Source organism: Actinoplanes sp. NPDC021490, from assembly GCF_055562135.1.
On sequence record NZ_JBVHFW010000011.1, the window covers coordinates 110,000 to 167,670 of the forward strand.

General features: G+C 69.9%; 46 protein-coding genes (1 of these 46 cut by a window edge). 26 read left to right on the top strand and 20 right to left on the bottom strand.

What is annotated here, in order from left to right; genetic code table 11:
• A protein-coding gene (locus ACZ3I4_RS27215) for a glycosyltransferase 87 family protein (protein ID WP_465384855.1) crosses the window boundary here: on the top strand, nucleotides 1-1,048 show its 3' portion. The gene continues 200 nt to the left of window position 1, outside the view; the window shows 1,048 of its 1,248 coding nt (coding positions 201-1,248); the start codon falls outside the window, past its left edge; the stop codon is at nucleotides 1,046-1,048.
• Here ACZ3I4_RS27215 and ACZ3I4_RS27220 read toward each other — a convergent pair.
• Genes ACZ3I4_RS27220 through moaC form a run of 4 tightly spaced genes read right to left on the bottom strand, consistent with a single transcriptional unit; the run spans nucleotide 1,035 to nucleotide 3,654 of the window.
• Entirely contained in the window at nucleotides 1,035-1,451 is a 417-nt protein-coding gene (locus tag ACZ3I4_RS27220; protein ID WP_465384856.1) for a molybdenum cofactor biosynthesis protein MoaE, read from the bottom strand. The two genes, ACZ3I4_RS27215 and ACZ3I4_RS27220, sit on opposite strands and share 14 nt — an antisense overlap.
• On the bottom strand, nucleotides 1,448-2,665 hold the full coding sequence (locus ACZ3I4_RS27225; RefSeq protein WP_465384857.1) for a molybdopterin molybdotransferase MoeA: 1,218 nt from the start codon (nucleotides 2,663-2,665) through the stop codon (nucleotides 1,448-1,450). Before ACZ3I4_RS27225 ends, ACZ3I4_RS27220 begins: the two co-directional genes overlap by 4 nt.
• Nucleotides 2,666-2,674: 9 nt before the next feature.
• Nucleotides 2,675-3,193: a MogA/MoaB family molybdenum cofactor biosynthesis protein gene (locus ACZ3I4_RS27230; protein WP_465384858.1), complete on the bottom strand. Its 519-nt coding sequence runs from the start codon at nucleotides 3,191-3,193 to the stop codon at nucleotides 2,675-2,677.
• The gene (gene moaC, locus ACZ3I4_RS27235) at nucleotides 3,166-3,654 is read right to left on the bottom strand and encodes a cyclic pyranopterin monophosphate synthase MoaC (protein ID WP_465384859.1); all 489 of its coding nucleotides are present in this window, start codon (nucleotides 3,652-3,654) and stop codon (nucleotides 3,166-3,168) included. Before moaC ends, ACZ3I4_RS27230 begins: the two co-directional genes overlap by 28 nt.
• Nucleotides 3,655-4,247: 593 nt before the next feature.
• Between moaC and ACZ3I4_RS27240 the strand changes: the two genes are divergently transcribed.
• The 3 genes from ACZ3I4_RS27240 (at nucleotide 4,248) to ACZ3I4_RS27250 (ending at nucleotide 9,092) form a co-directional block, all read left to right on the top strand.
• Entirely contained in the window at nucleotides 4,248-6,698 is a 2,451-nt protein-coding gene (locus tag ACZ3I4_RS27240; protein WP_465385053.1) for a putative bifunctional diguanylate cyclase/phosphodiesterase, read from the top strand.
• Nucleotides 6,699-7,321: 623 nt separating this feature from the next.
• A complete protein-coding gene (locus ACZ3I4_RS27245) occupies nucleotides 7,322-8,662 on the top strand; it encodes a glycosyltransferase 87 family protein (RefSeq protein WP_465385054.1) in 1,341 nt (446 codons plus the stop codon).
• 1 nt (nucleotide 8,663) lies between these two features.
• Nucleotides 8,664-9,092, top strand: coding sequence for a TFIIB-type zinc ribbon-containing protein (locus tag ACZ3I4_RS27250; RefSeq protein ID WP_465384860.1), 429 nt, complete (start codon nucleotides 8,664-8,666; stop codon nucleotides 9,090-9,092).
• A gap of 57 nt (nucleotides 9,093-9,149) precedes the next feature.
• Here ACZ3I4_RS27250 and ACZ3I4_RS27255 read toward each other — a convergent pair whose 3' ends face one another.
• Nucleotides 9,150-10,346, bottom strand: coding sequence for an SUKH-3 domain-containing protein (locus ACZ3I4_RS27255; RefSeq protein ID WP_465384861.1), 1,197 nt, complete (start codon nucleotides 10,344-10,346; stop codon nucleotides 9,150-9,152).
• A gap of 107 nt (nucleotides 10,347-10,453) precedes the next feature.
• On the opposite strand from ACZ3I4_RS27255, the gene ACZ3I4_RS27260 reads away from it, so the two are divergent.
• From ACZ3I4_RS27260 to ACZ3I4_RS27275, 4 genes are read left to right on the top strand one after another with little or no spacing between them, the layout of a single operon-like run.
• Nucleotides 10,454-10,882 (top strand): YbaB/EbfC family nucleoid-associated protein, encoded by a 429-nt coding sequence (locus ACZ3I4_RS27260; protein WP_465384862.1) that lies wholly within the window; start codon nucleotides 10,454-10,456, stop codon nucleotides 10,880-10,882.
• Nucleotides 10,872-11,189, top strand: coding sequence for a hypothetical protein (locus ACZ3I4_RS27265; RefSeq protein ID WP_465384863.1), 318 nt, complete (start codon nucleotides 10,872-10,874; stop codon nucleotides 11,187-11,189). The genes ACZ3I4_RS27260 and ACZ3I4_RS27265 overlap by 11 nt, the downstream gene beginning before the upstream one ends.
• On the top strand, nucleotides 11,186-14,872 hold the full coding sequence (locus tag ACZ3I4_RS27270) for a toxin glutamine deamidase domain-containing protein (RefSeq protein WP_465384864.1): 3,687 nt from the start codon (nucleotides 11,186-11,188) through the stop codon (nucleotides 14,870-14,872). The genes ACZ3I4_RS27265 and ACZ3I4_RS27270 overlap by 4 nt, the downstream gene beginning before the upstream one ends.
• Nucleotides 14,869-15,195: a hypothetical protein gene (locus ACZ3I4_RS27275; protein ID WP_465384865.1), complete on the top strand. Its 327-nt coding sequence runs from the start codon at nucleotides 14,869-14,871 to the stop codon at nucleotides 15,193-15,195. Before ACZ3I4_RS27270 ends, ACZ3I4_RS27275 begins: the two co-directional genes overlap by 4 nt.
• Here the strand turns inward: ACZ3I4_RS27275 and dnaB are convergent.
• Nucleotides 15,192-16,625, bottom strand: a complete 1,434-nt coding sequence (gene dnaB, locus ACZ3I4_RS27280) for a replicative DNA helicase (RefSeq protein ID WP_465384866.1) — start codon at nucleotides 16,623-16,625, stop codon at nucleotides 15,192-15,194. The two genes, ACZ3I4_RS27275 and dnaB, sit on opposite strands and share 4 nt — an antisense overlap.
• Nucleotides 16,626-17,057: 432 nt before the next feature.
• On the opposite strand from dnaB, the gene ACZ3I4_RS27285 reads away from it, so the two are divergent.
• On the top strand, nucleotides 17,058-20,717 hold the full coding sequence (locus ACZ3I4_RS27285; RefSeq protein WP_465384867.1) for a hypothetical protein: 3,660 nt from the start codon (nucleotides 17,058-17,060) through the stop codon (nucleotides 20,715-20,717).
• A 140-nt stretch (nucleotides 20,718-20,857) separates the two neighbouring features.
• Nucleotides 20,858-21,577 carry a VOC family protein gene (locus ACZ3I4_RS27290; protein WP_465384868.1) on the top strand — a complete coding sequence of 240 codons (720 nt, stop codon included), beginning with the start codon at nucleotides 20,858-20,860 and terminating at the stop codon, nucleotides 21,575-21,577.
• Between the two features lie 120 nt (nucleotides 21,578-21,697).
• On the opposite strand, the gene rplI is transcribed toward ACZ3I4_RS27290, so the two are convergent.
• The 5 genes from rplI to ACZ3I4_RS27315 form a co-directional block, all read right to left on the bottom strand.
• The gene (gene rplI / locus ACZ3I4_RS27295; RefSeq protein ID WP_465384869.1) at nucleotides 21,698-22,147 is read right to left on the bottom strand and encodes a 50S ribosomal protein L9; all 450 of its coding nucleotides are present in this window, start codon (nucleotides 22,145-22,147) and stop codon (nucleotides 21,698-21,700) included.
• 14 nt (nucleotides 22,148-22,161) lie between these two features.
• Nucleotides 22,162-22,401, bottom strand: a complete 240-nt coding sequence (rpsR, locus tag ACZ3I4_RS27300) for a 30S ribosomal protein S18 (RefSeq protein WP_007073789.1) — start codon at nucleotides 22,399-22,401, stop codon at nucleotides 22,162-22,164.
• Between the two features lie 51 nt (nucleotides 22,402-22,452).
• Nucleotides 22,453-23,028 carry a single-stranded DNA-binding protein gene (locus ACZ3I4_RS27305; RefSeq protein ID WP_465384870.1) on the bottom strand — a complete coding sequence of 192 codons (576 nt, stop codon included), beginning with the start codon at nucleotides 23,026-23,028 and terminating at the stop codon, nucleotides 22,453-22,455.
• Nucleotides 23,029-23,093: 65 nt separating this feature from the next.
• Complete coding sequence (gene rpsF, locus ACZ3I4_RS27310) at nucleotides 23,094-23,384, bottom strand: 30S ribosomal protein S6 (protein WP_133873827.1); 291 nt, start codon at nucleotides 23,382-23,384, stop codon at nucleotides 23,094-23,096.
• Between the two features lie 290 nt (nucleotides 23,385-23,674).
• Complete coding sequence (locus ACZ3I4_RS27315; protein WP_465384871.1) at nucleotides 23,675-24,673, bottom strand: hypothetical protein; 999 nt, start codon at nucleotides 24,671-24,673, stop codon at nucleotides 23,675-23,677.
• 128 nt (nucleotides 24,674-24,801) lie between these two features.
• Between ACZ3I4_RS27315 and ACZ3I4_RS27320 the strand changes: the two genes are divergently transcribed.
• The 3 genes from ACZ3I4_RS27320 (at nucleotide 24,802) to ACZ3I4_RS27330 (ending at nucleotide 29,142) form a co-directional block, all read left to right on the top strand.
• On the top strand, nucleotides 24,802-25,578 hold the full coding sequence (locus ACZ3I4_RS27320; RefSeq protein WP_465384872.1) for a deoxyribonuclease IV: 777 nt from the start codon (nucleotides 24,802-24,804) through the stop codon (nucleotides 25,576-25,578).
• Between the two features lie 22 nt (nucleotides 25,579-25,600).
• Nucleotides 25,601-27,772 carry a hypothetical protein gene (locus ACZ3I4_RS27325; RefSeq protein ID WP_465384873.1) on the top strand — a complete coding sequence of 724 codons (2,172 nt, stop codon included), beginning with the start codon at nucleotides 25,601-25,603 and terminating at the stop codon, nucleotides 27,770-27,772.
• 83 nt (nucleotides 27,773-27,855) lie between these two features.
• Nucleotides 27,856-29,142 (top strand): MFS transporter, encoded by a 1,287-nt coding sequence (locus ACZ3I4_RS27330; RefSeq protein ID WP_465384874.1) that lies wholly within the window; start codon nucleotides 27,856-27,858, stop codon nucleotides 29,140-29,142.
• A gap of 261 nt (nucleotides 29,143-29,403) precedes the next feature.
• Here the strand turns inward: ACZ3I4_RS27330 and ACZ3I4_RS27335 are convergent, their stop codons facing one another.
• The 3 genes from ACZ3I4_RS27335 to ACZ3I4_RS27345 all read right to left on the bottom strand — a co-directional run bounded on the left by ACZ3I4_RS27335 (nucleotide 29,404) and on the right by ACZ3I4_RS27345 (nucleotide 34,488).
• Nucleotides 29,404-30,936, bottom strand: a complete 1,533-nt coding sequence (locus ACZ3I4_RS27335) for a glycosyltransferase family 87 protein (protein WP_465384875.1) — start codon at nucleotides 30,934-30,936, stop codon at nucleotides 29,404-29,406.
• Between the two features lie 108 nt (nucleotides 30,937-31,044).
• Nucleotides 31,045-33,654 carry a transglycosylase domain-containing protein gene (locus ACZ3I4_RS27340; protein ID WP_465384876.1) on the bottom strand — a complete coding sequence of 870 codons (2,610 nt, stop codon included), beginning with the start codon at nucleotides 33,652-33,654 and terminating at the stop codon, nucleotides 31,045-31,047.
• Between the two features lie 363 nt (nucleotides 33,655-34,017).
• The gene (locus ACZ3I4_RS27345) at nucleotides 34,018-34,488 is read right to left on the bottom strand and encodes a DUF5318 domain-containing protein (protein WP_465384877.1); all 471 of its coding nucleotides are present in this window, start codon (nucleotides 34,486-34,488) and stop codon (nucleotides 34,018-34,020) included.
• A 158-nt stretch (nucleotides 34,489-34,646) separates the two neighbouring features.
• Here ACZ3I4_RS27345 and ACZ3I4_RS27350 point away from each other — a divergent pair, with 158 nt between their 5' ends.
• Both ACZ3I4_RS27350 and ACZ3I4_RS27355 read left to right on the top strand, forming a co-directional pair.
• Nucleotides 34,647-35,297 (top strand): PadR family transcriptional regulator, encoded by a 651-nt coding sequence (locus ACZ3I4_RS27350; RefSeq protein WP_465384878.1) that lies wholly within the window; start codon nucleotides 34,647-34,649, stop codon nucleotides 35,295-35,297.
• Between the two features lie 20 nt (nucleotides 35,298-35,317).
• Nucleotides 35,318-36,397, top strand: coding sequence for an inositol-3-phosphate synthase (locus ACZ3I4_RS27355; RefSeq protein WP_465385055.1), 1,080 nt, complete (start codon nucleotides 35,318-35,320; stop codon nucleotides 36,395-36,397).
• 66 nt (nucleotides 36,398-36,463) lie between these two features.
• Here the strand turns inward: ACZ3I4_RS27355 and ACZ3I4_RS27360 are convergent, their stop codons facing one another.
• Complete coding sequence (locus tag ACZ3I4_RS27360) at nucleotides 36,464-36,919, bottom strand: methylated-DNA--[protein]-cysteine S-methyltransferase (RefSeq protein WP_465384879.1); 456 nt, start codon at nucleotides 36,917-36,919, stop codon at nucleotides 36,464-36,466.
• A 53-nt stretch (nucleotides 36,920-36,972) separates the two neighbouring features.
• Nucleotides 36,973-38,406: a CCA tRNA nucleotidyltransferase gene (locus tag ACZ3I4_RS27365; RefSeq protein WP_465384880.1), complete on the bottom strand. Its 1,434-nt coding sequence runs from the start codon at nucleotides 38,404-38,406 to the stop codon at nucleotides 36,973-36,975.
• 99 nt (nucleotides 38,407-38,505) lie between these two features.
• On the opposite strand from ACZ3I4_RS27365, the gene ACZ3I4_RS27370 reads away from it, so the two are divergent.
• The 8 genes from ACZ3I4_RS27370 to ACZ3I4_RS27405 all read left to right on the top strand — a co-directional run bounded on the left by ACZ3I4_RS27370 (nucleotide 38,506) and on the right by ACZ3I4_RS27405 (nucleotide 47,332).
• Nucleotides 38,506-39,387, top strand: coding sequence for a hypothetical protein (locus tag ACZ3I4_RS27370; protein ID WP_465384881.1), 882 nt, complete (start codon nucleotides 38,506-38,508; stop codon nucleotides 39,385-39,387).
• Between the two features lie 48 nt (nucleotides 39,388-39,435).
• Nucleotides 39,436-41,202 carry a murein biosynthesis integral membrane protein MurJ gene (gene murJ, locus ACZ3I4_RS27375; protein ID WP_465384882.1) on the top strand — a complete coding sequence of 589 codons (1,767 nt, stop codon included), beginning with the start codon at nucleotides 39,436-39,438 and terminating at the stop codon, nucleotides 41,200-41,202.
• A 190-nt stretch (nucleotides 41,203-41,392) separates the two neighbouring features.
• The gene (locus tag ACZ3I4_RS27380) at nucleotides 41,393-42,919 is read left to right on the top strand and encodes a protein kinase family protein (RefSeq protein WP_465384883.1); all 1,527 of its coding nucleotides are present in this window, start codon (nucleotides 41,393-41,395) and stop codon (nucleotides 42,917-42,919) included.
• 45 nt (nucleotides 42,920-42,964) lie between these two features.
• Entirely contained in the window at nucleotides 42,965-43,762 is a 798-nt protein-coding gene (sigM, locus tag ACZ3I4_RS27385) for an RNA polymerase sigma factor SigM (RefSeq protein ID WP_465384884.1), read from the top strand.
• Nucleotides 43,759-44,622, top strand: coding sequence for a hypothetical protein (locus tag ACZ3I4_RS27390; RefSeq protein ID WP_465384885.1), 864 nt, complete (start codon nucleotides 43,759-43,761; stop codon nucleotides 44,620-44,622). Before sigM ends, ACZ3I4_RS27390 begins: the two co-directional genes overlap by 4 nt.
• 134 nt (nucleotides 44,623-44,756) lie before the next feature.
• A complete protein-coding gene (gene trxB / locus ACZ3I4_RS27395) occupies nucleotides 44,757-45,716 on the top strand; it encodes a thioredoxin-disulfide reductase (RefSeq protein WP_465384886.1) in 960 nt (319 codons plus the stop codon).
• A gap of 40 nt (nucleotides 45,717-45,756) precedes the next feature.
• Nucleotides 45,757-46,083 carry a thioredoxin gene (gene trxA, locus ACZ3I4_RS27400; protein WP_465384887.1) on the top strand — a complete coding sequence of 109 codons (327 nt, stop codon included), beginning with the start codon at nucleotides 45,757-45,759 and terminating at the stop codon, nucleotides 46,081-46,083.
• Nucleotides 46,084-46,183: 100 nt separating this feature from the next.
• Nucleotides 46,184-47,332: an N-acetylmuramoyl-L-alanine amidase gene (locus ACZ3I4_RS27405; RefSeq protein ID WP_465384888.1), complete on the top strand. Its 1,149-nt coding sequence runs from the start codon at nucleotides 46,184-46,186 to the stop codon at nucleotides 47,330-47,332.
• Here ACZ3I4_RS27405 and ACZ3I4_RS27410 read toward each other — a convergent pair.
• Complete coding sequence (locus ACZ3I4_RS27410) at nucleotides 47,329-47,997, bottom strand: GNAT family N-acetyltransferase (protein WP_465384889.1); 669 nt, start codon at nucleotides 47,995-47,997, stop codon at nucleotides 47,329-47,331. The two genes, ACZ3I4_RS27405 and ACZ3I4_RS27410, sit on opposite strands and share 4 nt — an antisense overlap.
• Nucleotides 47,998-48,162: 165 nt before the next feature.
• Between ACZ3I4_RS27410 and ACZ3I4_RS27415 the strand changes: the two genes are divergently transcribed.
• Both ACZ3I4_RS27415 and ACZ3I4_RS27420 read left to right on the top strand, forming a co-directional pair.
• On the top strand, nucleotides 48,163-49,467 hold the full coding sequence (locus ACZ3I4_RS27415) for an aminotransferase-like domain-containing protein (RefSeq protein WP_465384890.1): 1,305 nt from the start codon (nucleotides 48,163-48,165) through the stop codon (nucleotides 49,465-49,467).
• A gap of 8 nt (nucleotides 49,468-49,475) precedes the next feature.
• The gene (locus tag ACZ3I4_RS27420; protein WP_465384891.1) at nucleotides 49,476-50,435 is read left to right on the top strand and encodes a D-alanine--D-alanine ligase family protein; all 960 of its coding nucleotides are present in this window, start codon (nucleotides 49,476-49,478) and stop codon (nucleotides 50,433-50,435) included.
• Here the strand turns inward: ACZ3I4_RS27420 and ACZ3I4_RS27425 are convergent.
• Entirely contained in the window at nucleotides 50,395-51,234 is an 840-nt protein-coding gene (locus tag ACZ3I4_RS27425) for a phosphotransferase (RefSeq protein ID WP_465384892.1), read from the bottom strand. The genes ACZ3I4_RS27420 and ACZ3I4_RS27425 overlap by 41 nt on opposite strands.
• A 163-nt stretch (nucleotides 51,235-51,397) precedes the next feature.
• Between ACZ3I4_RS27425 and ACZ3I4_RS27430 the strand changes: the two genes are divergently transcribed.
• Nucleotides 51,398-51,925 carry a HEAT repeat domain-containing protein gene (locus ACZ3I4_RS27430; protein WP_465384893.1) on the top strand — a complete coding sequence of 176 codons (528 nt, stop codon included), beginning with the start codon at nucleotides 51,398-51,400 and terminating at the stop codon, nucleotides 51,923-51,925.
• A 645-nt stretch (nucleotides 51,926-52,570) separates the two neighbouring features.
• On the opposite strand, the gene ACZ3I4_RS27435 is transcribed toward ACZ3I4_RS27430, so the two are convergent.
• Together ACZ3I4_RS27435 and ACZ3I4_RS27440 are read right to left on the bottom strand one after the other, a co-directional pair.
• Nucleotides 52,571-53,812 (bottom strand): IS256 family transposase, encoded by a 1,242-nt coding sequence (locus ACZ3I4_RS27435; RefSeq protein WP_465384894.1) that lies wholly within the window; start codon nucleotides 53,810-53,812, stop codon nucleotides 52,571-52,573.
• 1,414 nt (nucleotides 53,813-55,226) lie between these two features.
• On the bottom strand, nucleotides 55,227-56,021 hold the full coding sequence (locus ACZ3I4_RS27440) for a hypothetical protein (RefSeq protein ID WP_465385056.1): 795 nt from the start codon (nucleotides 56,019-56,021) through the stop codon (nucleotides 55,227-55,229).
• Nucleotides 56,022-57,671: the final 1,650 nt, after the last annotated feature.

Sequence of the window (57,671 nt, forward strand, 5' to 3'; positions counted from 1 at the left end):
GGTCGGCCTGGCCGCCCTGGTGCTGGCCCTCGTGGCGCTGGCCGGTCCGGTAGCCCGTCGCTACGGCCGACCCCGGTTCGCGGCTGTGCTGGCGGCGGGGGCGCTCGCCCTGCTGACCGAGCCGGTGCGGGCCGTGCTCGGCCTGGGCCACCTCGACCTGCTGCTGCTGTGCCTGATCACCGCCGATGTGGTGGCCCTGCGCCGCTCGGCCTGGGCCCGCCGCCGGGCTGCCTGGTGGCCGGGACCGCCCGCCTCCCGGACGCCGGGCGGACGCCTCGGTCCGGTGCGCCGCGTCTGGTCGACGGGATCGTGGGCCGGCGTGGGAATCGGCGTCGCGACCGCGCTCGCCCTGGGCCCGGCGCTGTTCATCGTCTATCTGACCGCGACCCGGCAGTGGCGGGCCGCGGTCAACGCCACCGGCACGGCCGCCGCGCTGATGCTGGGTGGCCTGCTGGTCGCGCCCGGCGCCACCGGGGCGTGGTTCTCCACCGTCCTGTTCCAGGTCGACCGGTCGGGGCCGGTCGGCGACCCGGCCAACCAGTCGCTGGCCGGGCTGCTCGCCCGCCTCTACGACTCGTCGAGCACGCCCGTGCTGGTGTGGCTGTCGTTCGCCGTGCTGCTGCTCGCGGTCGGCCTGATCCGGGCACGGGCCGCGCACGCCGACGGCGACGAGATCGCGGCGTTCACGCTGGTCGGGCTGACCGGTGCGGCCGCCGCCCCGGTGACCACGAGCCACAAGCTGGTGTGGGTGCTGCCGGCCGTGCTGATCCTGGTGGACGCGGCGGCCCGGTCGCGGATCGGCGCGCACCGGCCGGGGCCGCCCGGCCGGCTCGCCGGTCTGGGGTACGGATCGGCCGCGCTCGCGACGTATCTGCTCTTCGCGCTTCCTCAGCAGTGGATGACGGGCTGGAACGCGTACGCCTTCGCGGTCATCGTGCTGATGAACGCGCTGCCCTGGCGGCCGGGGGTGGCGCCGGCGACCCCGCCCGTACGCCGACCGGCCGGTCCACCCCGGGTGCCCGCCATTCCCGGGCCTAGGGGCAGTTGACCCACTCGTCGCTGCCGTCGGCGAAGACCTGGCGTTTCCAGATCGGCAGCCGGGCCTTGGCCTCGTCGACCAGCCGGGCACAAGCTGTGAAGGCCGCCGCCCGGTGGGCCGTGCTCACCGCGGCGACCAGCGCGACGTCGCCGATGGCCAGCGTGCCCACGCGGTGCGAGACGGCGACCGCGTAGACGTCGGGGTCGGCCGCGATCTCGGCCGCGACCTCGCGCAGCACGGCGGCCGCGGTGGGGTGGCCCTCGTATTCGAGCAGGGTCACGCCGCGCCCGTTGTCGTGGTCACGCACGACGCCCTGGAACGACACGACGGCGCCGGCCCGGACGTCGGCCACCGCCTTCTCGTGAGCGGCCAGGTCGAGCGGGGTGTCGAGCACTTCGGCAATGGCGATCATGGGCGCTCTCCGGTGACCAGCGGCAGCGGAAGGAAGGGAACCAGGTCACCGGCGGCGGCCTCGGCGCCCGGGCGGACGACGGCGAAGCCGTGCGCGTTCGACAGGCCGCGCAGCATCGCCGAGCCGACGTGGCCGACCGGGGTGGCCGACCGTCCATCGTGGCCGAGCCGGGCCAGCGCCAGATGCGTGTCGCCGCCCCGGCCCCGCACCGCCTCGGTCACCTCGACCGTGGGCAGCACCGGGGCCGGCCGGCCCTGCAGCCCGGCCAGCAGCGGCGCGACCAGCGTGATCAGCGCGATGACGGCGGACTGCGGGTTGCCGGGCAGACCGGCCAGGAAGCGCGGGCGGCCGTCGTGACCGGGCACGCGCGCCAGCAGCATCGGGAAGCCGGGACGGACCGCGACGGTGTTGACGATGTATTCGGCGCCGAGTTCGGTCAGCGTCGGGTGCAGATGGTCGACCGGGCCGTGCATGGTGCCCCCGGTCGTGCACACGAGATCGGCCTTCGAGAGACCGTCCCGTACGGCGGTGAGGTGTGCCTCGAGCGTGTCCTGCACCGGGCCGGCGATCGCCGACGGGTCGACGACGGCACCGTAGCGCCGCAGCCAGCCCGGCACCTGGGGGCCGAGCGAGTCACGGACGCGCCCGGCGCCGGGGGCGCCGCCGGTGAGCAGCTCGTCGCCGAAGACGAGCAGGCCGGCGCGGGGCCGCGCGTACACGTTGAGCGACTCGTAACCGCAGGTGGCGGCGATGCCGATCACGGCCGGGTCGATCGCCGTGCCGACCGGCAGCAGCACCTCGTCCTTGTGCGCCTCTTCGCCGGGCATCCGCCACTCCGGGACGTACCCGTTTCTGGGCTCACCGCTGACCCGGCCGTCACCGTCGCGATTGGACGCCTCGACGCGGACGAGAGCCTCGGCCCCGGCCGGCACCATCGCGCCGGTGGCGATCTCGAAGCAGGTGCCGTCCTCGGTCAGGGGCGGCGCGACCTGACCGGCCAGCACCCGGCCCACCGGACGCCAGGGCTTCGGGCCCCGTACGGCCCAGCCGTCGATGCTCGAGGTCGGGAACGCGGGCAGGTCGGTCAGCGCGCGCAGCGGCTCGGCCAGCGTGCGGCCGTCGGCGTCGGGCAGCGCGACCGGCTCGACCTCCCCGGCCGCGGCCCGGCCGGCCGCATAGGCCAGCTTGCGGGCCTCTTCCCAGTCGACGGTCACGGGACGAGCCTAACCAGTCGCGCCGGACGAGGGATGATCACCGCCGCGGATCTGATCGACGGTGTGCCGCAGCAGTGGGCCGAGCACGGCCAGGCCGTCCTTCGCACCGCCGGTCGAGCCGGGCAGGTTGACGATCAGCGTGCGCCCGGCCACCCCGGCCAGGCCGCGGGAAAGCGCGGCCGCGGGCACCTTGTCGCGGCTGTACGCCCGGATCGCCTCGGCGATGCCCGGGATCTCGAAGTCGAGCAGGCCGCGGGTCGCCTCGGGGGTGCGGTCGGTCGGGGTGACGCCGGTGCCGCCGCTGGTCAGCACGACGTCGACGGCGTCGGCGACCGCCTGGCGCAGGGCCTCGGCCACCGGTTCGCCGTCCGGCACGACGACCGGGTCGCCGACCGTGCACCCGAGCTCGCGCAGGCCGTCGACCAGACGCGGCCCGCTCGTGTCGGCGTAGACCCCGGCGGCCGCCCGGTTGCTGGCCACGATGACGCGCGCGATGAGGCTCACGGGCGGTCCTCCGGGCGTACCCACTCGCCGGTCTTGCCGCCTTCCTTGCGGAGCACCCGGACCGACTCGATGCTCGCGGCCGGGTCGACCGCCTTGATCATGTCGATCATCGCGAGGCCGGCGGTGGCCACCGCGGTGAGCGCCTCCATCTCGACGCCGGTGCGGTCGGCCGTCCGGGTGGTGGCGGTGATCTCGACCGTGGTCGCGGTCAGCTCGAGGTCGACCACGACGCCGTGCAGGCCGATCGGGTGACACAGCGGGATGAGATCCGGGGTTCGTTTCGCGCCCATGATGCCCGCGAGACGGGCCACCGCGATCGCGTCGCCCTTCGGAAGGTCATCTCCGCGTAGCAGAACGATTACTTCGGGTGTCGTCACCACGCGGCCGGCGGCCACGGCGCGTCGGGCCGTCACCGCCTTGGCCGAGACGTCGACCATGCGCGCGGCGCCGGTCTCGTCGACATGAGTCAGGGATTCGTCGGGCATACCGGGAGTTTATAGAAGGTTCACCGGGAAACTCGTTCGCGTAATTGTGGTTCGACCCTCACGATTTTCCGCACTCGCTATATGGCGATCTATACGCAGGTCAGCGACCATATACGGGGGCTGGGACAACGAATAACCAGTGACGGGTATTGACATTCCGGAGCGTTAGTCAAACAGCACGTTCAGCGATGCGGACACTGCGGCCAAAACGACTATTCAAGTAGCTCAGAGTTTTGCTGCCGAGACTGCCCGTAATCGAATCTCCTTCGGTTATCGCTTTCTGCGCAATGGGACACAAATCCCCACCAACCCTGCCCTTCTTCGCATATGGTTCTCCTCGTCGCGACGCACTTCGAACCACGAGGAACCGGGGCTCCCCGAATTCCCCCAACCGCGAGGAGAAGAACCCATGAGCGCGAACGACTGGCAGTGAGACGGTGCGCGAAGCCGCGCGCTTGCCTAGGCTTGAGCCCGGATCTGTGTCCGATGTGCTCGGCGACTGGACGACTCCATTGCGAAAGACCCATAGCTCCAACGACGACGCGACCGGTCGGCAGCTGCTGCTGCTCATCGGTCTCGTCGTCGTTCTGGCGATGGGGGTCGCAGCCACAGACGTCTGGCATGCCATGGCCGACCCGCAACCCATCCCCCACCTGGGGTTACTGGCCCTGATCGTGGCCGGCTCCGCGGTGGCCAACCGGGTCAAGGTCTACGTCCGCATCCGGTCCAGCCTCAACGGCACCACCTGGGGCGAGGTCCCGGTGCTGATGGGACTGGTCTTCCTGCCGGACGCCTGGGTCGTGCTGTGCGCCGCGACCGGCATCGCCATCGTCAAGATCATGACCCGGGCCGCTCCGCACCGCACGGTGTTCTCGGTCGCCAAGGAAGTGCTGACGGCCAGCACGGCCGGCTTCGTGCTCACGGTCAGCGGCCTGGACGCCTCGCCCAACTCGTTCGCCACCACCGTCGTCCCGGTCACGCTGGCCTACCTGGCCATGTCCTTTGTCGACGACCTGGTGTTCATGCCGGTCATCGCGATCGCCTCGCACACGACGATCACCCAGGTCGCCCGCAAGGACCTCGACGGCAAGCTGATCGCCCACGCTTTCCGGCTGGTGGTGATCGTCTACGTCATCGAGGTGCTCGCATCCGGGTCGAGTCCGCTCCTGCTGGGCTTCGTGCCGCTGCTCATCGCCTGTCTGCATTTGTGGCACTCGCGGCAGTTGCGGACAAAAGAGGAAAGGCGCTCCTGGCGGGAATTGGCCAAAACCACCGAAGAGCTCAGCTCGGTCGAACTGACCCAGGTGCTGCACGTCGCGGCGACCCAGGGCGCGCGCGTCTTCTCGTCGGACGTCGTCGAGATCGACCTGACCGCGAGCGGCATCGACCGGGTGGTCCGGGCGCACGGCAGCGAGGTGGTCTACGACGGGCCGGGGCCGCGCAAGTTCGCGGGCATCAGCGAGATCACCTCCGAGCTGGAGACCAGCGACCGCAGCTACCAGGCCGGCGAGCTGGTGCTGGGCTTCCACGGCCGGGTCAAGCTCAACGAGTTCGAGCACTACAAGCTGAAGACGTTCGCGGCCGCGCTCTGCACGGCGATCCGCAACGCCACGGCGTACGCGGAACTGCAGAGACTGAACGAGCAGAACGCGTACGACGCGGCGCACGACCCGCTGACCGGCCTGGCCAACCGCCGCGAGCTGTACGAGCACGCGGGCGTGCACTTCCAGGGCAGCACCGAGGAAGGCGTAGTCGCGCTGCTCCTGATCGACCTCAACCACTTCAAAGAGGTCAACGACACGCTCGGGCACGCGGCCGGTGACGCGGTGCTGCGCGAGGTGGCCCGGCGGCTGGCCGACGCGGCGGCGCCCGGCGACCTGGTGGCCCGTCTCGGCGGCGACGAGTTCGCGGTGCTGCTGGTCAACCTGCCGACGCCCGCGCTCGCGACCCACCGGGCCAAGACGATGCTGGCCACCCTCGAGCAGAGCGTCGCCGTCGAAGGCATGCAGATCACCGTCGAGGCGGCCGGCGGCATCGCCCTGGCCGCGGGCAGCGGCGGCGTCAACGAGCTGATGCGACGGGCCGACGTCGCGATGTACCAGGCCAAACGCGCGGGCCAGCAGACGGCCACCTACGTGCACGCGCAGGACACAGCCGACATCGGCCGGCTCGCCCTCGGCGGCGAACTGCACCGGGCGGTCGCCGAGCACGAGTTCGTGGTCGACTTCCAGCCGATCGTCGACCTCGGCAGTGGCGAGGTGGTCTCGGCCGAGGCGCTGGCCCGCTGGCACCACCCCGAACACGGCTATCTCACACCGATGGAGTTCCTGCAGACGGTGGAGCGCTCCGGCCGGCTGCAGGCGTTCGCCGACGCCGTGCTCGACCAGGCGCTCGAGGCGTCCGACCTGTGGCGTGAGGCCGGCTTCGACCTGCCCGTCGCGGTCAACGTGTCACCCCGCAGCCTGCTCGACCCGCGCTTCCCCGAGGCGGTGCTGACCCGCCTGGGCCGCCACGCCGTCCCGGCCGACCGGCTGATCTTCGAGCTGGCCGAGACGCTGACGCTGAGCCAGCTCGACGTGGTCGGCAAGGCGCTGGCCGAGCTGTCCGAGGCGGGCGTACGCCTGGCCCTGGACGACTTCGGCACGGGCGTGACCCCGCTGTCGGTGCTGTCCCACATCCCGGTCCACCAGCTGAAGGTCGACCGCGAGTTCATCGGCGCCGTGCAGACGTCCTCCGAGGCCGCGGCGGTGATCCGCTCGACGGTCGACCTGGCCCGCAGCCTGCACCTGACCGTCATCGCCGAAGGCGTGGAGAGCGAGCCGCAGAGGCACGCGCTGTGGAGTCTGGGCTGCCTGGCCGGGCAGGGCCACCTGTTCGCCCGGCCGATGTCGGCGGTCCGCCTGCTGGCCACACTGCAACGCGGCACGGCCGGTCGTCCCGGCGTGCTGGCCGCCTCCCTGCACGACGGCGGCGCGGTGGTCCGCATGTCGCGGCGCCGGTCCGGCGGTTCCGGGCGATCGGCTCTGCCACACTTGCCCGCGTGACAGATTCTGGCCGGACGGCGAGCAAATCCGCAGTTGAGGGGCCCGCCGCCACCCCCGGCACAAGCGACAGCCGGGCAGATTCCGCCGCCGAGGACCCTTCCCCCCGTACGCCCAACGGCCGCGCCACGCCCGATCACCCCAAAGAGGACAGTGCCGCTGAGTCTCCGGCCGATCCCGCTCCTGGGGACGACAAGGCCGCTCCCCATGCCGACGAGGCCGCCGTCACCAGTACCGAATCCGACGTAACCGCCGACACCAGCGACGCTGAGCCGGACAACACCGTGGCTGAGGCGGACAGCACCGTGGCTGAGGTGGACAGCACCGAGGCCGGCCTGGATGACTCGGCTCAGAGCAAGTCCGAGGATGGCGCCGGGGAGGAGCCGTCGGCTGACTCCACGTCCGCGGAGGACGAGCCAGCAGTAGAAGAGCCGTCCGCGGATGCAGAGCAGACCGCAACCGCCTCGGAACCGGCCGATTCGGCGGCCGAGGCGGCCTCGGCCCCGGCCCCGGCGCCGGCCCCGACCGCCGCGCCGCAACCCGAGGTCGCCGCGAAGAAACCTCGCAAGACCGCGCCCAAGACGGCCACCGGCGAGCCCGTTGCCAAGACACGGGCCGGACGACTTCTGGCCCGGATCGATCAGGCCGCGGGCGGCTACGCGGCCGACCTGGCCCTCTACGGCTCCTCCGCGATCTTCGCCCTGGCCACCGCCCTGACCTCCACTCTTCTCCCGCACCGCGCCTGGGGATCGATTGCCGCCTGGGCCTACGCCGACGCGTTCCTGCTGGTCCTGCTGCAGTTCCTCGGCTATCGGCTCGTCCGTTACCGCCCCGAAGCCAACACCCGCCTCTGGCGCCTCCTCCGGCTCCTTGTCGGCAACGGCGCCCGCACCGCCCTGACCTGGATCACCTGGGCCGGCGCCGCGCTGCTGCCGCTGGTCGTCCAGTCGGTGCAGCGGGCCGACGGCCGCACCGACCGGGCCCAGGAGGAGGTCATGGTCGTCGAGCGCATGGGCGAACGCCTTGTGAACGACGGCACCCCGTACCTGTCGCGCGACGCCATCGCCGCGCTGCCCACCGATGAGCGCCTGGCCGGTTACAGCCCCTACCAGCCCGGCATGTCGATCTTCGGTCTTCCGCGGGCCCTGGCCGGCGACGCCTGGTGGACCGACGCCCGCATCTGGTTCGCCCTGTTCACCGGGCTCGTACTGGTCACCGCCATGCTGCTCCTGCGCCCCCGCCCCACACCGGAGCCCCGGCCGGAGGCGTTCGTGTGGCGTTCGTTCGCCACCGTCCGCGCGCTGCAGGCCGCGACGATCCTGCCGGTCTGCGCTCTCACGCTGGCCACCGGCGGCGACGACATCCCCGTACTGGCGCTCTGTCTCCTGGCTCTCACGTTCGCCGCCCGGGGTCGTTACGGCTGGGCCGGTCTGGCCGTAGGGGCCGCCGCGGCCTGCAAACTCTTCGCACTCCCGGTGGTGGCGGTGCTGGCCGTCCTGGCCCTGGCCGTGGCCCGCGGCGGCAAACTTCTGCCCGGCGCTCTCGGCCTGCCGATCCTGGTGCTGATCCCGCCGTTCCAAGTCGACCAGGACGCGTTCCTCGAAAACGTGATCCGCTTCCCGCTGGGCCACGGCCTGGTCACCAGCCCCGCGCAGTCCCCGTTCCCCGGCTACCTGATCGCCCAGAATGTGCCCGGCGGCCGCGTCATCGCACTGGGGCTGCTGCTGGCGGTCGCGGCCCTGATCACCGTACGCATGATCTGGTCGCCCCCACGCACAGCGAGCACCGCCGCCTCCATCTGCGGCTGGGGTCTGCTGGCCGCAATTCTGCTGATGCCGACGACCCGCTTCGGTTACCTGCTGTACCCGATCGCGTTCCTGGTCTGGGCGGCCGCTCTTCGCCCGGCACTCAGGAACCACACAGCCACAAGTGGCCCGTTGGATGACACAGCCTTGTACCGTCTGTGAGATGCAGATGACCTGTCCGAAGTGTCACGGCCAGATGCGGGTGTACGAGCGCAGCGGCGTCACTGTCGACCAGTGCACCGAGTGCCGGGGGATCTTCCTCGACCGCGGTGAGCTGGAGAAACTGTTCGAGGCCGAGTCGACCTTCAACACTCGCCAGGCCCCGCCGGCTCCCGGCGCCCCGCCTCGTCCCGCCGCCGGCCCGCAGCCGGGTTACGGTCAGCCGGGTTACGGTCAGCCGCAGCCCGGTGGCTACGCCCCGCCGCCTCCGCCGCCCGCGCCGGGTTACGGCCAGCCCACCCACGGCTATCCGCCGGCTCCCGTTCCGGGTCACGCCCCCGCGGCGTACGGGCATCACGGCCACTACCGGCAGCACGGCCACCACGGCCACTACAACCGCCGCAAGAGCTTCCTGCACAACCTGTTCGACTGACACAGGGCGGCAGCGTTGCCCGTCGGCTCCCGTGGGAGCCGGCGGGCACAGCCCTGTTCACCAACTGCCGTCGTCGCGCACCCTCCGGGCCGGACCGTCGCCGGTGAGCAGCCCGGTCAGCGCCTCGTCGAGGGTGCTGCCGACGAACCATTCGCCCGCCTGGTCGAGCACGAACACCCGGCCGAGCTCGTCGATCGCCACCACCGCGTCACCGCCCTCGATACCGATCGGAAACAGCGGCACCCCGATGACCTCGGCGAACTCCATCAGCGCGACGGCCGAGTAGGCCCCCGGCACGGGGTCGAGCCGCAGCAACCGGATCGCCCGCCGCAGCCCCGGCCCTCGGCGCGCGCAGCGCACGCCCGGGAAGTCCGCGATGGCAGCCCGCGCCGCCTCGAACGGCGCCAGTCGTCCGCCCGACGCTTCCACAGCCCGCGCGACGGCATCGTCCCCGTTCGTGGGCCCGATCCATCCGCCTCCGGCCAGCGTGCGCGCCACCTCGTGCGGGAAACGCCCGGTCACCGGGATGCGATCGGAGCCGTGCCGCCATTCCGAGGCGAACGCCAGCTCCGACCACGGCAGCACGGCTAGATCCACGAGGACGCCGATGCAGGTCTCGCACGGCCGGTGCTTCTGACCGGCCACGGGGTCACCCTGGTCGCGTACGAGAAAGGCAGCGAAAGCCGCCCCGGTCAGCTCGGCCCTCGCGTCGTCGAGCGTGATCTCGCGCCCACGGGCGCGGGACGCCTCGTGGAGCGCGTCGGACAGGGCGATCAGCTCGGCGTGCCGGTCGATGCCGCGCGCCTGAGCCTCGGCGCCGAGCATGTCGAGCCGGTCGATCACCAGCGGGTGATGGTTGATGCGCTGGTCACCCTTCGCGCCCTGGGCCCGGAACAGCCGGTCACCGACCGTGAGGTGCGTGACCGTCGTCGGGGCGGGTCGCCGGCGCGTCAGCCGCAGCAGCGAGACCACCGGGTCGACCGTCCCGGGCGGGGTCGGACGGCGTTCGCGATAGATGGCGGCGATCTCTTCGGGCGGCACGCTGGGCCACGTCGACAGCACGCCCGTCTCCCGGTCGATCACCGTCCGTGCGCCGTCACCCGGCACGGAGAGCACGGTGGACGGCTGCCGCGTCCAGATCACGTACCCGAGGTCGAACTCGGCCAGCATCGGCTCGCACCCGTATCCGCGCTGCTCGGACTCGTTGCTGGCCCAGCGTGCGGCGACCGCCTCGGCATCCTCCCGCGTGATCATTTTGTCCGCTCCCTCCGGAGAACTGAACCCGATCGCCTGACCCGACGTTCGCAGATTGAAGTTAACCGAACACGCAAAGTCTCGGTACGGACGAGGGGTGTGGCCCGGTGGCGACAACGGCGAATCGCGAGGCGAATCGGGAACTGCGGGACCGGCTGGCGGAGGTGCACGAACGGTATACGCGGCTGCGGTCCGATCTGGACGATCTTCAAAGGCGCCTGAACGCGGTTCGCATCACCGTTGTTTCGCCGGACGGACTGGTACGTGTGACGGTCGGCCCGCGGGGTGAGTTGATCGATTTGCGGCTGATCCGCCGCGCCACCCGGAACATGGACAACGAATACGTTTCCCGGACGATCGTCGCGACCGTCCACAGTGCTTCCCAGCAGGCCGCGGAACGGGTTCAGACTTTGATGGGCGACTATCTCCCCTCCCATTCCGGTGCTCTTCGGTATCTCCAGGACCACGACTTCGGTTCCTTGCTGGGGCGCTCCGACGAGATCGTCCAGGATCTGGCCGGCCGCGATGACAAGTAACCGGCTGCGGCTCGACGCCGACGAGGCTCTCGCGGGTTCGCGCGCCCTGAGCGCGGTCGGCGAGGATCTCGGCGCGCACCGCAATCGGGCCGGCGCCGAGATCGCCGCGGCCAGTTCCGCGACGCCGTGGGGCCGCGACGAGTACGGCCGATCGTTCGAGACGCACTACCGGCCGTTCGAGGAGCAGGTGCTCGAGGCGTGGCAGCGGCTCGCCGCGTACGTGTCGGGTCTGGGCGAGGCCGCCGCGCAGTCCGTGCACGACAACGTCGGGGCCGACGCGGACGCGGCGAGGCGGTTCCGATCATGAGCGTGCTGCCCAGCCCCGTGCCCCATCCGCTCGAGTTCAGCCCGTTCGACGTGCCGGGCTGGGCGTACGAGGCCCTCGAATGGGTTGTCGGTTTCGACTGGCCGGCCGGCAACGAGGTCGCCACCTGGGACGTCGCCGACCGCTGGTTCTCGCTGACCTCGACGCTGGCCGCGCCCAACGAGGCCGCGATGGCCGCCGCGAACCGATTCCTGGCCGGCTACGGCGGCGAGGGTGTCACGGCCGAGGGCTTCGAGGACGCGTGGCACCTGGTCGCCGGCGACGAGAACGCCCCGCTCCATGATCTTCTGCGAGTCTCGGGCGAGCTCGGCAACCTGGTCGAGGGCTGCGGCGCCGACATCGAGGCGGCCAAGCTCGAGGCCTGGATCGAGATCGGCATCTTCCTCGTCGAGCTCGTCGGCATGGCCGTCACGGTCACGCTCACGCTGGGCGCCGCGTCACCCGCCGCCGGCGGCCTGATCGTCGCCACCCGACTGGCCATCCAGCAGATCTTCAAGCGGCTGGCCGAGCAGCTCGGCAAGAAGGCGCTCAAGCAGACCGCCGGCCGCACGGTCAAACAACTTTCCACCCGCGAGGGCCTGCGCCGTTTCGGCCGCGAGGGGCTCCGGGAGGGCTTCGACGAGGCGCGGGAGGAGTTCGCCACCAACGGCGGCATCCAGCTCTACCAGCAGTCGACCGGCCGCTCGGACGGCTTCGATGTGGACAATCTCGGACGTTCCGCCTTGGCCGGTTTCGCCGGTGGCGCGGGCGCCTCGGCCGCACACGTCGGTTCACACGGTCACGGCGGCATCGCCCGCGGGGCCGGTGGCGAGGTTCTGGCCGAGTTCAGCGCGGCCGCCACGTTCGGCCAATTGCCCGATGCCGCAGGCCTGGCAAAATCCGCCACTTCGGGCGCTGCCGGCTCGGCCATGCACGGAATACAAACCCCGATCGAAATCGGTCAGATTGACTCGTCCTTTGGTTCTCTCAACTCTTTCGGCTCTTCTGGCGAAATTCCCAACCTCAGCGGAGGTACGCAGGCCGGCCCCGAGCTGACGAGCGGTGTGCCCCAAACCAGCGCGAACCCGCTTGCCGGGCCGCCTCCCACAACCGCAGCCGAAGCCCCATCGCTCTCCTCCCCCGTGGCGGCCCCCGCTCCCGACGCCGCGGCGCCCGCCGTCCCCGATTCCGCCCAGCCCTCTTCTTCCCCCGTCCCAGCGACGCCGTCCCCCGACGCACAGCCGTCACCCCCGCAGCCGTCCTCCCCGGCCCCCGACCCGTCCTCTGCGCCGTCCCCCTCTTCCCCTGCGCCGCCCCCCTCTTCTCCTACGCCTTCCACCTCGTCCGCGCCGTCCCCCTCCTTCTCCCCGTCATCCCCCTCCTTCTCCCCGCCGTCCCCTTCGCTGCCGGACAACTCGAACGTCCTGGCCTCCGCCGCGACCCTCGGTTTCGCCGACCCCACCACCACCGCCGCCGCGCCACCCCCTACGTCGCCGCCGCTCTCCACCCCCGCCGCGACCCCCACGTCGGCCCCGTTCTTCGCCCCCACCCCGTCGCTTTACGCAAGGCAGCACCGCAACAACGCCCCCGGTTCCCCCACTCCCCAGCGCGCCCCCCTCTCCGACCTGGACCGCATCGCCCACGCCCTCGGCCCGCGCGCGACCATCCCCCGCCGGCGCACCCCCCGGCCGATCGACACGAGCCTCCCCCGCTCGCTGCCCACCACCCCCGCACGCTCCGCCCCGCCGGCCCCCGAGATCCGCGACGAGCAGGCCTATTTCGGCTACGTCGAGCACGCCCGCCAGACCCACGAACGCAACCGCCGCGAGGAGTACGCCGCCTACCTGGATTCGATCGCCGAGGACAACCGCACCAAGATCCTCGACCTGGGCCGCCGAGCCGACGAGGCCGAACGCTCCGGCGCCACCTTGCGCGCCCGCGAGCACCGCCGTCACGCGTCCGAGCTGAGCGAGATCGTCACCGAACTGGACGACCAGGCCCTGCGGGTCCGCTCCGGCGATCTGGCCCCCGACCGGGTCGAGGTCGACCCGCCCGACTGGGCCCGCATCAACCGCGACGTCGGCAACCTGGCCTACGGCGGCGTCCGCACCGGCGACGGCTCGGCCCTGGACGGTTTCGCCGGCCGTCCACCCATCGACCGCACCCGCCACTACAACGTCAACGGCGGCCTGCGCCCCCCGCTGGCCGTCCACCAGGTCGACCTGGAGAACGCCGTCCCGCGCGACGAACGCGGCCGCGTCTCCCGCCTGCCCGACCCCCGTACGGGAAGCTGGTTCCGCCTGGCCAACGACGGCGGACCCGCCGCCGACCCGACCCGCGGCCTGAACTGCGTGGACGGCGTCCTGTCCCTGTTCGACACCTACATCCACGGCCGCCCCCGCGTGGCCGCCCCCCGAACCTTCGACGTCTACGCCAACGGCAACCCCGACCGCCCCCTCGGCGGCGAGACAAACGGCATCCAGCGAATCCGCCTGGCCACCGGCGGCGATTTCCAGAGCCTGTGCCCGTACGTAGCCGAAGCCGACCCCACCCAGGCGAAACCCGCCATCGACAGCGCCGTGCAAAACCTGACCAACCACCTGCTGAACACCGGCCATGGCGCGTTCGCCTTCATAGTCACCGACTTGGAGGGCGGCGGCTCCCACTCGTGGGCAGCCCTCAACCAGCACGGCACGGTCCTCTACGTAGACCCACAGATCGGCCGCATCTCCGAGCACACCCCCATGTACCGCCACCACGGCGTCCCCGCCCCCATAAACGTGGTCTCGGTAGAGGCCCTGGTAGTAAACGCCAACGCCGTCCCCACCCCCCTCCCCCACCACGGCCCCGGCAACTGGTCCACCACCCCACCGACAGGAGCTGATTCGTCAGCGAGTCAGCCGGCCTTCGAGTCGTTGCCTCCTGAAGAGCAGTCCGTAATAGCCGCGTCCATATCGGAGTCCCAGCTGGTGGCGACCAGGGTCTCGGAGGACCTGCACTCGGTACTCCGTGCGGTTGATCAGAGTCAGGCACGGGTCGTGGACGAAGAACACCGGGTGAAGTCGGCCGAGAGCTTGAGCCAGAAGTTCTTGGAGGCCTTCGAAACAGAGAACGTCAGCTTGGAGAGATTCGTCGGACAGGTGAAGGATCGCGTCCGGTTCTCTGTCGAGACACCCTTGGCTGACTACGGGACAACCGTGACCCAGGTGCTCGCAGGACTGCGCGATCTTGGATACCGGACGATATCGGCGGCGAATTTCTGGGCGGATCATGGTCGACACAACGGCTTGAACGTCTGGCTGACAACTCCGGAAGGTTTCCGGATGGAGATCCAGTTTCCGACACCGCTCTCACGCGCGGTGGGACGGCTGACTCATAGGAGCTACGAGGACGTCCGTCGGGGCAGCAACCCCGCGTACAAGCGCGTCAACGCCTTCCTCGAGATCCTCGCTCTCAACAAGCGACACGACGTCTACTCTCACCGACCACCGGACATTGGCATGATCGGCGAGGTCAAGGCCAAGGTGACCACGCTGGCCGCCTGGCTCAGATCAGAGCCGGCCACCCTCGCCCAATACAAAAAGGACCTGAGCCGCCGAGGCCTATCATTCGAAAATGACCTTCAGCGGCACCGACTCGAACTGAGTGACGTGCCCGGCACCGAGGAGATGGGCCTGATCCCATGACCGAAGGCTTCGCCTACAAGGTGATCCTCAAGAGCGACGACCGCTCGACGATCACCAGTCTGGTCGCCTACCAACCCGGCGACCAGAGCCTTCGCGCGGTGCTCTGGAGTGTGCCGCGGCGCCAATGGATCTACGCCCCGAACATCGCTGCTCCGATCCTCTACGACGACCAGCAGCAAGACCGTGGACGCCCAGTCGACCGAGAGACAGCCGAAAGGGTCTCCCGGGAGGAGTTGGGCACCGAACTACCCAGTGAAGATGCCCTGCTGGACATCTCCATCGAGGGCGAGCGCAACGGCTGGAGTTACGGACCTCCTCGTTAGACGATGGCCATGTCTACGAAGCGGGACAAATGCAGCTGCGCGGCCACGGTGATGGTGTCGGTGGGGCCGTTTCGGTGCTTGGCCACGATGAAGTCGGCCTCGCCCGCCCGCGGGCTTTCCTTGTCGTAGTAGTCGTCTCGGTGCAACAGGATGACGACGTCGGCGTCCTGTTCGATCGAGCCGGATTCTCGCAGGTCGGACAGCTGGGGGCGCTTGTCGGTGCGCTGCTCGGGGCCACGGTTCAGCTGCGAGACGCCGATCACGGGGCACTCGATCTCCTTGGCCAGCAGCTTGAGGCCACGGGACAGTTCGGAGACCTCTTGCTGGCGGCTCTCGGTGCGCTTCGGGGACGACATCAGCTGGAGGTAGTCGATCACCAGGAGCTTGAGGTTGTTGCGCTGTTTGAGCCGGCGGGCCTTGGCCCGGATCTCCATGAGGTTCATGTTCGGGGTGTCGTCGACGAAGATCGGGGCCTCGCTGATCTCGCCCATACGGCGGGCCAGCTTGCTCCAGTCGTCGTCGGTGAGCTGGCCGGAGCGCAGCACATGCAGGGGGACGCGAGCCTCGGCCGAGAGCAGTCGCATGACCATCTCGATCTTGCTCATTTCCAGAGAGAAGATCGCGCTGGCGCAGTTGTGCCGGATGGCCGCGTTGCGGGCGAAGTCCATGCTGGCGGTCGACTTGCCGAGACCGGGGCGGCCCGCCACGATGATCAGCTGGCCGGGGTGCAGGCCGTTGAGCAGCCGGTCGAGGTCGGAGAAGCCGGTCGGCACACCGCTCATCACGCCGCCGGACGCGCCCACCGCCTCGATCTCGTCGAGGGTGGGCTGCAGCATGTCGCCCAGGGCGGCGTAATCCTCGCTCACCCTCTTCTCGGTGACGTCGTAGATCGCCTGCTGGGCCAGGTCGACGATGTCATCGACGTCACGGCCGCCGTTGCCGTTCGCGCCGTAGCCGAGCTGGACGATCCTGGTGCCCGCCTCGACGACACGGCGCAGGATGGCCCGCTCGCCGACGATGCGGGCGTAGTAGGCAGCGTTGGCCGCGGTGGGCACGCTCTCGATCAGGGTGTGCAGATACGGCACGCCCCCGATGCGTTGCAGATCACCCGAATCGGCCAGCGCGGCCGCGACCGTCAGGGCATCGGCCGGCTCGCCCCGCCCGTACAGGTCGAGAATGACGTCGAAGATCGTGGCATGGACGGGACGGTAGAAGTCGGGCGTCTTGAGGATCTCGACAACGTCGGCGATCGCATCCTTGGACAGCAGCATGCCGCCGAGGACGCCCTGCTCGGCCGCGACATCCTGCGGCGGGGATTTGTCGAAGGCACCGCCCGAAGAACCACCGCCGCCCGGCCCACCGCCACCGGGCCCGCCCCCAGACCCACCGGCCGGCTTGGCCGCCGGCCGTGTTTCGTCGGCGATCGACACCCGGACCTCCTCAGTTCGCCGTGCGCGCACCCCAGATCAAACAGCCCGGGTATGACACTTTCGGCTGACTCCCCGCCTTGATCGGGAAAATCTCGCGATCAAGCTCCGCGCGTGCGGCCGACCCACTGTACGAACAGGGCCGCTACCTGCCCAACTACGTCGGTGGACGAGCCTTGGGACAACCTGTGGACATCCCGCCCGATCCTGTGGGTAGCCCTGTGCACAGCCTGTGTACAACTCCTGGGGACGGCTAAGGTTCTCCCTTGCCGAGCAGGGATTACGCAGTCCCCACCTGTGGAGGAGGAAAAACTCCTGCACAAGTGCGAAAAGGTGCCCGGCGTGAGCAAGCCGTCGCGCGGAGGCGTTGCGGTTCCGACGCGCGGAAGGCACGCTTTTCAGGTGGACCAACGGGAGTGGGACTACGGTGCCCGCATGTCGCGTGAGCGACGCGCGGCCGAGCCGCGTTCCTCCCGTAATCCGGATTCGCCCGATTTCGTCGAGCCTGACAGCAAATGGTCGTCGCTGACGGACACCGGCAGCCTGCAGCCCAGCGCCGAGGCCCTCGACTGGCAGCGCCGGGCCGACGCGTGGGCGCAGCAGGCCGAGCCCGATCCTCACCAGGCCGTCGAGCCAGCCAACCGCTGGTCCGAAGCGGCTTCCACGGGTCGCACCACGTTCCCCGCCGACGGCGTGGGCTGGCGCACCGAGACCGCCGAGTGGCGCGCGACCGGTGCCCGCTGGCGGCAGACCACCGAGTGGCGCTCGACCACGGGCACTCACGTCTGGCGTTCGACCACCGAGGCGTGGCAGACCGGCGGCAACGACTCCTATCCGCCCGCCGTCGAGACCCCGATGGCCCAGCCCGCGCTCTCGAGCACGGCCTGGTCGGACGACTCGCGCGAGGACACCCGGCCGGCCTGGCAGCAGTTCGCCGACTCGCCCGACGAGCCGAGCACGTCGTCGACCCCGAGTCGGCAGCAGTCGAAGCCGGGTGAGACGTCGTGGCAACAGCCTTCCCCCCGTACGCCGGCGGAAAGCTCCCCCTCATGGCAGCAGCTGGTCGAGCCCACGCCGCAGCAGCCGTCGTGGAACTCGCGGCCGTCCTGGCAACGTGACGCGATCGAGGGCTCGGCCACCTGGACCGATCTGACCGACCAGCGCTCGAAGCCCGCCGAGGACACGGGCAGCACCTGGCTGCGTTCCGAAGACCCACGCGACGACGGCCGCCACCTGGTGCGCGAGGACGATCGTGCCGCCTGGCGACGCGACCCGGGCGCCGGGTCACCCCCGGTGGGGCGCCGACGCGCTCCGGAGCCGGGTTCCGCTCCGTCCGGCGGTACGGGGTGGTCGAGCAGCCGCTCCGACGCCGACAACTGGGAAAACACCGACAACTGGGCTAGGCACACCGACACCGGCAGCATTCAGCTGTTCGGGGACACGCCCGCCCCGCCGTCGGACCCGCCCGGCTGGAGCACCACCGGCAGCGGTTTCGGCTCCCGCAATGTCAACCGTCGCGACGAGGGGCGCAGGCAACAACCCCCTTCCGCGTACGGAGAATCGCCCGCGTACGAGATGCCGCCCGCCGCGCCGTACGAGCCGCCGCCGCGTCCTCCTCGCCGCGACGACACGTCGGCCTCCCGCGCTCTCCCGTCCAGTTACGACGAGACGCCGCGCCCGCGATTCGGCGCCGAGGACGATCCCGCCCCGGGCGGCCGTCGCCAGCGCGCTCACCGTTACGCCGACGACGAGCCGGGCTACTCGACCGGCAGCCCCGGCTATCCCACCGGCAGCCCCGGCTATTCGACCGGCAGCCCGGGCTACCCGACGGGCGCCTCCGGCTATCCCACCAGCTCGGCCGCCGCCTACCCGCCGGCCGCCGAGCCTCGTGCCTCCCGGCGTGCCCGTCCCGAGCCGGACGAGACTGCCACGTTCAGCGCCGTCCCGATGCCGGCCCCGCCGCCCGCCCAGCGCAGCGCACCGCCGGCGGCCCCGCGCAGCGCACCCTCGTCGACCCCGCGCAGCGCGCCCCCGTCGGCCCAGCGCAGCGCACCTCCGGCCGCCCCTCGCAGCGCTCCCGCCGCCGCGCCCCGCAGTGGTCCGACCGGCGCCTCGACGGGCCGGGCGAAATACAAGGGCGGCAGCGACGACTGGCGTGACCAGACCGGTTCGTGGGAGGCCGAGCCCGACACCAGCAGCTGGGTCCGCGATCCGGACACCGGCCAGTGGAGCCGTTCCGAGGACGACCCGCGCATCCTGGCCTGGCGCCGTGAAGCCGACCGCCGCGAGGCGATGGGCGAGGCCCCGCGCGCTCTTTCGCCCCCGCCTCTCGGCACCCCGCAGCCCGACTCCCGTCCGGAACCGACGGGCGGCTGGCGCACGCCACCCCCACCGCTGCCCCCGGCGCCCGCGCCGCGCAGCGCAGCTCCGTATTCGGACGGCCCGTACGGCGCAGCGCCCACCAGCTCGACGCCCGGCACCGCACCCCGCAGCGCCATCCCCGCCCGCGGCTACCAGGACGACAGCCCATACGGCGCGACGCCGACCAGCGCGGCCCCCCGCGGCTACCAGGACGACAACCCGTACGGCGCAGCGCCGACGAGTTCCGTGCCCGGTCGTGGCCGCGACGACGACCGCTACGACCCGCCCCGCGGCGGGGGCTACGGCGCGGCTCCCACCGGCCGAGGCTACGACGAGCCCACCGGCCCGGTCTATCAGGAGCCGACCGGCCGCGGTTACCAGGAGCCTCCGCCCGGTCGCGGATATCCGGAGCCGCCCACCGGTCGGGGCTACGAAGAGCCGCCCGGCCGCGGATACGAGTCGCCCGGCCGCGAGATCGAATTGCCCGGCCGCGGAATGCAGTCGCCCCGCCGCGGATATCAGGAGCCGCCGCCGGCTCGCAGCTATGACGAGCCGACCGGCCGTGCGTATCGCGACGAGCCCGGCAACGCCCCGCGCAGCGGCACCGCCTACGGCAGCGCGAGCGCACCCCCGTACGGTGGCCGGCCTGCACTTCCGAGTGCGCCGCGCAGCGCGCCGGGCTATGGCGACGACGCGACGACGGTTTATCCCGCCGCCCCGGCCAGTGGCCTGCCCGGCGGCCCGATCAACGGCTGGTCCGCCTCGGCCTCGGCCCCGGTCAGCTCTCCGCGTAGCACTCCCGGCTACTCGGGCGCCGCCTCCGTGCCGGTCAGCTCGACCCCCGGATATCCGGGATCGGCTCCGGTCAGCGGAGTTCCGCAGGACGACCCGTACGGTGAGTCCCCGCGCTCCGGCCGCCGCCGCGCCGGCTCCGCCGAGCCGGTGAGCCCCGAGGTCTGGCAGCCCGGTTCGAGCCGGTCCGGCCGCCCCGACGAGGTCGCGCCGTGGACGCTGCGCGAGCAGGCCGACGCCGACGGTGACCCACCGGATGTCGCGCCGTGGGCGCTCGAGGAGCGCCGCGAACGCGCTCGGGGCAGCGCCGGCTACCGCGAGGGCCGCGATGCGGACTGGCGGCGCGACCTGGCCGACCAGAGCAATCTGGCCGAAGGCGAGTCCCGACGATTCGGCACCTCGGATTACGTGCCCTTTCGGGCCGGCGGCTCAGCCGCGGTCCAGGGACAATCAAACTTATCCACCACGTCGACGTCGCTGATCTCGGCGGTGCCGCGCGAGGGCGCGGCGGCACCCGCTCGCGGCGCCGCGAGCTGGAACGGTCCTTCGGGGGCATATGAACGTCGCCCCGTCACCGGCGCCTACCCGACGGGCCGGAAGAGCGACCTGCTCGATCCGGACGACGAGGAGGGCGAACAGGAGTCCGGCGGCCCGCTCGCCGCGGTCGGCTACACCGTCATCTGGTACGGCGTTCCGGTCGTCCTGTTCGTCGTTTACATGCTCGTCGTCGGCACCGGCGCCCAGGGTCACGCGCTGTCCACGCTGGCCAAGGCCGCCCCGCAGTTCCTGATCTCGCTGGTGCTGAGCGTCGTCGTGGCGATCGGCCTGCGTTTCGTCAGCCACTCGTGGAAGGCGATCAGCGTCGGCCTGGCCGCGGCCGTGGTCGGCGGCGGCCTCGCCACGGTTCTGACCTCAGCCATCACCGGCAACAGCCTCAGCTGACGGCTCCCGCCGGCCGGCCAGATGTCCGGGCGACGGACGCTGCACGCGGACTGCGGTCGCATCGACCGATCGGCTACGCCCAGGCGATGATCGGCTATCTCCATGTGCGACGGACCATCCGCGCCGCCTAGGAAGGAGCCATGACCAACGAGGTGACCGTCCCCCTGCTGCCCTGCGCGTCGATTGAGGACATCGAGGCCTTCTACCGGGTTCTCGGCTTCAGCACCACGTACAAGCAGCGCAAACCCAATCCCTGCGTGGCGCTGCAACGGGAGGACCTGAACCTGCAGTTCTTCGAGATTGCCGGGTTCGACCCGGAGCAGTCCTACGGCTCCTGTCTCGTGATCACCTCGGACGTCGCGGAATTGCACCGGGCTTTCGCCGCCGGCATGCGGACCGCGTACGGCAAAGTCCTGGTGTCCGGAATGCCGCGGATGACCCGGCCCAGGGCTCGAAAGAACGCGGACGGGCTGGGCGGGTTCAGCGTCATCGACCCGGGCGGCAACTGGATCCGCGTCTTCCAGAACCCCGCCACGATGCCCGCGCCGGCCCCCGCACCCGCCGGACGACTCGCCAAGGCGCTGGCCAACGCCGTCGTGCTGGCCGACTCCAAGGGTGACGCCGGGCAGGCCGCCCGCATTCTCGACAGCGCGCTGGCTCGCCCGCAGCCCGACGATGACCCGGTCACACACGTAGAGGTTCTGGTGTACCGCGCGGAACTGGCGACAACGCTGGATGACCGGGAGACCGCAACCCGGATGCTGGCCCGCGTCGAGCACATCGCACTGAATCCAGACGAGACCGAGAGGGCGGCACCGACCTTCGAGATCGCCGCCGACCTGGCAGCGGCGCTGCGATGATTCCGCGCCGTTAGGGCTGAGCCGCTGCCGTGATCGTCCGGCGCGACGACGCATCGCTCACAGACAGGAGGCGCGCCGAGATCTTTCGATCTCGACGCGCCTCCTGGTGCGTTCCGCTTCTTACTTGGCGGCGACGACGTTCACCGGGAACGTCGCGGTCACCTCGGGGTGAAGCTTGACCTGGACGTTGTACGCGCCCGTGGTCTTGATGTGGCCGGGCAGCTCGAGGCGGCGCCGGTCGAGGGACGGACCGCCGGCGGCCTTGACCGCGTCGACGATCTCGGCCGGGGTGATCGAGCCGAACAGCCGGCCGCCGTTGCCGGAGCGGGCGGTCAGCGTGACCTTCAGGTTGGACAGCTGGCCCTTGACCTCGTTGGCCTGGCCCAGGTCACGGATCTCACGGGCATCGCGGGCCCGCTTGATGACCGCGACCTGCTTCTCGCCGCCCTTGGTCCACTGGATCGCGAAGCCCTGCGGAAGCAGGTAGTTACGGCCGTAGCCGTTCTTGACCTCGACGATGTCGCCGGGGGTGCCGAGGCCCGACACCTCCTGGGTGAGGATGATCTTCATATCGGTGATCCTCCTCAGCGCGCCGTCGCCGTGTACGGCAGAAGCGCCATCTCACGGGCGTTCTTGACCGCGCGGGCGATCTGCCGCTGCTGCTGGGAGGTCACCCCGGTGACGCGGCGGGCACGGATCTTGCCCCGGTCGGAGATGAACTTCCGCAGCAGAGCGGTGTCCTTGTAGTCGATGTAGGTGATCCCGTCCTTGTCGAGCGGGTTCACCTTCTTCTTCGGCTTGCGAAGCGCCGCAGCCTTAGCCATTGCTCTTACTCCTGAACTCGGTAAGCCCTGGGTTTCAGAAAACCCGGAAGGCTAGAAGGGAGGCTCGTCGTCGAACGAGGAGTTGCCGCCGCCGCTACCGCCGGAGCGGTTGCTGCTGCTGCCGGAGGCCGGAGCCGCCGTCGCCCACGGGTCGTCGAAGTTGTTTGCTCCGCCGCCACCGCCACCATTGCTGGGCTGAGGCCGGTTGCCACCGCCACCACCGGAGGCGCCGAAGCCGCCACCGCCGCCACCGCCGCCGGAGCGGTTCATGCGCTGCACCTTCGCCGTGGCATACCGCAGCGACGGGCCGATCTCGTCGACCTCGAGCTCGTAGACGGTGCGCTTCTCGCCCTCGCGCGTCTCGTAAGACCGCTGGCGCAGCCGACCCTGCACGATCACCCGTGAGCCGCGCTGAAGCGACTCGGCGACGTGCTCGGCGGCGTCACGCCAGATGTTGCACGCAAGGAAGAGTGGCTCGCCGTCTTTCCACTCGCCCGACTGCCGGTCCAAGGTCCGCGGCGTCGAGGCGATGCGGAACTTGGCCACGGCCGCACCCGAAGGGGTGAAGCGCAGCTCCGGGTCGTCGGTCAGGTTCCCGACGACCGTGATGGTGGTTTCTCCTGCCATGATCTTCTCCTCGCCGCTTCGCTCGTTCGTTGGAGGTTGTCAGAACCCCCTGACAAAAACGAGGCTCAGCGGGTCTCGGGCCGGATGACCTTGGTACGCAGGATGGACTCGTTCAGCCGGAGCTGACGGTCCAGCTCGGCCACGGCCTCGGGCGTCGCCTGCAGGTCGACGACCGCGTAGATGCCTTCGGCCTTCTTGTTGATCTCGAACGAGAGCCGGCGACGGCCCCAGACGTCGAGTTTCTCCACCGAGCCACCCGCGGTCCTGATGACATTCAGGTACTGATCGAGCGAAGGGCCGACGAGGCGCTCCTCGAGCGAGGGATCGAGGATCACCATGAGTTCGTAATGACGCAAGACGTTCTCACCTCCTGTGGGCTTAACGGCCACGGTCTCTCCGTGGCAGGAGGTCTTGTGTCGCTCGCATGAGAAAGCCGTGGGACTTGACCCACGGCGGTCACATCGCGAACCGAGCAAGCATACCCGCGACGGTCGTGTGACCAAAAAGAAGGACCCCGCCTGCACGACGGGGTCCTTCCTGATGAAGCCGCGGGGCGCCCGATCCGCATTCGCTGGGTGGGACCTGGGGAGGAACGACCACACCGATGAGGTTGGACGGCCGCCCCGCGGAGCTTATGAAGGAGAAACTACGCCAATCCCGCCCTATTTGCACGTTGCGACACGATTGCCCGAATTGCGGCAACTGTGACTCCGACCACACATACGGCGGCGGTCAGCGCCAGCAGCCCGAGCGGGCTGCCACCCTCCCGCATCGGCTCGAGCGCCGCCACGGGCTCGGCCGCGGCGATCTGAGCGGGCGGAGCGGGGGGCACGGTCGGTGCGGCCGTTTCGGCGCCGACCGTCACAGGGTCCAGATCCAGCTTCGGTACGCCGGGAAGAAGAGTCTTCTCGCTCCCGGGTGGCATCCCGGCGAACGCGGGCGCCGCGCTGCCGGGCGTACCGGCCGGACTCTTAGTCTTGATCTTGGGACGCGGAGCGGCGCCGCCGTGAGGCATGCTCTGGGCGGCCGCGGTGGCCACCTGGGGGACGGCATCGGGCTGCGGGGACGTCGGCCGGGAAGAGTCCGGACGCCTGGTCGCGGACTTGTGGCGGGTGGGACGCTCGGCCGGCGCGGCCATCGAACCCGACGGGGGGCCGGAGGAGTCACCGGAATCGTCGGGCGTGAGCGACATCGGCTGCGGGTCGTCCGACGGCGACTGAGGGGACGGGCCGGGCAGCGTCGTCGCCGAGGCGGACGGCGAAGCTGTGATCACCACCGGCTCGGCCTCGTCACCGAGCGCGCAGTTGGGCTTGAGCGTCACCGAGGTCGACCCACGCCGGAAGATCACCTCGGTCGAGGAGTCGTCCGGCAGCGTGCCCTTCGAATCACGGCCCAGCAACAGGTCGGCGGCATACCCGGTCTGGTTGACGACCCGAATCGTGCTCTGCGCCGGAACGGTCATCGACTCGACGCTCGGACGCGACCGGCACGAGATGCCGAACATCCCGCCGCCCGAGAACGTCACCTGGTGGGCGCCCTCGGGCACCGGATCCGCGCTGGCCGTCCCGTTGGCCAGCATCGGCGCACCGAAGATGAGACCGCCCAGCACGATCGCCGTCACCCGTTGTCGGACCTGCCGCGACATGCACCATCTCCCACTTCGCACCGGCCGTGGCCGATATCGGTCAAACGTGATCAATGGAGCTAACGAGACCCGGCAAGGCGCGGTGACGCGTGGAGAAAAGTGTCGGGCGGTCGTCGTAGTCTCGTCCCATGCGCATCGGAGCCCATGTCGATCCCGCCGCCCCGCTCGAGGAGGCCACCGCCCGCGGCGCCGAGGCGGTGCAGTTCTTCCTGACCGACCCGCAGGGTTACAAGACCCCCAAGCCCCGCGAGGACGCCGAGGCGCTGCGGGCATCCGAGGTGGACGTCTACATCCACGCGCCCTACATCGTGAACGTCGCCTCGCCCAACAACCGCATCCGCATCCCGAGCCGCAAGCTGCTGGTGGCGCACGCCAAGGCCGCGGCCGAGCTGGGGGCCAAGGGGCTGATCGTGCACGGTGGCCACGTGGGCAAGGGTGAGGATCTGGCCGCCGGCATCGACAACTGGCGCAAGGCGTTCGAATACGCGGAGAACGACGGCGGCCTGCCGTTGCCGATCCTGATCGAGAACACGGCCGGCGGCGACAACGCTTGTGCGCGGCGCTTCGACGATCTGGCCCGGCTGTGGGACGCGGTGGGTTCGTTCGGCGCCGGCTTCTGCCTGGACACCTGCCATGCGTACGCGGGTGGGGAAGATCTGGTGGGCATCGTCGACCGGGTCAAGGCGATCACCGGGCGTATCGATCTGATCCACGCCAACGACTCCAAGGGCGCCTTCGACTCCGGGCAGGACAGGCACGACAACCTCGGCAATGGCAAGATCGACCCGGACCTGATCGTGGCGGCGATCCGGGCCGCCGGTGCGCCGGCCGTCGTCGAGACGCCGGGCGGCACCGAGGGACAGACAGCCGACATCGCGCTCCTGCGGGAGCGAACGGGTCGTTGACGCGCCGCACGGGGAGAGGCTCATGACTGCCGAGCAGCCGAAGCATCCGCCGCCCACCCGCGAGGCCCTGCGCCCGGCCGTCCCCGGCGGCGCCACACCTCGTTCGGCTCCGTCACCCGCCACACAGGGATCGCCGGCCGTCAAGGATTCCGGCGCCACCGCGGCGTCACCCGCCATCCCGGCGCAATCGGGTCCGCCCCGGCAAGAGAAAGTCTCGGCGCCACCAACCGCCGCAGCGCCACCAACGGCCGCGGCTGCCCTTTCCTCTCCGTCGCCCGCCGCAGCTGCCGCCTCGTCCGCGCCGACCGCCGCGGCGACTTCCGCTCCCGGCGTGACCCAGACGAAGACCGACCTTCCCAAGGTCAACGACGGTCCACAAAAGACCCGGGCCGAGCCGCTGCCTTCCGAGCGGCCGCCCGGCACACCGCCCGACCCGTGGAAGGCGTTCGCCACCACCTCGGAGCGCCCGCCCGGCCGGATCCGCCGGGGCACGCGCCGGTTCTTCCGATCGCTGGTGCACGAATACGCCGTGGTCGTTTACGGCGCCGTCCTGCTGGCTGTCGCTCTGACCTGGCCGACACTGCGCTACCCGATGCACACCCTTCCGCAGGACGTCTGGGACCCGTCCCGTCAGGCCTGGCAGATCGCCTGGGGCGGGCACACCCTGCTCACCGATCCGCCCCGCCTGTGGCAGTCCAACGCCTTCTTCCCGCTGACCGACAGCTTCGCGTACGGCAACAGCCTTCTGGGCTATGCCCCGTTCGGCATGATCGGTGAGGGTCCGGCGGCCGCGATCCTCCGCTACAACATCCTTTTCGTGCTGGCCCACGCCCTGCTCGCGATCGGCGGTTACGCCCTGGTTCGCCAGCTGGGCGCCGGTCGTACGGGAGCCGCCGTGGCCGCCGTTGCTTTCGCGTACGCACCGTGGCGCCTCGCCCAGGAGGGCCACCTCGACATCATCTCGGCCGGCGGCATCCCGCTCGCCCTGGCCATGCTCGCCCGCGGTCACGGCTGGTCGCTGCGTCGCGGCCTGCGCCCCCATCGCCGCAGCGCCAAGTGGGCCGCCGCCGGTTGGCTGGTCGCGATCTGGCAGGTCAGCCTCGGTTTCTCGCTCGGCGGCCCGTTCCTGATCGTGCTCGGCCTCATCCTGGTCGTGCTCCTCCTCGGGGTGCCGATCCGCCGCCTGCGCCGTCCCGCCGAGAGGCCCGTGCTCGGCTGGCGCCTGATGCTCACCGACACACTCGGCCCGCTGATCCTGGCCGGGGTCAGCGGCCTGATCGCCATTCCGTATTTCCGCGTCCCCGATTCCGGCCCGGCCGGCACCGAGATCGCCTTCTTCTCGCCGCCGCTACGCAGCCTGCTGATCGGCCCGGCCGAGTCGCGCATCTGGGGCGCCCCGCACGAGGTGCCACGCTCCTCGCTCGGCTGGCCGGCCGAGATGGGCCTGCTGCCCGGGTTCGTCCTCTATGCACTCGCGCTCGCCGGTCTGGCGTTCTCGATCTGGACGCTGCGACAGCGCCTGCTCCTGCTGACCGCCCTGGCCGCGACGATCGCTCTGACCCTGGGCACGAACTTCTACGAGGGCCGCTGGACCTATCTCCCGGTCTTCGGCCACCTCCCCGCCTCGCTCGGCCTGCGCATCCCCGGCCGGCTCATGCTCTGGGCCACCTTGCTGCTGGCCATCCTCGCGGCCGGGGCCGTGGCCGAGTTCGTGCGTCGCGCCGAACACGTCTCCGAACAACGCATTCCGCCCTGGCCGGGCCCGTGGCTGCGGCTGGCCACCTTCGTGCCGTTGATGCTGGTGCTGGTCGAAGGCTGGAACGCGACGGCCCACCCGATCGTCCCGGCCCAGCCCACGGCCATGCGCACGGTCAGCGGCCCGATGCTGGTGCTGCCGACCGCCGCCCTGACCGACCAGACCGTCATGCTGTGGTCGACCACGCGCTTCCAGCCCATGCTCAACGGCTCGGGCGGCTTCGGCGCGGCCCGCCAGGCCGAACTCCGCCGCAACGTCGAATCCTTCCCCGACGCCGCCAGCATCGAATATCTGCGCTCGCTCAACATCGACCGGGTCCTCCTGCTCCGCTCCCAGTCGGCCGGCACCCCCTGGGAACGCGCCGGCGACATCCCCGTGGACGCCCTGAACATCCGCCGCGAAGACCTGGACGACGCGGTCCTCTTCCACCTGCGCTGACAACCGCGCGGCGCCGCCGCGCGAGCTCCTCGTGGCCGGAATCTGCTTGATACCTCCGTTCTGCGCTGGCAGCGTCACCCCTCGTGCCGGAAGCCGAAGCATCGGAAGATCACGATCTCGAGCCGCCGCCCCGCCCGATGACGGCTTCGAGCACTGCCCCCGGACGGCCACTGCGCTCACCGGCGTTTCGCTGGTTCTTCGCCGGCCGCGCGATCTCGATGGCGGGCAGCTTCATGTCGCCGGTCGCGCTGTCCTTCGGCGTCCTGGAGATCACCGACAGCGGAGCCTGGCTGTCCGCCGTTCTGGCCGCCGCCGTGATCCCGATGGTCGCCACCATGCTCATCGGCGGTGGCATCGCCGACCGCTACCGCCGGGACACCGTGCTGCGCCTGACCAGCCTCGGCGCCGGCATCACCCAGGCCGGCGTCGCCGTCGTTCTGCTCACCCATCAGCGCCCCGGGCTGCTGTTGCCGCTTTCCGCCCTCAACGGCGTCCTTCAAGGACTGACTACGCCGGCCCTGCGCGGCATCCTCGCGAACCTCGTTCCCGCCCCCGGTCTGCAGCAGGCCGGCTCGCTGCTGGCTTCGGCCGGCAACATCGCCCGCATCTTCGGCCCAGGCGCGGCGGGCCTGTTGACCGCCTCGATCGGCGGCGGCTGGGCCATCGCCGTGGACGCGGCCTCTTTCCTGCTGGCCGCCGTCTGCTTCGCCAAGATCTCGCTACCCGACCTACCGCCGCGCTCCACGGACGACCCGACGATGCTCAGCGCGATGCGCGAGGGATGGACCTACTTCAGGTCGCACACGTGGATCTGGTCGGTGACCCTGGCCTTCGCCATCTTCAACGCCACCAACCTGGGCTTCTGGCAGGTTCTCGGCCCGGTGCTGACGAACGACACCGTCGGCCCCGAGGGCTGGGGTCTGATACTCGGCACCCGCGGAGCCGGAGCGCTGCTGGCCGGCATCGTGCTGGTGAAGTTGCCGATCATGCGGCGGCCGATGAGGCCGGCCCTGGCCTCCATGGCCCTGGCCACCCTCCCGCTGATCCTGCTCGGTTCCGGCGCCGATCTGGCCTGGCTGATGTTCTCCACGTTCGTCGCCGGCGTGGCCGCCGAGTTCTTCACCATCGTCTGGACAACAGTCACGAACACTCACATCCCGGAACGCCTGCTCTCCCGGGTCGGCGCCCACGACGAGTTCTGGTCGTTCCTGTCCCTGCCGGCCGGTCAGATCGCCGCGTCGGCCCTCGCCGCCGTAGCCGGCACCACCGCCGTGGCCTTAACCGGCGGCGGCCTGGCCGCGGCCGCCATGCTGGCGGCAGCTTTCGTCCCGGCCCTTCGCCACCTGGAGATCATCAGGCCGGCTCGCTGACATCCGCACGGCCCGGGCCGACACCGCAGCTCACCCACCGACGCCAAGAAAAGCGTGCGCCTCGGCGCAGCCGACGCCCGAGGCGGCGCAAGAAAAGTGGCAGCCCCCGCCCTGGCGCCGCCCACACCCGAACTGGCACAAGAAAACGGCAGCCCGGTGCGGCCGGTCCCCGGGCCGGCACAACGAGAGCGACGGCCTCCGCCCCGGTGCCGGCACAAGAGAGCGGGGCCGGGCCGTGACCGGAAAGTGCCGGCGGGTGGCTCAGACCTTGACTACGACCTGGTCGTTGGGAGGCGGCGGCGGGTCGAGGGGAGCGGGTGCGGGGGAGCGGTCCAAGCGGAACGAACGGCGCAAGCGGTTGATCCAGGGCGCGTCGGGACGGTTGAGCGGGCCGCCGTCCGGGTCGTCGGCGTAGGACTCGCGGACCGGGTCCAGTTCGGGCCTCCAGATCTCGCGGATCACCAGGCCGCACAGCACTCCCACGGTGACCAGGCGCAAGGTCGAGGCCAGCACGAACGTGCCCTCGGGGATGACCGGCTTGCCGCCCGCGCCCATCAGTTCGGCGTAGAAGGCGGTGAAGTAACCGAATTCGGCCACGGTCCAGGCGAGGATCGCGCCCCAGCGGGGGCGGGCCAGCACGATCAGGGGGAGCAGCCACAGGACGTACTGCTGGGACCAGACCTTGCTGGTGATCAGGAAGGCCGCCACCACGAGGAACGACAGCTGGGCGACCCGGGGGCGGCGCGGGGCCAGCCACGCGAGCAGGCCGATTCCGGCGCAGGCCAGACCGAAGAGGGCGTACGAGACGAGGTTGAGCGTCGGCACGTGATCACTGAGCCACTGGAAGGGGCCCTGATCACCGGCGGCGCCCGAGTTCCATTTGCCGTCGAGGTAGCGGCCGACGTACCAGAGCGTGCCCCAGTCGATCGGCCGCTCGCTGTTGAGGCGGAAGAACTTGAGCCAGCTCTCGTGGTAGAAGAAGAAGACCGGGAAGTTCACCACGACCCAGGCCACCACGGCCGTCGCCATCGCCGCCGTCCACGACCGTAGCGACTTCGACCGCATGGCCAGCACGAGCAGCGGCCCGAGGATGAACAGCGGCCACAGTTTGGCCGCCCCACCAAGCCCCAGGAACAGTCCCGCCCAGGCCGGATGTCTCTTGGCCCACAGATAGAGCCCCATCGCCGCGAGTCCGATGGCCAGGAAGTCCCAGTTGACCGTCGCGGTGAAGAAGATGATCGGCGAGATCGCGAAGATCGCCGCGTCCCACGGGCGGCGGCGGCGCAACGCCAGGATGATCGCCGCGGTCGCCACAGCCAGTGCCGAGAGCACAATCGCGTTCGCGTTGTAGAACCACGTGCCCTGGTTGATCTCGGGGTGGTCCTGCCCGTACGCGTGCACCGGCAGCCCCAGCGCACCCATGAAGTATCCGGTCACGACCGGGTATTCGACGGGCCAGTCCTTGTACGGAACCGCGCCCTCGTTGAGGTGCTCGGCGTAGTAGAGCGCCAGCACGTCGGTGTAGCAGAACCGGGTGTACTGCACGTTCCGCTGCCAGTCGCCGCTCTGGCAGGGCGACTTCTGCACCCACGAGAACGCGAGGGTCAGGCACGTCAGCGCGAGGATGATGCGGGTCGCCGTCCAGAACCGTCCGCGCCGGGCATCGGGCTTGACCGCGTGCGAGCCGAGCGGCCCGCCGATCGCCTGCGAGATGCCGCGCACGAAGCCGTCCGACGTCGCCGGCGCACTCGGCGTGTCAGAGCGGTCGATGTCCCCGGGCGGTTGCGTGCTCATGACATGGCATCATGCCGTACTTCGGACCTGGCTTCCGGAACGCCCTGCGGAGGAAACCGAAAACCGGTGTGCACCCCTTGAGGGGATGCACACCGGTTTCACGAAGCGCTAGTTCTGTGGCTGCAACGTCGGTTGCTCGAACGTCGGCTGAGTTTCGGGTGTGCCCTGGCCGCCGCCGTCGTCTCCGTCGTCGTCACCACCACCGTCGTCTCCGCCGTTGTTGCCGCCGTTGTTGTCGCCTCCGCCGTTGTTGCCGCCGTTGTTCTCGCCGTTGTTGTTCTCGCCGCCGTTGTTGTTCTCGCCGCAGCCGGGGCCGATGACGCCGAGCACGCAGTCTCCGCCCTCGTTGCCGTCCGGCCTGTCCTGGACGGGCGGCGGTGGCGGCTCCTGGCCGTTGGCGAACGGGCTGTCCGGGTTACCGGTCTCGACGCGCTTCGGGAAGTCCTCCTGCTGCAGGTCCTTCGCCTTGATCACGGCGTCCAGGAACTTCTTCCAGATCTTCGACGGCGTGCCCGCGCCGAACATGTCCCGGCCGTTGGATTCCTTCAGCTCGACCTTGTCCTTGGCGCCGCCGACCCAGACCGTCGCGGCCAGCTGCGGCATGCCACCGACGAACCAGGTGTCACCGCTGCCTTCCTTGAACTCCCAGGTGCCCGACTTGGCGATGCTCTGCTGGCCGCCGCGCAGGTCACGGTCGTCGACCCGGACGATCTCCTTCAGCACCGACTGCAGGTTGGACATCTGATCGGGGCTGAAGACCTCTTTGCCCTCGATCTTTTCGCTGCCGACGACCGCCTTCTTGCCGGTCTCGGGGTCGACCCGGGTCACCGACTTGACGAAGTGGGCGTCGTGGTGGACGCCGTTGCCGACGATCGTGGCGACGCCCTCGGCGTGCTCGAGCGGGACGACGCGGTACTGGCCGAAGGCGACCTCGTTGTCGAAGTAGCCGCGCTGCTTCCAGGTCTCCGCGTTGGTTTTGGTCAGGTCGACCAGCTTGCCGTTGGGGAACTGCTTGTTCCCGTCGGTGTACATGTGCTGGATGCCCGCGTCCCGCGCGGCCGCGATGACCTTGTCACGGCCGATGCCGTCGGCGATCCAGTAGAACGGGAAGTTGTACGACTTGATCGTCGCCGTCTCGAGGTCACAGAACTTGATTTTGCCCTTACAGACGGTTCCGGGGTCGGCGCCGGCGTTGCTGATCTTGGTGCCGTTGGGCCGCAGCTTCGAGCCGTCCCAGGTCGTCTTGAAGGAGATGTCCTCCTTCAGCGCGGCGGCCAGGGTATAGATCTTGAACGTCGAGCCGGGGGACTGGCCACCGATGATCTCGCTGCCGTCGCTGGACAGGTAGCCGCCGTAGTCGAGGCCACTGGGGTCGTCGCCGGCGTAGTAGCCGAGCACCCGGCCGGTCTTCGGGTCGATGCCGATCACCGCGGCCTGATACGTCGCGGGCTTGCCGTTCATCGGCGAGCTCTCGCTCTTGCGCGAGCCGGCTTCCTCGGCCGCCTTCTGCACGTCGGGGTCGATCGTGGTGGTGACGGTCAGGCCACCCTTGTCGAACTCCTGCCCGCTGATGCCCATCTGGGCGAGTTCGGCCCGGACGTGCCGCATGACCATGCCGACGGGCTTGCCGGCCGTGCTCTTGCTGGTCGTGGCCTTGCTGATCGGCTTGACCTTGGGGTAGACCCGCTTGTCGTAGACCTCCTGGGAGATCCACTTCATCTCCAGCATGTTGGCCATCGTGTACTCCCACCGCGCCTTGGCATCGGTGAGGTTGTAGTTCGGGTCGTAGCCCTTGTGCCCGTCGGTGGGCTCCGGCTGCTTGATGATCGAGGCAAGAACCGCGGCCTCGTACGGGGTCACGGCGCCCTTCTGCCCGGCCGGCGTGAGCACCGACTTGCCGAAGTAGCCCTGCGCCGCGGCCTCGATGCCGTACCTGCCTTCACCCATGTAGATGTAGTTCAGGTACAGGCCCATGATCTGGTCTTTGTCGTACTTCGACTCGAGCTTGCGGGCGATGACCGCCTCGCGCAGCTTGCGGTTGATGCTGATCTCTTTCAGCTCGGCCGCGTGCCGCGCGTACTGCTGGGTGATCGTCGACGCGCCCTGCGTGGCGCCACCGCTGAAGTTGTTCCACGCGGCGCGGACGATGCCCTTCATGTCGATGCCGTGGTGCTTGTAGAAGTTCTTGTCCTCGGCCGCGGCCACAGCGTGCTCGACGACCTTGTTGATCTTCGGCTCGGGCACCACCGTGCGGTTCTGGTCGCCGATCTTCGCCATCACGGCGCCCTTGGAGTCGAGAATCACGTTCGACTGGTCCTCGGTGACCGGCGCCGGCAGGTCGACATCGTCGAAGAAGTAGGTGCCGCCGACCACGCCCGCGCCCAGCATGATGACGGCCACAGCCGCGGCGGCGGTCAGGATGTTGGTGCGGCGACGGCGCTTGGCCGCCTTCGACTTGTCCTTGCCTCCGCGACCCGGCCGGTCGCCGCCGATGCTGCCCTCGTCGTCCGGCCCATAACCCGACGGACCACCAGGCCGTACGGCGGCCCGGGCGACCGGGGCACGGCCGGGCGGCGCGGCCGCGGCGCCAACCGCGGCGCGTCCGGGCGGCGCGGCGGCACCGACGGCGGCCCGGCCGCCGACGCGGGCCGAACCGACGGAGGCGCTGCCGACCGAAGCCCGCCCGGAGGTGCCGTTGCCGACCGGCGCGCTGCCCACGGGCGCGCGTCCACCGGCCCCACGGCGGTAAGCATCGGGGGCCGGGCGCGCGGACCCCGAGGGCCGGGCCGAGGCCGAGTAGGAACGAGGCTGGTCGTCGTCAGGCGTTGAGCCGGCGGACCCGGGCACTCGAGCCCGGGCACGCGAAGACTGCGGTTCGCCGTACGGGTTCATGCGGTCACACCTCGGTCGCGAGGACGCACGCCAGGAGAGCCCTGGAGGGGCCCTTCCCGGCTACGCCACAAGCGGGCGATTCGGGCTGCATACCGGCAGCCGCCCTGACTGATGTCGGAAATGACCGGCTGGAGCGCTGGATGCGCGAGCCGGTCGGGGTCACGTCAACGGTAGCGAGATCGATCCGCGTCATAGGCGGCCGTCCCAACTGTGAGCCGATGACCCAATTTCGCGGTGGCGGCCCGCGGCGGACGAGGCGGCAACCGCCTCGACCCGGTCTAGTTCGTCGGCGGTGAGCGCGTCCCGGCCGAGCAGGAACTGCTGGGTCAGGTGATTCCACGCGCAGGATTGGCACACCTCCACGACGAACACCTGGAACTCACGCAGCGTCATGGCCAGGACAGGCAGCTCGGCGAGCTTACGCGCCTGCCCGGCGGACTGCTTGAGCTCGTCGCCATAGATGTAGTGCACGAGGGTGAGGTTGTCGCGGCGGCAGATCGGGCAGCGCTCGTCGGTCGGCTCGCCATGGAATCGAGCAGCGCTTTTGAGGTATGGCGAGGCATCACAGACCTCGAGCGTCCCAATCTTGCCGTTGTGCACGTCACGCAGCACTGCTCGCTTCTGTAGCGAGTAGTCGACGAGCTGGCGCTGCGTACGCATGGCGGAAAGAGTACGCGGTCCTCAGGCGAGGAGCGACAGTCATCACGCAGCGTGGCGCGCACGTAGCTCAATCATGAACGGCTTGCACACTTGTGGCAACGGATCTACGGTTGCGATGTATCGGACCGATACATCGGGGCGTAGGAGGTGAGGGGCCGGTGCTGGAGCTGGCGATTCTCGGCCTCCTGCAGGAGACCCCGATGCACGGCTACGAGCTCCGCAAGGAACTCGCCACCAAGCTGGGCACCATCCGCGCCGCGATCAGCTACGGCACCCTCTATCCGACGCTCAAGCGACTTCAGACGGCCGGCTGGATCACCGAATCCGAGTCCGATCCGACGATGATCCCCCCGATGACCAGCAAACGGGGCCGCGTTGTTTACAAGATCACTGCCGACGGCAAGGAGCGGTTCGCCGATCTCCTGGCCCAGGCCGGTCCAGAGACGTACGACGATGCCGGTTTCGGTGTCCACTTCGCGTTCTTCTCCCGGACCGATCGCGCCACCCGGCTGCGGATCCTCGAGGGTCGCCGCCGCCGGATCGAGGAACGCCGGGAGGGTCTGCGCGACGTGCTGTCCCGCGCCGCCGGCCGGCTCGACGCGTACACGCTTGAACTGCAACGCCACGGACTCGACGCCGCCGAGCGCGAGGTCCGCTGGCTGGAGGAGCTCATCACCAACGAGCGCTCCGGCCGAGCCCCGGCAGGATCCGCCGGGGAATTCGACATCCCTGCCGCCGAACCGTCACCAGAGCGGGCGGCCCAGGATGCATCCCCCGAACCCCCGCGTCCGCACAAGGACCGGCCGTGATGAACAAGGAGGCAAACGCGATGGGCTCCGTCCGCGTCGCCATCGTCGGTGTAGGTAACTGCGCCTCGTCCCTCGTACAGGGCGTGGAGTACTACAAGAACGCCGACCCCAACGACCGCGTCCCGGGTCTCATGCACGTAACCTTCGGCGACTACCACGTATCCGACGTGAAGTTCGTCGCGGCGTTCGATGTGGACGCCAAGAAGGTCGGCATGGACCTCGCGGAGGCGATCGTTGCCAGCGAGAACAACACCATCAAGCTGACCGACGTGCCCCCGACCGGTGTCTCGGTCCAGCGTGGACCGACCTTCGACGGTCTGGGCACGTACTACCGCGAGATCATCGAGGAGTCCTCGGCCGAGGCCGTCGACGTCGTGCAGGCTCTGCGCGACGCCGAGGTCGACGTCGTCGTCTCCTACCTGCCGGTGGGCTCCGAGCAGGCCGACAAGTTCTACGCCCAGGCCGCGATCGACGCCGGCTGCGCGTTCGTCAACGCGCTGCCCGTCTTCATCGCCTCCGACCCGGCGTGGGCCCAGAAGTTCACCGACGCCGGCCTGCCGATCGTCGGCGACGACATCAAGAGCCAGGTCGGTGCGACCATCGTGCACCGCGCGCTGGCCAAGCTGTTCGAGGACCGCGGGGTCGAGCTGCTGCGCACCTACCAGCTCAACTTCGGCGGCAACATGGACTTCATGAACATGCTGGAGCGCAACCGCCTGATCTCCAAGAAGATCTCGAAGACCCAGTCGGTGACCTCCCAGATCCCGCACGAGATGATCAAGAGCGACGTGCACATCGGCCCGTCGGACCACGTGCCGTGGCTCGACGACCGCAAGTGGGCCTACATCCGGCTCGAGGGCCGCTCGTTCGGCGACACCCCGCTGATGGCCGAGCTCAAGCTCGAGGTGTGGGACTCGCCGAACTCGGCCGGTGTGATCATCGACGCCGTTCGCGCGGCGAAGATCGCCAAGGACCGCGGCATCGGTGGCCCGATCCTGTCGGCCTCGTCCTACTTCATGAAGTCCCCGCCGGTGCAGTACAACGACCACGACGCCAAGGAGAGCGTCGAGGCGTTCATCCGCGGCGACATCGAGCGCTGACCTCAGCAGTACATCGATGGCCGGGCCCGGCGGGCCCGGCCATCGGCATGTCCGGCCCCGCCGGCTCTACGACCAGGCCCGGGCCAGGGCGATCCGCGCCTCGAGCTCGAGCAGTTTGCGCTTGCGGTCGAGGCCGCCGCCGAAGCCCACCATCTTGCCGCCGGCGCCGACCACCCGGTGACAGCCGACGATCACCGGAATCGGATTGTGGTTGCAGGCGGTGCCGACGGCGCGCGCGGCCCCCGGATCACCCAACGCGGTCGCGATCGAGCCGTAGGTGACCATTTCCCCGTACGGGATCCGGGCGATCTCGCCCCACACGGCGCGCTCGAACTCGGAGCCGCCGCGCAGCTCGAACGGCACGGTGAAGTCGGTCAGCTCGCCCGCGAAGTAGGCCTCGAGCTGCCGCACGGCCGGATGCGAGCCGGACGGCCCCGGCCGCGCGGCGAACCGCACCCCCACGACCGTGTCGCCCTCGACGGCGACGCCGAGCGGACCGATGGGCGAGTCGATGACGAACATGGCGACGATTCTGCTCCCCGGGTACGACAAGTTCGAATACCCGGACGAGCCGCCTAGGAAGAAAGGTGCCCGTTGTCGCGGGCCCACTTGTAGAGCTCGGCCTCGGCCTCGTCGCGCGACAGCGGCCCGCGGTCGAGGCGCAGCTCCTTGAGGAACCGCCAGGCCTGACCGACGACCGGGCCGGGCGGAACGCCGAGCAGCTCCATGATCGCGTTGCCGTCGAGGTCGGGACGGACCCGGGCCAGGTCCTCCTCCTCGGCCAGCCGGGCGATCCTCTCCTCGAGCGCGTCGTAGTCGGCCGCGAGGTTGGCCGCCTTGCGCTTGTTGCGGGTCGTCACGTCGGAGCGGGTCAGCCGGTGCAGCCGGGTGAGCAGCGGGCCGGCGTCGGTCACGTAGCGGCGCACGGCCGAGTCGGTCCACTCGCCCCGGCCGTACCCGTAGAACCTCAGATGCAGGCCGACGAGCTCGACCACCTCCAAGATGACGTCCTTGGGGTATTTCATGGCCTTCATCCGCTGCTTGGTCATGCGGGCCCCGACCACCTCGTGGTGGTGGAAGCTGACCCGGCCGTCACGCCCGACGGCCTTGGTGGCCGGCTTGCCGATGTCGTGCATCAGGGCGGCCATCCGCAGCGTGAAGTCCGGTCCGTCCTCGCCCTCGAGCCGCATCGCGTTCTGCACGACGATCAGCGTGTGCTCGTAGACGTCCTTGTGCTGGGCGTGCTCGTCGATCTCGAGCTTGAGCCCGGAGATCTCGGGAATGAAGCGGTCGGCCAGGCCGGTGTCGACCAGCAGCCGCAGGCCGGTGATCGGGTCGGCGCCGCACATCAGCTTGGTGAACTCGTCCCGGATCCGTTCCGCGGTGATTCGGTCGAGATCGGGGGCCATGTCCCGCATGGCGGTAATGACCTTTTGATCCACAGTGAATTGCAGCTTGGCGGCGAACCGGGCGGCCCGCAGCATCCGAAGTGGATCATCGCCGAACGACTGCGACGGCGCGGCCGGGGTGCGGATCACCTGGGCCGCAAGATCATCCAGCCCCCCGTACGGGTCGGTGAAGTCGTGCCCCGGAAGCGAGACGGCCATCGCGTTGATCGTGAAGTCGCGGCGCTGGAGGTCTTCCAGGAGGGAATCGCCGTACTCGACCACCGGGTTGCGCGTGACCCCGTCGTACGCCTCGGCCCGGAACGTGGTGATCTCGAGGCGGAGGCCGTTCTTCTGGATGCCGATCGTGCCGAACTCGCGGCCGGTCTCCCAGATGGCGTCGGCCCAGCCCTTCACGACCTCGAGGGTCTGCTCGGGGCGGGCGTCGGTGCAGAAGTCGAGATCGTCGCCGAGCCGGCCCAGCAGCGCGTCGCGCACCGATCCGCCGACCAGATGCAGCTCGTGGCCGGCGGCACCGAAGCGGCGCCCCAGCTCGTCGGCGAGGGGGGAGACCCGCAGCAGCTCGGCGACCGCGTTCTTCTGGGCGGCATTCAACACAGACATGGGATGACCAGCCTATCGGGCCATCGGTCCGGCGATGGGCGGCGGGTCGGGCGGCGGCACGAATGGGCGCGAAGGGGCGTCAGCGGGCAGGATGGGCGGGTGCCCGTTTCCGACACGCTGCTCCGGCTCGCCGAAAATCCGGACTTCTGGGCCGGCGAAAGCTGCGTGACCAGCGACGACGAGCCCGGCGAACTGCGCGCGACCTTCCCCGTCACGGCCGGTTACGCCCTGGTGCTCGACATCGACCTCCGGACCGGCGAACGGGCCCTGGGCCTGCGCGTCCCCGCCTCGAGTGAACCCGTCCAGCTCGCCTACGCGGTTCCCGGCGAGCCCGGCCCGGCCGCCCTGCGGTGGTGGGAGCTCGACCTCTGCGGCCGGGTGATCGCCTGGGAGGACCCCACGCTGCCCCACCCGGGCCTGGTCGTCGCGCTGTTGTCGCCGTTCGCGCCGCCCACCGCCGAGGACGACGAGCCCGAGATCGCGGCGATGCGCGAGGCGGCGTACCGGTCGTTGCGCCGCGACGTCCCGCCGGCCGAGCCGTCCGGTCCCGAGCAGGCGCCCCTGCCGTTGTTCACGAGTGACGACTGGTGGCCCGCCCGGCCGGTTCTCTCGCCGCAGGTGCTCGACGAGGCCTCGATCGCCGAGCTGAGCCGTCCGGAAAGAGCGGTTCGAGACGTACGCACCGGGTCGCGCTTCCCGCGGGAGGACCTGGCCGATCTGGTCCGCAAGGCGGCCGCTCACCTGCACGCGGTGCCGAGCCAGCGGTGGTACGCCGACACCCGGCCGATCGCGCGGCACATCCTCGACTCCGGTGATCTCCGGCCCATTCGTGAGCTGCTCGGTGCGCTGACCGAGGCCGGCTGCGATCATCCGACGGTGCTGGACGCGCTGAGTGAGCCGCTGGTGCCGGCCGAGGCCTGCTGGATGGTCGAGACGCTGGCCGGGGCCGAGCCGGGCACGCTCCTGCGACACCGGCTGTGACCGGAGCCGTATGGTGACTGCAGTTCCGCACGATGCTCGGGAGGATCGGTGAACGGCGGTCTCTACCGCAGCGCGCACGCCAGGCCCGAGGGCGAGCCACCGGGGCCGGAGGACGGCGTCACGGTGATCTCGGTCGATTCCCAGCTCGGCAACACCGGGCCGGTCGAGGATCAGGCGCTGCCGCCGGAAAAGCTTCCGGAGTCCGGTGACGGCGGCACCGCCGGCAACAGCGCCGTCATGGCGATCGGCAGCCTGGTCAGCCGGATCATCGGGTTCGTCCGCAACGCGCTGATCGGCATGACGCTGGGCCTCGGCATCGGCGACGCGTACACCAGCGCGCAGTTCCTGCCCGGGCAGATCTACGAGCTGCTGCTCGGCGGCATCCTGTCCAGTGTCCTGATCCCGCTGCTGGTGCGGCGGCGCAAGGCCGACCCGGACGGCGGCCAGGAGTTCACCCGCAAGCTGCTCACCTTCGCGATCGTGTCGCTCGGCCTGGCGACGGTCCTGGTGGTGGCGGCGGCGCCGCTGATCACGATGATCCAGGCGGGTGACGACACCACTCCGGCCTACCGCGACCTGGTCACGCATTTCGCGTACCTGATCCTGCCGATCATCTTCTTCACCGGGCTCTCGGCCTTGATCGGCGCGGTGCTCAACGTCCGCGGCCACTTCGCCGCCCCGATGTGGGCGCCGATCCTCAACAACATCGTCGTCATCGCCGTCTGCGGCATCTTCATCGTCGCCTTCGGCCCGACCAAGGGCTTCCGGCCCGAGGACATGACCGACGGCCGGATCCTGCTGCTCGGCCTGGGCACGCTGCTGGGCATGGTCGTGCAGGCGATCGGCCTGTTGCCGGCGCTGCGCAAGGTCGGCTTCAGCTGGAAGTGGCGGTGGGACCCGCGCTCGCTGGGGCTGCGTGAGATCGGCGGGCTGGCCGGCTGGATGCTGCTCTATGTCGGCGCCAACCAGCTCGCGATCTTCGCCGTGGTCCGCATCCTCAACGGCGTAGCCGGTAAGAACAGTGCCAGCGTGCTCGCCTTCAACAACGTCTTCCTGCTGACCATGATGGCGCACGGCATCATCGGCGTCTCGGTGATGACCGCGCTGCTGCCCAAGATGAGCGCGGCCGCCGCCGAGGGCCGGTTCTCCGAGGTCAGTGCCGACCTGAGCCGCGGCATCAGGCTGACCTCGGCCGCCCTGGCCCCGATCGCGGTCGTCTACGGCGTGCTCGGCGCCCCGATCGCCGTCATGCTCTTCGAGGGCGGCGCCTTCACTCACGAGGCCGCGCTCGCCACCGGCAAGGTCCTGGTGGTGGCCGCGTTCGCCGTGCTCCCGCTCTCGATCAGCTATCTGTGCACGTACGCCTTCTATTCTCTGCAGGGCAACAAGACGGCCGCGCTGATCAACCTGCCGGTCGTGGCCGTGCGTATCGCGGGCTATTTCATCCTGGCCGGCGTGCTCAACGCGTCGCTGTCGGCGGCCGGCATGACGGCGGCCAACGCGATCTCGTACACGGTCTCGGCGTTGATCTCGCTCGCGGTGCTCCGCCGCAAGATCGGCCGGCTCAACCTCGGCTCGGTCGCCGTGGCTCTGATCAAGGTGCTCGTCGCGGCCGCGATCGCCGCCGCCCTCGGCCTCCTGGTCGTGCATTTCCTGCCCGGCGCGGGCGAGCCGAGCGGCCGGGGCGAGGCGATTCTTCAATTGCTGGCCGGCGGCGCGGTAATTCTGATTGCTTACCTGGCCGCGGCCACCATGCTCCGCGTGACCGAGGTGAGCCAGGTAATCGGCCTGGTGCGCCGCAAACTCGGCCGCTGACCAGGGGTTTTACCGGCGGCGGCGGGTCTCGGCGGTTCGGGGCCGGGCTCGGCCGAGCTTGCCGCGCCGGGGGGACGACCTGCCGCCGGATGGCCCCGGGCGGGTATGGTCGGTGTCGGCATGTGCTCTTCGCGCATCGTCATTTGCACCGAGCACGGCAAACCCGTGCGTGGAGCACCGAGGAGGACTGGTGACCCAGGTCGGCGAAGGCCACGAGACCGCGGCCGATGCGGACGGACCGGTCATGACGTTCGGTGCTCCCACCGCCGGTGAGATCCTGGCCGAGCGTTACCAGCTCGAGGAGCACGTCAACGACGACTCCGCCGGCCGGCAGGTCTGGCGCGGCATCGACGTCATCCTCCGTCGGCCGGTCGCGGTCGTGCTGCGTTACCCGGGCGGCGACTCCGCCGCCGAGATGCTCCAGGCCGCGGTCGACGCCAGCCGGGTGATACACCCCAACCTGGTCGGGGTCTACGACGCGATCGACGAGGGCTCCCGCGCCTACGTCGTGCGCGAGTGGGTCGAGGGCGAGTCGCTGCGTGAGATGGTCAGCACCGACGGCCCGCTCGACCCGGGCCGCGCCACCGCCATCGCCCATTCGATCGCCGACGCCCTGGCCGCCGTGCACGCCACCGGCATGGTGCACGGCAACGTGCACCCCGGCACCACGCTGATCGCCGACGACGGCCGGGTCGTGCTGGCCGACGCGCGCGCCGACTCCGCCGACAACGTCGAGTCCGACATCCGCGCGGTCGGCGGCATCCTCTACTTCGCGCTGACCGGTCACTGGCCGCACAACGAGGTCGGCAACTCGGCGCTGCCCGACGCCAACCGGGATGCCAACGGCAGCCCGGCCGCGCCCCGGCAGATCCGCGCCGGCGTCCCGGCCTATCTCGACGACCTCACGATGGACCTGCTCGACACCCGGGTGGCCACGCCCGAGGCCGATTCGCTCACGGCCGAGCTGGCCCGGCTCGACTCCTCCGCCGACGAGGACTACGACGACGCCGGCCCGCTGCGGTTCACCCAGAACCCGACGTCCGAGCCGGCCCGCAGCACCTCAAAGATCATCATCGGTGTCGCGGCCCTGGTCGTGATCGCGGTCGTCGGCCTGGTCTTCGGCATCCAGGCGATCAGCGGCTCGGGTGACCCCAAGCCGACCATCACCAACCAGGCCGGCGCCGGCACCGATCCCGACGGCACGACCGACACGCAGGCCCCCGCGCCGCAGCCGAAGAAGATCCCGCTGACGCCCGACATGGTGCGCATCGTCGACCCGCCGGACGGTGACCGCGACGACACCGGCGAGGCGAAGTACACGGTCGACGGCGACGACGAGACCGCGTGGAAGCTCCAGCGGTTCAACCAGGCCAACTTCGGCAACCGCAAGCCGGGCATGGGCGTGCTGATCGATCTCGGCACCGCCCGCAAGCTGTCCGAGGTCGAGGTCCTGATGTCGCAGCCGGGCGTGACAATGGACATTCGCGCCGGCGCGGACGACACCGGCGACACCTCGGCCGGCGACCAGAAGATCATGGACACCTACAAGCGGCTGGGCGACTCCGAGACGGTGACCACCGGCAACCGCAAGGTGTTCTCGGTCTTCAACCCCGACCAGACCTACCGATACGTCCTGGTCTTCCTGACCAAGCTGCCGTCCGACGGTGAGGGCCGGTTCCAGGTCGACGTACAAGAGATCTCGGTCTCCGGTTACTGAGAGTCGGGCCCCCACTCGCTCGACCCATCCGGTTAGATTGCTGGCGTGACTTCCGGGGACGCCGCGCAGGGTGTCGCACCCAGCGACGCCGAGCTGCTGCGTGCCCACGTCGACGGTGACAAGGAAGCCTTCGGCGAGCTGGTCCGCCGCCATCGTGACCGCCTGTGGGCCGTGGCGCTGCGCACGACCGGCGATCGCGAGGAGGCGGCCGACGCGGTGCAGGACGCGCTGCTCTCGGCGCACCGCAACGCCGCCCGGTTCCGCGGCGACTCGGCCGTCACCACCTGGTTGCACCGCATCGTCGTCAACGCGTGCCTCGACCGCCTCCGCAAGCGGCAGGCCCACCCGACCGTGCCCCTGCCCGACGGCAGCCGCTCCGACGACCGTCCGTCCGGTGTGGAACCGGCCGCGCCGGCCACCGACCACGAGACCGCGCTGCTGGTGCGGCAGGCGCTGGCCGACCTGCCGGCCGATCAGCGGGCCGCGATCGTGCTGGTCGACGTGCAGGGCTATCCGGTGGCCGAGGCCGCCGAGATCCTCGGCGTCGCGGTCGGCACGATCAAGAGCCGGTGCGCCCGGGGCCGGGCCCGGATGGCGCTGGCGCTGGGCGACCTGCGGGGGAGAGAGATCGACCGACTCCCGGCCGGGCCGCGGGGGAGTGAGACCGATCAACCCGCGGCCGGGCAGCGGGGGAGAGACACCGATCAACCCGCGGCCGGGCTGCGGGGCAGAGACGGCAATCACCCCCCGGCCGGGAACCAGGGCAGCTCGGACACCGTCTCATCGGGACCGGCTGCGGTGAAGCCACCGCCCGTCGGGCACGATCGGAGGGACCAGAGGTGACCGGGGCCGAATTCAGCGGGGTCGACATCGACCTGCTGGCGGATTACATCGGGGGCGCCCTCGAGGGCACGCCCGACGAGTCCGCGGTGGCCACCCTGATCGCCGAGGACCCGGCCTGGCGCGAGGCGTACGACCAGCTGAGCGGCGAGATGGCTGTCGTGCGGACCGAGCTGGGCCGGCTCGGGCCGGAACCGATGCCGGACGACCTGGCCGCCAAGCTCGACGGCATGTTCGCCCCGGTTCCGCAGCTCACCGTCGTGCCCGGGGGCGCGCCGGAAGGCGTACGGGAAAACAAGCGGGCCCGAAGGATGCGGTGGGCCACCCCGATCGCCATCGCCGCGGGTTTCATCGCCTTTGTCGGTTTCGGCGCCGACTATCTCGCCGGACGCGGCAGCGACAACGCGGCCGACACCGCCGGCACAGCCGCCGGCTCGGCCGAGAACAACTCCTCGTTGGCCGACGCCGGAAGTGACGCGTCCGTCACCGCCAGCGGCATCGACTACACCCGGGCCACCCTCGACCGGAACCCGGTCCAGCCGATGAACGCCCCCAAGAGCGAGGGGTTCGCGGGCCAGACACAGGACGAGCGCGACCAGCGGGCGACGACGCTGTCCACCGCCCCCGAGTTGAGCCGGCTGACTGCCCGGACGGCCCTCGACGAGTGCCTCGCGGAGATCCAGCGGGAGAACGCCGGCGGCACGATCGCGGTCCGGTCCGTCGACTACGCCCGTTTCGACGGCGTTCCGGCGGTGATTGTCCAGTTCACCGCGGGCAACGGCGGCTGGGCGTGGGCGGTCGGTGCCGGCTGCGGCACGCCCATGGGCGGCGCCGACGCGATCGACAAAGTCCCGGTACGCTGAGCGACACCCCAAACCTTCCCGCGTGAGGTCCGCCACGGCCACGTGCGCGGGAATGGCCGGGGCCTGGGATGGCGTTCTAGCGTGCAGTGTCGCCGAGGGGATTTCCCGGCGAAGAGCAGACTGAGGAGTCGGCAGTGGACGAGGTCCGAAATCTGATCATCATCGGTTCGGGACCGTCCGGATACACTGCGGCGCTGTATGCCGCCCGGGCGAACCTGAAGCCGCTCGTGATCGAGGGCGTTCAGTCCGGCGGCGCCCTGATGACCACCACCGAGGTGGAAAACTTCCCCGGCTTCCGCGAGGGCATCATGGGCCCGGAGCTGATGGACAACATGCGGGCGCAGGCCGAGCGGTTCGGCGCCGAGTTCATCACCGACGACGTGACCCGGGTCGAGCTCGGTGACAAGCCGACCGAGGCCGGCACCGAGGGGCTCAAGACCGTCTGGGTCGGCGAGAAGCAGTATTTCGCCCGCGCGGTCATCCTCTCCACCGGCTCCGCCTGGCGGCCGCTCGGCGTGCCCGGCGAGCAGGAACTGCTCGGCCACGGCGTCTCGTCCTGTGCCACCTGTGACGGCTTCTTCTTCCGCAACCACCACATCGTGGTGGTCGGCGGCGGCGACTCCGCGATGGAGGAGGCGACCTTCCTCACCCGGTTCGCCGAGACGGTCACCATCGTGCACCGGCGCGACTCGTTCCGGGCCAGCAAGGTCATGCAGCTGCGGGCGCTGAACAACGACAAGATCAAGGTCGAGTGGAACTCCAAGGTCGAAGAGATCCTGGGCCACGACGGCAAGGTCTCGGGCGTACGCCTGCAGAACACCCAGACCGGCGAGGAGAAGGTTCTCGACGTGACCGGCGTGTTCGTCGCGATCGGTCACGACCCGCGCAGCGAGCTCTTCAAGGGCCAGGTCGAGCTGGACGACGAGGGCTACGTGAAGGTCGACCACCCCTCGACCCGCACGAACGTCCCCGGCGTGTTCGCCGCCGGTGACCTGGTCGACCACACCTACCGCCAGGCGATCACCGCCTCCGGCACCGGGTGTGCGGCGGCCCTGGACGCCGAGCGCTTCATCGCCTCGTTCGTCGAGCTGTAAGCCAGGAAAGCCGTAAGACGAAAAGACCTGGAGGGTCGTAGTGGGAGTTGCAGGTAAGGCGGTCACCGACGCCACATTCGTGAGCGACGTGCTGCAGTCGGACAAGCCGGTGCTGGTGGACTTCTGGGCCGAGTGGTGCGCGCCCTGCAAGAAGGTCGACCCCCTGCTGGCCGAGATCGCCAGGGAAATGGGCGACAAGGTGGAGATCGTGCAGGTCAATATCGACGAGAACCCGGAGACGACGCGCGCCTACCGGGTGATGTCGGTGCCGACCCTGACGATCTTCAAGGGCGGCGAGGCGGTCAGCTCGGTGACCGGCGCCAAGCCCAAGAGCGCCCTCGTCAACTTCATCGAGTCGGCCATCTGAGACAGCGTCACCGACGCCCCGCGCCCTCCCGGGTGCGGGGCGTCTTTCGTGGGCCCGGAGTACGCTGCCCGGAGTCGTTCTTCGTTCTAGGGAGTCGCGCGTGCGTTCCATCCGACGTGGAGACAGCGGCCCGGCCGTTGCCGAGATCCGATCGATCCTGGTCGGTCTGGAGCTGCTGGACGCAGCCGGAGATGTCTTCGACGACGACCTGGACACCGCGGTGCGGGCCTTCCAGCAGAGCCGCGGGCTCGGCATCGACGGCCTGGTCGGCGACGAGACCTGGGGCGCGCTCGACGCGTCCCGCTGGCGGCTCGGCGCGCGCACGCTGTTCCACTCGGTGCCCGACGCGCTGGTCGGCGAAGACGTCCGCACCCTGCAGGAGCGGCTGCTCGAGATGGGCTACGACTCCGGCCGGGCCGACTCGATCTACGGCCCCCGCACGGCCCGCGCCGTCGCCCAGTTCCAGCGTGAGGTCGGTCTTTCGCCCGACGGCTCCTGCGGGCCCCAGACGATGAAGGCGCTGCGCCGGCTCGGCCGCAAGGTGGTCGGCGGCCGGCCGCAGTGGCTGCGTGAGGCCGAGGCGTTCCGCCGGGCCGGCACCAACCTCATGGGCAAGACCATCGTGATCGACCCCGGGCACGGCGGCGGCGACGACCAGGGTGTCGTGGTGCCCGACGGGCCGCTGCGCTGGAGCGAGGCCGACCTGGTCTACGACCTGGCCAACCGGCTCGAGGGCCGCCTGGCCGCGGCCGGCATGCGGGTGCACCTGACCCGCGGCCCCAAGCCGGCCGAGCCCATGAGTGGCGCCGACCGGGCCGGCCTGGCCAACAGCCTCGGCGCCGACCTGCTGATCTCGCTGCATCTCGACGGACACGACAACGAGAGCGCCGACGGGGTGGCCACCTATCACTACGGCACGGGCAGCGGCCTGAGCTCGACCGTGGGGGAGCGGCTGGCCAACCTGGTGCAGCGCGAGATCGTCGTGCGCACCGGCATGCGTGACTGCCGCATCCACTCCAAGACGTGGGAGCTGCTGCGCCTGACCCGCATGCCCGCCGTACGGGTCGACCTCGGTTATCTCACGTCGCCCGTCGACCGTGACCGGCTGGTGAACCCGTTGTTCCGCGAGCAGATCGTCGAGGCGATCCTGGCCGCCGTGCAGCGCATGTATTACCCCGTCGAGGCCGACGTGCCCACCGGTTCGATCGACGTGCGGCAGCTGCGGATGGCTCTGGCCAACCGGGCTTAGCTCTCCACGTTGCGGGTGGCTGCGGCCGGGCGCACCGGCCGCAGCAGCGTCTCGGGGCTCATCGAGCCGAGCAGCTTCTCCAGCGCGTATTCGACATCGGACTTCCACGACAGGGCCGTGCGCAGCTCGAGACGCAACCGTGGGAAGCGCGGATGCGGGCGTACCGTCTTGAAGCCGACGGACAGGAAGAAGTCGACCGGCGCGACACAGCCGGGCTGCCTCTCCTCGTCGGCCTCGCCGAACTTGGCGTCGCCGAACGCCTCGATCGCCTTGACCCCGCGCTTGGTGAGATCGCGGGCCACGCCTTGCACGAGCATGCGGCCGAGCCCGCCGCCGGCGAAGGACGGCACCACGTGTGCGGTCATCAGCAGGGCGGCGTCGGCGCTCACCGGCGAGGTCGGGAAGGCCATCGAACGGGGGACGTAGGCGGGCGGGGCGTACATCACATAACCCGCCGGCATGCTGTCCACGTAGAGCAGCTTGCCGCACGAACCCCACTCCAGGAGCGTCTGCGAAACCCACGCCTCCTTCTCGAGGCCGGGGTCGCCCGACGCGCACGCACGCTCGGCGGCAACCGGGTCAAGCTCCCAATACACACACTGGCGGCAGGGCCGCGGCAGGTCCTCGAGAGTGTCCAGCGTCAGGTTGACCAGGCGTCGCGACACTGCATCCCCCTCGAAGTGTTTCCCAGCCCGCTCCGGTGGGATCCTACGCCGCAATACTCATGAACGGGACCAGGTCGGGCACAGTGCCCGGTTAACCGCGGGCTTCTGTCGCCGGGCACAGCTAGGATTCTCCCGACTGTCTCCCACCCTGCGAGGTGAAGCCGCATGACCGGCACAACCCAGGACGACTACACCGATCGGTATGCGCGACGTGTGCGTGGCATGACCACCTCCGAGATCCGCGCACTGTTCGCAGTGGCAAGTCGCCCCGAGGTCGTGTCGCTGGCCGGCGGCTCTCCCTACATCGCTGCCCTGCCGCTCGACGCGGTGGGGGAGATGCTCAACAAGCTCGCCGCCGAGCAGGGCGCGAGCAGCCTTCAGTACGGCATCGGCCAGGGCACGGTCGACCTGCGGGAGCGCATCTGCGAGGTGATGGCGCTCTCCGGCATCAATGGCGCGTCCCCCGACGACGTGGTGGTCACCGTCGGCGGCCAGCAGGCGATCGACCTCCTCGCCCGCCTCTTCCTCGACCCGGGTGACGTGGTGCTCGCCGAGGGCCCCAGCTACGTCGGCGCGCTCGGCGTCTTCCAGGCCGCCCAGGCGCAGGTCCAGCATGTGGCGATGGACGACGAGGGGCTCATTCCGGCCGCCCTCGAGGAGGCGATCGCCGCCGCCGAGCGGTCCGGCCGGCGGGCGAAATTCCTCTACACGATCCCGACGTTCCAAAACCCGGCCGGGGTCACGCTGACCGACGAGCGGCGCGAGCAGGTGCTCGACATCTGCGAGCGGGCCGGCCTGCTGGTGGTCGAGGACGACCCGTACGGAATGTTGTCGTTCGAAAATGAGGCGCCGCGGCCGCTGCGGGCCCGTCGGCGCGAGGGCGTGTTCTACGTGAGCACGTTCTCCAAGACGTTCGCGCCCGGGCTGCGTGTCGGGTGGATCCTCGCTCCCCACGCCGTACGGGAAAAGCTCGTGATGATGAGCGAGGCCAACGTGCTGTGTCCCAGTGCGTTCGCGCAGGGGGCCGTAACGCAATACCTGTCGACGATGCCCTGGCAGGAACAGATCAAGGTGTATCGCGAGATCTACCGCGAACGCCGCGACGCCATGCTCACCGCGCTGCGTGATCTGATGCCGCCCGGCACGTCGTGGACGCATCCGACCGGTGGCCTGTTCGTGTGGGCGACGCTGCCCGAAGGCCTCGACTCCAAGGCGATGATGCCGCGGGCCATCGCCGCGCGGGTGGCCTACGTTCCGGGAACCGGTTTCTACGCCGACGGCACGGGCCGGTCCAACATGCGGCTCAACTTCTCGTACTCGTCGCCCGACCGCATCCGCGAAGGCATCCGCCGCCTCTCCGGGGTGATGGAGCAGGAACTGGCCATGCGCGCGGTGTTCGGTGGCGGTTCGTTCGAGTCGCGTCGCCGGGGCCCGGCCGCCGCGGATGCGCCCGGCCCCGACTTGGCATGATCTCCTCCATGGTTGCGGGTGACGATGTGCGCGTGATGGTCCTGGCCGGTGGCCTCTCCTACGAGCGGGACGTGTCGCTGCGTTCGGGCCGCCGGGTGCTCGACGCGTTGCGAGCGGCCGGCCTGAGCGCCGAGATGCGCGACGCCGACGTGACGCTGCTGCCGTCGCTGCAGGAGGATCCGCCCGACGCCGTGGTGATCGCCCTGCACGGCGCGACGGGGGAGGACGGTTCGCTGCGCGGCGTCCTCGACCTGTGTGGCGTGCCCTACGTCGGCTGCGACGCGCGGGCGGCCCGCCTGGCCTGGGACAAGCCGTCGGCCAAGTCGATGCTGCGCGAGGCCGGCATCCCGACGCCCGACTGGGTGGCCCTGCCGCACGACCGGTTCTCCGAGCTGGGCGCGGTGGCGGTGCTCGACCGGATCGTCGACCGTCTGGGGCTGCCGCTGATGGTCAAGCCGGCGCAGGGCGGTTCGGGCCTGGGCGCGGCCGTGGTGCGCGAAGAGAGCGCCCTGCCCCCGGCCATGGTCGGCTGTTTCGCGTACGACTCCACGGCGCTGGTCGAGAAGTTCGTGCCCGGCATGGACGTGGCGGTCTCGATCGTCGACCTGGGCGCCGGCCCGCAGGCCCTGCCGATCGTCGAGATCGTCCCGCGCGACGGTGTGTACGACTACGCGGCCCGCTACACCGCCGGCCTGACCACATGGCACACGCCGGCCCGGTTGTCGCCGTCGGTCGCCGCGCAGGTCGCCGAGACGGCGCTGGCCGCCCACAAGGCGCTGGGTTTGCGCGACCTCTCCCGGGTCGACCTGATCGTCGCCGAGGACGGTCCGCCGCAGGTGCTGGGCATCAACGTGTCGCCGGGGATGACCGAGACCTCGCTGCTGCCGCTCGCCGTGCAGGCCGCCGGGGACGACCTGGGTCACATCCTCAAGACGCTGGTTGAGCGGGCCGTCGCCCGATCTCACTGATCAGGCCGTCCAGGTTCTCGGCCAGCCGGCGCATCGCTGCCCTGGTGCCGTCGTCGGCGCTGTAGTCGAGCCAGCCTCCCTGCGCCGCCACCCAGCCACCGAAGATCCACGGCTCGGCCGGGACGGCCGTTCCGGTGCGCTGTTCGTAAGTGGTGATCGCGGACATGAAGGCGTCGTGATCGCCGTCCGCCCAGTCGACGGCCAGCGCCACCGCCTCGTGGATCGCCCCGGTCGGTCCGGCCGCGTCCCAGTCCAGGGCGAGCAGGCCGTCCGGTCCGAGCAGGGTGTTCTTGCGGTCGAGGTCGCGGTGGCTGTCGACGACCAGCATTCGGCCCGGGCCGCCGGCTACGCGTTCGGCCAGGCCCTTGAGGGGCTCACCCCATCGCTCGCCGTTCCAGGCCGGGTCGGGCGGCGACGCTTCGCGCGGGCGTCCCACGGCATGGATGCGGGCGAGTAGTTCGGCTGCCTGTCGCGCGGTCGCCGGCCCGGTCGTTCCCTCAACCCACCGATGCGCCCGGTACAGCTCGCCGTCGTGCCGGAGGAGGGCTCGGCCGTTCACCGGGACGGGCTCAGGCATGGCGATCCCGCCGGCCCAGGCGTGCGTCTCGACCAGGAAGGCGGCCTCGACGTTGCCCACGAACGCGGGCAGGTGCGCGTTGATCACCATGCGCTTGACGGCAAAGTCGCCGAGTTCCGTCCGTACGCGCCACAGCTCGTTCGACAGGCCGCCCGGCACCCGGACAGGGTCGCCTTGCAGTTGCCCCAGCCCGAACCGCTCAACCGCCGCCCCGACATCCATGGCCGTTTTCTACTCGCTGGCGCGGCCGAGTGACAATGCAGTTGTGGACTTTCGCCCTGTTCGACCAGACCCGACACGCATGTCGACGGCAGAGCTGTTCGCAGCGGCCCGAGCCGAGGTAGTGGCCGACGAGCCCGAGGCCCCCGTTCCGTACCTTGTCGCCTTGACCGAACGCCCCACCCGCGAGGTCTTCGACATCGCCGCTGCCCTGCTCCAGAACGACAACCCCACCGACCGCGAGCTGGCCGCCCGAACCCTGCGCGAACTCGGCCCACAAGACGACACCGGCCACCGCCCCTTCACCACCGAGGCGATCCCCCTGCTCCGCGCCCGCCTAAAGGCCGAACCCGACCCGCGGGTCATCGGCTGGCTGATCTCGGCCCTGGCCTACAACTCGGCGTCGGAGGCCCTGCACGACGTCTTGCCCTTCGCCACCCACTCCAACGACCGGGTCCGCTTCCACGTAGCCGCCGCCGTGACCTCGCTGGCCGATCCGTCCAACCCCGAGGCTGTGGAAGCGCTGCAGGCTTTGTGCCGGGACGACGAGGCTGACACGCGGTTCTATGCCCTGTACGCCTTGGTGGAGGAGTTCACCGACCTCCCGCGATCGCTGCTGGCTCCTACTTTGGAGGCCTTGTCCACCGACCCGGACCCGCAGATCCGCGACATGGCCCTCGCCCGCCACCGCTGACGTACGCACCCGGCGGCTTCGCCGACGCGGATTACAAAGCTGCCGCAAGCTCACCATCGCAGCCCGTCACTCCGCCTACCGTCTGCCGGGATCAGCGGCCGCGCCGGCCAGGACCGGACCCAAGATGGTCCGTGCCTGCTGACGACCTTCGTCCGCGAGGTGGGGAGCATTCGCTCTGCTCCCTTGTCTCTACGAGGGTTCGCCAGAGGCTTCGTCGATGTGTCCGGTCGCCCACGTCGGTGACTGGAACCAAACGCTCGGTTCCCGGCCCGACGTTGCCTCTGGCCGTCTCGACGGCGCCCTTCCGACTTGAAATCTGTGCCGTGCCAGACGGCTACTCCACTTCGCCTCCGAAGCAGAGCAGTCCCTGCGACGGGCGCTGAGACCCAGCGACACGGCCTCGGCCCTGCGCGAGCCGATCCGGTCGAGCAAGATGACGAGGCTCTCCAGCAGTCGCGCGGCCTCCACGGCCGGGTCCAAGGCACCCTCAGAGTTCATGGGGCAGGACCTCACAAGCTGCCGCCATGATCCGTGCAGGGGTGCCATTTGAGCATCTTGATCCTGGTTGACGTTGCCCTCCACCGGTCGGTCACGTCCACGGGCGTGGTGTAAGAGTCGGCCATCGCTGATCCGTGTGGGTTGATGCTATGCGGCGATTTCGACGGGGTCGGCTGGTTCGGTGTCTTGGCTGGTGGCGATGGGTGTGAGGCGGGCTTTGCGGATCAGGTCCAGGCCCATGTAGCGGCGTCCTTCGACCCATTCATCGGTTTGTTCGGCCAGCACAGCGCCGACGAGGCGGATGATCGCGGCCCGGTTCGGGAAGATCCCGACAACATCGGTGCGCCGCCGGATCTCTTTGTTCAGGCGTTCTTGCGGGTTGTTCGACCAGATCTGACGCCAGAGCTCACGCGGGAACGCGGTGAACGCGAGCAGATCATCGCGGGCGTCGTCGAGGTGTTCGGCGGCGTCGGGGAACTTGTCGGCGATGGTGTCCAGCACGCGGGCGAACTGGGCTTTCACCTCGTCGGTGTCGGGCTGGTCGAACACGGTGCGGACCAGGGTCGCGACCCATGGCTGGGCGGATTTGGGGACTTTGGCGAGCAGGTTGCGCAGGTAGTGGGTGCGACAGCGTTGCCAGGACGCGCCGGGCAGCGCGGCGCCGATCGCTGAGACGAGGCCGCGGTGGGCGTCGGAGACCACGAGCCGGACGCCGGCCAGGCCGCGGGCGGTGAGGCTGCGCAGGAAGGCGAGCCAGCCGGCGCCGTCCTCATCGCTGCTGATGTCCAGGCCGAGGACTTCGCGGCCGCCGTCGGCGTTGACGCCGACCGCGATCAGGGCGTGGACGTTGATCGTGCGGCCGGCCTCGCGGACCTTGATGACCAGGGCGTCGACCCAGACGAAGGTGTAAGGGCCGGCGTCCAGCGGCCGGTTGCGGAATGCTTCGACCTGGGCGTCGAGGTGCCGGGCCATCTCGGAGACCTGGCTTTTGGACAGCTGCTTGATGCCGAGCTGCTCGACCAGCTTTTCGACGCGGCGGGTGGAGACCCCGAGAAGATACGACGTCGCCACGACGCTGACCAGGGCCTGTTCGGCGCGGCGGCGGTGCTGCAGCAGCCAGTCCGGGAAGTAAGAACCCGACCGTAGTTTCGGGATCGCCAGCTCGACGGTCCCGGCGCGGGTGTCCCATTCTCGGTGCCGGTAGCCGTTACGGGAGTTGGTCCGCTCATCGCTGCGTTCGCCGTACTCCGCGCCGCACACTGCGTCGACTTCGGCGGACATCAGCACGTCGGCGAAGGTTTTCACCATCGCCCGCAGGAGATCAGGGCTCGCCGATTCAAGATGCTCGCGTAGCAGGCTGGCGACGTTCAGACTCGGTTCTGCGGCCATCGCAGGTCTCTCCTTCGTGATCTTCAGACAATCCGAAGGATCTGCGATGGCCGCCTCTGCGCGCCCGGAAAGACCAGGTCACACACCACTTCGGTGGACGTGACCCACCGGTCCCGAGCTACAGGGCGGGGTCGGGCTAGCGGTGACGGCGTCCAAGTCACTGGTCAAGCCGTTGGCGAAGCCGGTTACACCCGGCGGCTCTCAGCCTGCTGGGCAGCGTCGGTCCACTGCCGAGCCGGCAGCCGTGCAGGTTGGTGGGCATGTACGCATTTGACCGGACCGAGTCAGCAGCGAGGAGTTCGAGCCAGTCGCCATCACGCTCAACAAGGTGATCAGATGGCGCAGATCCCGCTGGTCAAACCTCGAACTGACGGCCGTGGGGTGACGAGAGAAAGCGCGCTTCGTCTACTCGCTTCTCACCGGACGATGCTCCAGCGTCGGCCCTATTGCGATGAGCTGACGTATGCCGGCTCGTCCTCTTCCCGATGCCGCGTCGTATCGGGGACTGTGCCCATGGCCGGCCGTCCACGATGTGCCGCTGCTGCCAGCCTCGGCATGACCCGTGCCCTGACGGCCGCCGGCCTTGGCACGTCTCTGTTCCTTCACCGCAAAGTACGTGCACATGAGGCTGCCGACTCTCGGCCTGACAGACGTGCTATTTGCGAGGCCGGCACGAAGGCCGCGAGGTTAGCGGCGCGTTTGGTAGGACCGTCTTTCGATCGCCGCTGCTGCGGTCCGCTGCCCATGGCTTTCGGTTCTGTCAGAGCCATTCTCTCAGGATTTCGGAATCCTCTTGATCAAGGGCCGACGCGAAGTGCGCCCGACAGATCGGCCTTGTTTGCGCCCGGGACGGCCACCACTCTGGTTGAGACCATGCGGCCGCAGTCAGATACTCCTCGTCGGGTCCCGCGGCGAATCCGGTAGCGGGCGGCAGCGAGCGCGACCGGTTTTACGTCGCACGCGGTTCCGAGTCCCTAACGCGATGCTGGAGACAGCTCACGTTCCGGCGACGGCATACCGAGGTCTCACGATGCTCGAGAACCAATGCGGGCGACGTGAGGTGGCGCGGACTTGAGGCGTACGGGAAACGACTGGCGGCCATGCTCGAGAACCAATGCGGACTAGGCCATGCGAGCTCGGCACGAGGCGTGTGGAAAGTGCTGGCGGCCATGCCCGAGAACCGACGCGGACTACGTGGTGCGAGCGCAGTTCGTTGAGCCGACGGAGCGGCCGGGCCTACGGAAAGGCTGACGGTCTAGCCCGAAGAGGTACTGCAGTCCGCCGGCCACCGCCAACGGCAACCAATCCAGATCGAGATCCAGCCACTCACCCTCGAGGGCCAGCAGCCCGGCCCGGATCCGCAACCGGTGCGGACGACGCGAGGGGGCGCGGGCCGGAAGCGTACGGGAAAGGGCTAAGGGTGACTTGGCGTCTCGGCCTGGGGGATGTGGGGGTTTGGGCTTGACGCGGGAGCAGCGGGATTTGGGGAGGAGCTGCGCTGCGTGGGGATCGACTCATTGATGGCAGCGTTGGTTGGTGACTGGCCCGGGTCCACGTCGTTGAGTGTGTTCGGCCGAGGGGCGGCGGCCGGTGGGGGAGCGCTGGGCTGGTCGGCCGGCTCGCTGTTGGTGTAGTTGATCGTGGAGGGGGACTCCCACTGGATGTGGGCCGGTTCGGCGATCGCTGTGCCCCCGAACTCGGCTAGCCACGCGGCTACGTGGGCCAGGTTCTCGCGCCACTGCTGCTCGGGGATGATCGGCAGGATGTCGTCCCAGAGCGTGAGGAACGTCCCCCGAAGTTGGAGCCGGCCGTAGGGGCGGGCGAGGAACCACATGTGGAGATGGGCCGAGCCGTCGCCCCAACGATTCACGTGAACCCGCGCGACGCCATCGAGCGAGCGAATGGCGCGCTCGAGCCGGACGGTCATGACCCCGAGCTCGGCGGCGAGCAGGTTGGGCAGATCGCCGATGTCGAGGTGCGAGCGGCACTCGAGGATGAGGACCATCGGCAGGCCCGTCGGCCGATCCATTCCCCGTACGCGCCAGCGCTCGCTCACCCAGATGTACGCGTCGTCCGGGGTGTTGCACGCGACGCACTCGGCGGCGTCCTCGCCACTGCGCGGCGGCTCGACCTCGACCGGAGCGGCGAGCGGCTTGACCCGCATGTCGCCCTCGAAGGGGAACGAGGGCCAGCGGATGAAGTCCGGCAGCGGGGGGTTGTTCTCGGGCACGACGTGACCTTAGCCGAGGCCAGAGCCGCTGTCCTGGGTCAATTTCCTGGTTCGCGAGCCATCCACAGACAACGAGTCCGCCAACCCAGCATTCACCCGCACGGCGTAGATCATCGTCACCGTCTGTGGGCGCTCTTACACCGCCAAAGTTATCCACAGAAGTTATCCACAGGCTGCCCCGTTTCACGTGAAACGCGACGTCGCAGGCTTGCGCACCCTGTGGATACAGCACCGAACACCGCCAACCACATCCACGCCGTTTCACGTGAAACGGGCCGCGCTGGTTTCTCAACAGGCTTTACCCACACCCTGTGGATAACTTTGCAGCCGGCACGTGAGCACCGTCGCAGCCCTTCAACTGGCCGTCCCTGTCTGACCTCGCCACCTGCGCAAGCTGAAGAGCTTTCACATCGCGGTGAACGCCGTCCAGATACCGCTATGCGGTTGACCGACGGTCCGAGTGGCGCCCGGATCGCGCCGACTTCAGTGGGTACGGCGCCCGCTGCGCGACGACTCCATGCGCCCGTGTTGAGGCCGAGGGGCAGGAGGGGATGGGTCAACGCCTGCCAGCTGCGCCGAGCACATAGCCGTACGGGAGGTAGCGGGGAAAATCACGGCGCGAAACCTAGAAGAGCCGACACCCAGACCCGACACCCACGTCCGGCACCTGGGTCCGACGCCCCGGGTCCGGCACCCAGACCCGACACCCGCGTGCGACTACCCTCGTCCGGCGCCGAGTCCGGCGCCCGCGCCCCGACACCCGCGCCCGACGCCCGCGCCCGACGCCCGAGCCCGACGCCCGGGTCCAACACCCGGGTCCAACGCCCGGTCGAGGATGCGGGCCAATAAGGGATCCAGGACGACGCACGCGGCCGGTGCCCGGCACTTAGCGGCCGGTGCAGGGAGTGGGCCGAGTGACGCCGCACAAACAAGGCCACCGTCATAACCGAACCACGAGGGCCACCGCGTGTCTTACCATCCTCGCTATCTGGCCCGTCTGGGATTGATCGAGATGGTCGGCCGCGCCGCCTGGGACGACCTCGGCGCTGCCAGCCAGTCAAGAACTCGCCGTCTCCTAGACCAACCAACGGCCACTCGGTGACGTGCAGATTCCGACTGACCGGAGGTCACATCCCCGGTGGTAGTCGCTTTGGCTCGGCATTCCGCCAGCCATATCGGCGCTCGGAAGCGACGGCAGACAAGTAGGCACCTAGCGGCAGACCACCGCGATTCTCAGCGACCGGCGTCTGGGAGGCGATGTCAACTCAGTGCCGACGCGGCGGGCGCTGGCGTGGTGTAACAGCCGCCGACGGAACCGGCTCCAGTCGTAACCAATCGAGAGACGGGTCCGGTCAGCACGAAACGCGGCAACCATCTCACGGCCCACCCACCCAAAGCGCGGTTGCAGCGATCGCCTGCTCTGGTCAGTCCGACCGCCGAATCGTCGCCACGTGACAAGGTAACTTCCAATGCATCCGGACGGCCGAGTCGTGCGTCGAGTCAAGACCTCAATCCCCGAGCCCGGGCGCCAAGGTCTTGATCAACGAGATGAGCAGTTCTAAGAGCATCAGCGACAACTTTGTCGACGCTCGCGCGTGGCCGCGCGCGTCAAGGACCGACTCCGATGTC

Coding starts and splice junctions, on each gene's coding strand:
- ACZ3I4_RS27220 (WP_465384856.1), bottom strand. CDS start 1,451: ATGATCGCCATTGCCGAAGTGCTCGACACCCCGCTCGACCTGGCCGCT.
- moaC (WP_465384859.1), bottom strand. CDS start 3,654: ATGCCCGACGAATCCCTGACTCATGTCGACGAGACCGGCGCCGCGCGC.
- ACZ3I4_RS27240 (WP_465385053.1), top strand. CDS start 4,248: ATGGGGGTCGCAGCCACAGACGTCTGGCATGCCATGGCCGACCCGCAA.
- ACZ3I4_RS27250 (WP_465384860.1), top strand. CDS start 8,664: ATGCAGATGACCTGTCCGAAGTGTCACGGCCAGATGCGGGTGTACGAG.
- ACZ3I4_RS27255 (WP_465384861.1), bottom strand. CDS start 10,346: ATGATCACGCGGGAGGATGCCGAGGCGGTCGCCGCACGCTGGGCCAGC.
- ACZ3I4_RS27265 (WP_465384863.1), top strand. CDS start 10,872: ATGACAAGTAACCGGCTGCGGCTCGACGCCGACGAGGCTCTCGCGGGT.
- ACZ3I4_RS27270 (WP_465384864.1), top strand. CDS start 11,186: ATGAGCGTGCTGCCCAGCCCCGTGCCCCATCCGCTCGAGTTCAGCCCG.
- ACZ3I4_RS27275 (WP_465384865.1), top strand. CDS start 14,869: ATGACCGAAGGCTTCGCCTACAAGGTGATCCTCAAGAGCGACGACCGC.
- ACZ3I4_RS27285 (WP_465384867.1), top strand. CDS start 17,058: ATGTCGCGTGAGCGACGCGCGGCCGAGCCGCGTTCCTCCCGTAATCCG.
- ACZ3I4_RS27290 (WP_465384868.1), top strand. CDS start 20,858: ATGACCAACGAGGTGACCGTCCCCCTGCTGCCCTGCGCGTCGATTGAG.
- rplI (WP_465384869.1), bottom strand. CDS start 22,147: ATGAAGATCATCCTCACCCAGGAGGTGTCGGGCCTCGGCACCCCCGGC.
- rpsR (WP_007073789.1), bottom strand. CDS start 22,401: ATGGCTAAGGCTGCGGCGCTTCGCAAGCCGAAGAAGAAGGTGAACCCG.
- ACZ3I4_RS27305 (WP_465384870.1), bottom strand. CDS start 23,028: ATGGCAGGAGAAACCACCATCACGGTCGTCGGGAACCTGACCGACGAC.
- ACZ3I4_RS27315 (WP_465384871.1), bottom strand. CDS start 24,673: ATGTCGCGGCAGGTCCGACAACGGGTGACGGCGATCGTGCTGGGCGGT.
- ACZ3I4_RS27320 (WP_465384872.1), top strand. CDS start 24,802: ATGCGCATCGGAGCCCATGTCGATCCCGCCGCCCCGCTCGAGGAGGCC.
- ACZ3I4_RS27325 (WP_465384873.1), top strand. CDS start 25,601: ATGACTGCCGAGCAGCCGAAGCATCCGCCGCCCACCCGCGAGGCCCTG.
- ACZ3I4_RS27335 (WP_465384875.1), bottom strand. CDS start 30,936: ATGAGCACGCAACCGCCCGGGGACATCGACCGCTCTGACACGCCGAGT.
- ACZ3I4_RS27345 (WP_465384877.1), bottom strand. CDS start 34,488: ATGCGTACGCAGCGCCAGCTCGTCGACTACTCGCTACAGAAGCGAGCA.
- ACZ3I4_RS27355 (WP_465385055.1), top strand. CDS start 35,318: ATGGGCTCCGTCCGCGTCGCCATCGTCGGTGTAGGTAACTGCGCCTCG.
- ACZ3I4_RS27360 (WP_465384879.1), bottom strand. CDS start 36,919: ATGTTCGTCATCGACTCGCCCATCGGTCCGCTCGGCGTCGCCGTCGAG.
- ACZ3I4_RS27365 (WP_465384880.1), bottom strand. CDS start 38,406: ATGTCTGTGTTGAATGCCGCCCAGAAGAACGCGGTCGCCGAGCTGCTG.
- ACZ3I4_RS27415 (WP_465384890.1), top strand. CDS start 48,163: ATGACCGGCACAACCCAGGACGACTACACCGATCGGTATGCGCGACGT.
- ACZ3I4_RS27420 (WP_465384891.1), top strand. CDS start 49,476: ATGGTTGCGGGTGACGATGTGCGCGTGATGGTCCTGGCCGGTGGCCTC.
- ACZ3I4_RS27425 (WP_465384892.1), bottom strand. CDS start 51,234: ATGGATGTCGGGGCGGCGGTTGAGCGGTTCGGGCTGGGGCAACTGCAA.
- ACZ3I4_RS27435 (WP_465384894.1), bottom strand. CDS start 53,812: ATGGCCGCAGAACCGAGTCTGAACGTCGCCAGCCTGCTACGCGAGCAT.